The sequence below is a fragment of the Pseudoalteromonas luteoviolacea genome (genome assembly GCF_018100925.1).
GTDB lineage: Bacteria > Pseudomonadota > Gammaproteobacteria > Enterobacterales > Alteromonadaceae > Pseudoalteromonas > Pseudoalteromonas obscura.
On record NZ_JAGJEH010000007.1, the window covers coordinates 230,686 to 288,356 of the forward strand.

The following is a 57,671-nucleotide window of genomic DNA, read 5'->3' on the forward strand; positions in this document are numbered from 1 at the left end:
GAAACTGAACATAGTATTTTCGGTCACGGTAATGTTGGCTCACCAAACTTCCGATTGGGGTACGAGATCAGCCATGACTTTACCAGCAGCCCTTGGCTTGAATTCGATACCAGAAACAACCGCAACCGTGCATTTGTTGATTATAGCTATTTTATTAATGAACATATGGACTTGAACTTCAACGCAACGCGTGCCCAAAACGATGATAACTTTGTAACTGACAGCATCACCGCTGAATTTAATGTTCGATATGAGACAATTCGCTTGAGAATGGGTTACAACCATACCCAAAGTGAAGATGATAGAATTGAGCCTGACAACCAGTTCTTTCTCAACTTTACTTGGAATTACGACAGCCGTGAAAATAGCAATCGTGCAAGAGCCCAATACAACAGTCGCACCAAGGTATCGAGTGCCAGCTACGCAAAAACCAATCACAATTTCGTCAATGACTATGGTTATCAAGTACTGGCTGAGCAAGGGGAAGACTTTAGACAGGAGCAATTAGAAGCGAGTTATACAGGCGCTTTTGTCAGAGCAGATATCAGTGCCAACAACCATTCCCGTTTTGGCATTCGTTCAGACAGTAGCGCCAGTGTGAACTTATCAACCAGCTTAGGTGTTGCTGATGGCCACTTTGGTATGGGGGCGACCACCACCGCGCCATTTGCCGTAGTGACCAAACACAATACACTTAAAGATGCAGATGTGTTGATAAATGTTGATAGGACTGGGCGAGCGCAAACTAAACCAAGCAACCATATAGGTGCTCTCATTGATTTAGGTAACGGCTACAGTAAAACTCAGCTTAACATTGATGTACCTGACGCCCCACTTGGCTACGACTGGGGTCCTGGCATCTATGTTAAAGTAGGAGGCGCAGCAACAGGCCATCATATTCAAATAGGGTCTGACTTATCATATACCATTATTGGCACCTTAGTTGATGATAAAGGCACACCAATTGCAATGAAACGAGGGCGTATTGTAAAACAGCAAAACGCCGAGTCCGCCGATCCCCAAGCACAAAGTTGGCCGTTTTTCACCAACCGCGCCGGGCGCTTTGTGGTAGAAGGAATAAGCTTGGGTCATTTTGACATCGAGTTGAATAACTTAGTCGGACAACTGAATATTGCTGACACCGAACAGCGGTTTGTCAGAATAGGTAAAGTAGTATTAAAACCAGCCCAGCCTAAAGGAGGCGCACATTGATGAAGTTCAAGATCTTGGTATTGCTGATTTTGAGTTATCTGCTGTTCACTTCACCAGCACAGGCTAACTGGCGCAATTGCTACGGTAATTTATTAGCCACCTCCAATCCCAGCGATATTATTACTGAGCACAAAAATCGTGTTTCAGTCTTTTTACCCCTTAAAGTGCAGGTGTCAGATAGGTTACTCGACTGCGCCGATGAGATATGGGTTGAAGATGTCTACTACTACTCAATGGTTTTTGAAGGCCCTACTCAGGATAAATACGCCAAGCTGTTTGATGCTCAGTTTAAAAAAATCAAAGTGAGAAATGGTATTTGGAAGTCAAAGCTCACAGATCGCTCTACTCAAATGTGGGTGCGCCTGAGGCATTACAGCTTATTCCCAGCAGGTGAATATTACGGTGCCATTAAAGTATCAGTTGTTAGAAACAACCAAGTCGTAGAAGAGCAATATCTAGACATGACTTATTATTCTGAGCCCCAAGTGTCAATATCACTGGATAATAATAGTAAAGGCAAAGTATCCGGTGGTCATGGCCAATACCAGATCAACTTGGGCGAACTGAAAAGTAATATGCGTTTTTACTGGGGCATTAAAATTCTCAGCAATAGCTCTTACGATATTGTCTTGGACTCTGAATTCAATGGATTGCGTCATGAAACCAACACTCGAGCACTGATTGATTACACCATCGCCTTTGATAACGTCAAAATATCGTCATCAGAGCAACTTAATCGCAGCTACAACTTTTATTCAGGTGTCAAAAATAAGTGGTATGGCTTTGAATTTGTTTTGGGCAATGTCGAGCTAATGCCAGCTGGCTATTATCGAGATAATTTATCACTCACTGTATATCCCAGGTAAGCATATGATAATAAAAGGTTAAATGAATTTTTATCACACAGAGCACAAAAAGTTTGGAATAATATTTCATTCTTGGCACACCCTTTGCTTTTAAAATATCAACTAGGCAACGACGCCTAGAATTGAAAACTAGATATAAAAACTACTTCGTGTTTTGTTTAAGGGGAAAAGCCATGAACGCATTACTAAAATCACTATTCGCTGCAACTGCATTCACATCAATCACCGCAGCAGCTGCTGTCTCAGATATCTCAGGTACTGAAGCTAAATTCACTTTCGAAGGTACAATCGCACCAATGTGTAAAACAAGTAGCGGTAGCAGCAACAGCGTTACTGGTCTAAAGCTTGATTCTTCTCAGCAGACGCAAGAAATCGGTACTCTAGATGTATGGTGTAACACTGGCGAAAATGCAACGACAGAGTACACATCTGCAAACGGTGGTTTCCTAGTCGCAAACAACGCGAAAGGTAGTAAAATCGCTTACACACTAAACATCGGTGATACTTCTGGTATCGATTTACAGACTGGTACTTACAAGCATTCAAAAGCAACGACAGCGGGTACAGGTGTGACTGGTGAAACTCAAGCTACATCGCTTAAAATCACGCCTCAGTCAAACGGTCTAGATGACGCAGGTACTTACTCTGATACTATCACAGTAACAGTAAGCCCTAACTAATTTGAAATTGGGCAGATAAGTTTATGGCTTAATCTTTACTGCCCAAATCATCTAATATGAGCTGATTAAAGTATGTATCAGCTCATTCTTCCAACCAAGCCGCTCCCTCATTTATGCCAAAGTCGTGGCATTTCATAGACAATGGCCTTGACGTAATTACAGCAAAACCGACTCAGTTGAGTACATTGTTTTCTAAAAAACAAGTTGATTAAAATTTAGCTTACCCAAGACTCTAACTATATGGGTTTAGACAAATTCACAAACCAAGTTACAACCGATTTAAAAGCACAACTCTATCTCTTTGAGCTAAAGAGCCCAGATCAGCATTAGCTATTCTCAGGCTTGCAAACCAGCACTGGTTGACTGCGGCACACACTCATACAGCGCATATCTTGATAGTCTAAAACAACAGCGTATAGAGCAATGCCCGAACTCAATCAACAAAGAAAGCTGTAAGATAAAACACAATCGACCTATATATCAGTCTGAAAAGCGGCCATATCCATTAAAAAAGATAGAGCCTGAGTTTGGCTCATTTGCTCGGGATCAAACTCGGTTTGGCCGTTTTTACGTAGTAACTCATAAAAAGATTCAGAGCCCCCAGCATAGCCCATTTGCCACTTTGCAAAAGTTGGGCTCTCTACCTCGTCGTAACTGATAATGGTTGCTTCTTCATGCCTTGGATCATCGGCAATATCGAGATAAAGTTCATTAACGGCTTCTCTGTCCCCTTCTAAGGCTTGCAAAAAGAACTGGTTTTCAAAACAAAGCATGCCACATACCGCAATTTCATCGTTATTAGATCGAGCCGTTTCCAAAATATTACGTAAATCCGACAAGCTCATACTGCGAGATGCCTGACTAAAATATACCAACCTGACTAGCTTCATACCCTTACGCTCCTAGTAATGGCCACTCAAATACCTTTGCACAGAAAGTGTAATCATTGGCTATAGTTAACAAAAATACAAGGCAAGAACAGCAATGATTATGGAAAGACAACAGCACACCATTTTGAGCATTGGCCCACATTCGACGTCCCTGGAAACACTTTTAAAACAACTTAATTGCAATGTTGAAACTGCCACTAACTTAAGAGCAAGCAAAAAGCTTATACGTAAGAAAAAGCCAGGGCTTCTGGTGCTAAACGTAGAAGACACAGACTCAGAAGAGTTAGCTGAACAGTTACTGGAATATGTCAGAGTCGGTTGCCAAGACAAGGACATGATATTTATTGTTGCGCACCAACCTGAGCGTATGCCCGATGCATTAAGCTGGATTGAAAACTATGATATCGCCAGCTTTATTAGCCTTGCTCAAAACAAAGAAGCCTTCAACTTAAGCGTCATCGAGCGCAACCTCAAAGCTTGGCAACGACTTTTACAAATTAACGCACAGCACAAGGCTGAAAGTGATTTATTGATGAGTGTCGCCCACTTACATAGGAACAATAACGACATTAATGAAGTCATGCTTACGTTTATGCAATCCCTTGCCAACATCGCCTGTGCGACAACACATTGTAGAATTAAGATCAGCAATCAACATGACGGTGAGCTAAGCCAAGTATGGCCACAGCAACAATTGGTAGAAAAGGCACTGACTGATGCTTTTGGGTTGCCAACTTTGCCCGCCTATCTAGCTCGTTCACTTACAGAAAAAAAGCCTCAAATTGACCTTTTACCAAGTAAGGAAACATTTCATTCGGTTAATCAATTGCTGGGGGCAAACCTCAGTAGTTATCTTATATTTCCTATTGTTGTTTACGACAAAGTGCTGGAGTTAATGGTGTTTTTCATTGATGAACAAGCAATGGATTCAGTGTCTATGCGACAGATAGACGTTGTCAGTAAATCCGCAGAGCAATTAACCATCTTACTAGAAAGAAAAGAATCAGAGCGGCGCTTGAAGAAGCAATGTAAAAGGTTAAAAGAAGCGCTGATTAAGCTAAAGCAAACCCAAACACAACTTGCTCACAGTGAAAAAATGGCAACTGTCGGCCAGTTTGCAGCAGGCATCGCCCATGAGATCAATAACCCACTCTCTTCTGTGTTAAGTAACTTTGGCTCAATGGATAATTACCTAGACAGCATCCTTAATTTGCAAAATTTACACGACCAATTTTTGAGTGCCGTTGAAGTTGGCAATCAGCATATTGGCGCGGAAATTAAAAACCAAATCAGTGACTATCGAGGACAATCGGATATTGATTTTATTTATGATGATATCCGTGAAATTGTCGCCCAATCTCAAATGGGGTTAAGCCGAGTCAGCGAAATCATCAAAGATTTGCAATCATTTACAGCGCCAAATAATCAACACCAAACCAAACTAGACGTTGCCACAGTTGTGGAGCAAAGCTTGATGTTACTGAACAACCAAAACCCCAGCGCAATTTCAGTGACAACCAATTTTTCGCATACTTGCCAGCCAACTTCTAATCCTGGATTTGTACAGCAGATCTTAACCAATTTACTGAAAAATGCTTTTCAAGCCGTAGCGCAATGTCGTAATGACCACCCGTTTGTTGAACTAAGCTCAAAAGAAGCTGATGACATGCTATTGCTTACAGTGAAAGATAATGGCCCAGGGATCCCCTTGGATATTCAAGAGAAGGTTTTTGACCCATTTTTTACGACCAAAGAAGTTGGTCAAGGCAGCGGACTGGGCCTATCGGTGAGTTACAACTTGAGTAAGCGGCTTGGTGGCAGTTTATCGCTTCAATCGGAACTCGGTGAATGTACCTCTTTTACCTTAGCACTGCCGATAAACTAAATCACTATGCTGGCGCTGAGTGATTTCCTAGTATGTACCTTGCTCATTTTTCGGCGGTATGAGGATCCAACGGCCACTAAAGGTACAAATAAAATAAATAACACTATGAATATATAAGTCAGATTATGCAATGCCTGCCCTTGTTACAGTGGGCCTATTATTACTGGGGATCAACATGGCAAATAAACACTGACAATGGCACCGCCATCTTCACAATTGCGAAAAGCGAGCTTACCCTGATGCGCATCAATGATCTCGCGGCACAATGCTAAACCAAGCCCAGTTCCAGAGTGCTTTGTCGAATAAAACGGTAGCAGGGCGTTTTCCAGTACTTCTTGAGCCATACCGGTGCCAAAATCTCGCACTTCAATGGTAATTCCCTGTCGTTCTAGTTCAATAAAGCGTAATTGCACTAATGGCGTTTGTGCTTGCTCACTTTGTGCTTCATGGGCATTTTTCAAAATATTAATCAGTACCTGCTCCAGCTGGTGCTCATCGGCATACAGGGCAGATTCAGGGATCTCATTTGTCAGTTCAAATGGGTACAAAGCGTTTAATTGCTCTAACAACGCTGGCCACCTAATTAATGTTTTGCTAGGTAACTTTAGTTTGGATAACTCACCATAGCCTTTGATAAACTCATTTAAATGACCGATCCGCCGCGATATAGAGCTAAACACTCTATCTAGGCGAGGTTCTTCTAGATTCTGCGCCAGTAACTGACCTGAATGACACATGGAGCTGATCGGGGCTATGGAATTATTTAACTCATGGCTGAGTACCCTGATGACTTTTTTCCAAGTTTGTACTTCTTGGCGACCAAGCTCGTGGGTGATGCTTTTCAACAAGTATAGGGTATGGCTCGCTTGATGAATGCGCATACCTGACTTTGCTAAGTGCCATGCTTGCTCTTCACCACTGGCATCCTTGAGCGTGAAAATGCTCTCTCCGCTATTTTGCAATGCCTCCGCAAACCCGCCATCTAACTCATTGCGTATAGCTAACCAATCGTGCCCTAACAAAGACTCACCGTGATTAAACATCAACTCAGCAGCGCGGTTAGCAAAAATGATTTTATGATCCGGGCTCACTAAAAATGTTACCACAGGCGATGTATTAAGCACTTTATCTAACAGCATTTCACGTTGATAAAGATGTTGCCGCTCTTTTCTCAGTTTTTCTGCGCACTGGTTAAATACAGTAAAAACACTATCGTAAATTGGGTGTTTTTTGGGCGCGATACTGACCGAAAAATCCCCATCAATCAGGCTTAACAAGCCTTGTTCAATACTGCGCTGAATATTCGCCTGTGCCTTATTGTATCTGTGGTACACGTAACCAATTAAACTAAACAGCACAGTACCAATCAGTAAAAAAACCAGCGGGTAATCAGGGCCATATACAACCCCAGCAATAGAAAAAGCGACTTGGCACAAAAAGAAAAAGCTCAGTAACTTAGTCATCGCTCTTTTCCAGTTTGAACTTTTCGATGCGTCGATAAAGGGTCTGACGACTTAAACCGAGCTCCTGAGCCGCATGCGCAATTGTCCAATTATGCTTGTCCAACACCTGCTGCATGTGCTCTTTTTCACTCAGTATTGAAGTTTGTTCTTGCCCTTGGAATGCACTTGCGGTTACACAGTCCCCCTCAGCAAAAATCAGTGCTCGCTTACAGGTATTTTCAAGCTCGCGTACATTGCCCGGCCAAGTGTATTGCATCAAGAATTGTTCGGCATCTTTTGACAACGAGTGTGCGTCACCAATAAAGTGGTTCGCCAGCGGTATAATGTCCGCTCTGCGCTTATTGAGTGGCAAAATAGTCAACTCCATTCCATTTAGTCGATAGAAAAGATCTTCTCTAAAATCACCATTTTTAATATCGAGCTGCAGATTTGCATTAGTCGCACTGATCACCCTAACATCCACTTTTTGCGTCACATTTGAACCCAGCCGCTCAAACTCTCCCGTTTGCAAAACACGTAATAGTTTCATTTGACCTGAAAGCGGTAAATTACCAATTTCGTCTAAAAATAGTGTACCACCATCTGCCGCTTCGAAACGTCCAGCCCTTGCTTGATTTGCCCCAGTAAACGCGCCTTTTTCCGCACCAAATAACTCTGCTTCCATCAACTCTTGTGGAATTGCGCCCATATTAACCTTAATAAAGGGTTGTGTCGCACGTTGAGACTTTTGATGCACAAAATCAGCTAGCTTTTCTTTGCCAGAGCCATTTGGGCCGGTGATAAGCACATTGATATCTGCTGCTGCAACCTTGGTAGAAGTATAAATCAGCTCTGACATTTCTTTGCTTTGGTAAACGAGTGCGCACTCTGTTGATTGAGTTACTTTGGCCGCCAACTGCTCTTTGATCGCACCAAGGAGCTTTTGGTCATCCCAAGGCTTGGGAAGATAATCTGCTGCGCCAGACTTTACCAATGAAATAGCGGTTTCTAGCTGGCTCCAGGCAGTGATAATAATAATCGGCAGTGACGGGTTGAGTTCTTTTAGCGCACTAAATAATTGCTTGCCTTCTTCCCCTGATGTGGTGCCTTCGCTAAAGTTCATATCCTGGATCACCAAGTCGACTTTTTGATGCGATACAGCCAAAAGTGCTTCTTTTACACTCGTCACACTCAGTACTTTGTAATCGTGAATACTCAGTAGCAAATCTAGTGCATCTAAAATATCTGGGTTGTCATCAACAACGAGAATTGTGTTCATACGTGCTTTGCAAACATACAGCGGCTATCAAGCCGCTGCATGTTGATTCCTTATTATTTATAGCGTGCGAGTCGCTGTGACAGGCGCTATTTTTGTTGTTTTCCAAGCTGGTAGCCCAGTTGCTGCAGTACCAGAGATAAACACGATAATAACACAAATCAAATAGCTCATTACATCAGGTTTAGGCATTAAAATAACGTTAGCTAACAACATATTAATGGCAATAACACTGACCACGCCTAGCCCTCCAGCAATCGCACTCACCAACCAGTTTTCACTCAACACATACAGCAATACATCTTTTTTACGCGCGCCTAATGCACGTCTGATCCCAATGAGTTTTTTCTGCTTTGAAACATGGAAATGCGCGTGTGCGAAGCAGCTTATCATCGTTACCAATAACATAAATGCCGTCAATAAACTAAATAATGTGGCCAAACTGGTTGCTTGTTTAAAGTAGTCACTATGATGATCTTCCATCGTGATTATTTCGCGTATGTCACGCTCTGGGTGTACTTTTTTCAGCGCATCCCTGATCACTTGCTTAGTGTGTTTTAAATCGCCCGGTGCCACTTTAACCATATATATCAACCTAGATTGTGCACGTGCCATATTGCGAAATTTAAAGATTCCGTAGTGCGGATAAGCGCGCGTAGGCCTGATCGCAAAGTCAGAAACAACCCCGACAATACGACCTTCAGAAGTTTGCTTTCCAACCGCAGACTCCCCCGGATAAAGCGCTTCAGCCAATGACCGAGAGATGACAATATTTGGTTCAAATTCAGGGGATTCTAGATACCCACGCGTTGCATTGTCGTCCGCGTTGAAGTTTCTTCCAAGATGCATTTGCGTATCTAATAACTTAAAGAAATCTTGCCCTACATAATAGGTAGGTATGCCACTGAACTGACGCTCTACAGGCATATCTTCTGGGTGGTTAATATCTTCTATTGAGTGATAATTTCCACCGCGCATTAATGGTAACTGGTTAGTATATGTCACCATCTCTACTACATTGAGGTTTGCCAGTGCCGCCATATCTTCATCAACAACAGACAAAAAGAAATCTGCGTCCAAAAAGGCTTCTGAGGTGGGGCGAACTTGAAACGCCAACACATTCTCCATGTCAAAACCAACATCACGAGATAACTTTTCATTCGCATCAATACTCAGCAATAGGCTGTTACATGCCAGACCAATGGTTAGAACCAGTTGAAATATGAGTAAGCCCGTCGCAAACTTGCGCAGCAACATTGATTTAAATAGTGCTTTTATGTTCATGAGCCTGCTCCTACTTTAAAATACTTGCCAGTGGCGTGCGAGCGCCCTGAACTAAAGGGTAAATGGTACTTAATAAACTCGATGTCAGGGCCACACCAAACCCAATCACGACCATATGCAATGGTAATTCGGCAACGGGTGCTAGGTCTTCAAAGAGTTGACGGTACAAAGCTAACAAGCTAATTGCCAACACCAGTGACACCAGTGCACACGTTATACCTAAAATAACGCTTTCAATAACCCCTTGATAAAACACCTGTTTGCGACTTGCACCAACAGCGCGCCTTAAATTGGATTCGAACTGCCCTGCTTGATAGCGCGACAACATTAAGCTATTGGCATTGAAGATGCACACCAGTAAAAACAACCCCGTGGCAAATGTAAAAGCCAATAAGTCCTTGTTAACTACTTCGTTATACTCAAGCCAATCGTTGACATCATATAAGCGATTGTCGACCTCATGACGGTGGTTGCCCTTCTCCTGCAACTGCTGGGCATGACCATCAATAAAGGTCTGAAAAGCGAGCTTCTGCTGCGCGTCTACTAACTCAACAAATGCTTGAATGTAGTATGCATTTACCTGCCTTGTTTCACTCAAAGTCGTGTAATCATCAGTCGATAAAGCGCGCGCGTGAATTGCCCAGTTGTTATCAATCGCGACTTCGATGGGAACAAAAATATCATCGGTTTTGTTAAATGCTCGCCCTTCAGTTGCATGATAAAATAACGGCTTCATAATCCACGGTTTTAGTACGCCGACAATATTATAAATTTGGCCTTGTAACTCCAACTGTTCACCGACACTGTTTTCACCACCAAACAATTTGATGTTGAGCTCATGACCAATCACAATGTTGTTACTGTGCTCATTTTTCCACGCTTCACCAAACGCAAATTCAGCGCCCATCATGGCGAAAAAAGACGCTGTGGTTGCGCGTGTTGCGCTTGAATAACGCGTCAAGTCTTGCGAATCTGCGCGACGGCTATAAACATTGGTTGCATAATGCATGGTAGCGCGGTTTGCAACCCCCGCATCAACAATCGCTTTCGCATCGCTATACCTTATAGTGTGCATACTGCCAAAGGTATTATTTGCGCCAGCATATGTATTCATATTCACACTAAAGATTTGGTCACTTTTTCCGGGGATAGGATCTTGTGACATCAAAGACAACATAGATAAATTTGCCAGTAAAGTGCCAATACCTATCGATAAAGTGAGCATGATCAAAGCGAAAAATAGCGGCGTACGTTTAAAGTTTCGTATGCAAAGCTGAACATAATAGGTAAACATTTCCATTGTAGGCTCCTTAAATCGACAGTGTTTCTTGATTAGCTGTTTGTGCCTTACTGACTGGCGCATAGATACTGTAATCGGTAATTTGCCCATCTATAATTTGGATATTGCGATTCACTTCTCGGGCCTGATCCGGATCATGGGTAACCATAATTATGGTGCTGCCTTTTTTGTTGATTTCTTTAAGTAGATCCATGATCTGTCTAGCCATTAGTGAGTCGAGGTTTCCCGTTGGTTCATCCGCTAACAAAATTTTCGGCTCTCCTGCCAAAGCTCGAGCGATGGCTACCCGCTGTTGCTGACCACCAGAGAGCTGGCTTGGCAAGTAGGCGTGACGACTGGCAAGCCCCACCAACTCGAGCGCATGCTCAATACGGCTACGTCTTTGCTTTGCACTCAGGCCGCGATAGCGCAGTGGCATGTCCACGTTGTCATAAATACTGTAATCAGGGATCAAGTTGTAGTTTTGAAAAATGAATCCTATTTTTTCATTTCTCAGACGAGATAGGTCGTCGTCTGACAAACCATTTACACTGGTCCCATCTAAGATATATTCCCCCTCATTAAAGTCATCGAGTAATCCAGCCACGTTTAAAAACGTCGATTTACCTGAGCCCGATGGCCCTGTCACAGCGACAAATTCGCCTGCCTCAACCTGCAGATTAAAATCGCGCAGTGCGTGAGTTTGGATGGTGTCACTGCGATATACTCGGCTAATATTTTTCATAGAAAGCATAATGAGATCCTTAATTCTTATTAATTATTTTGAAATTTTAAAAGTTTTACTTTGGCTGAATGCGTCATAATCAGAAATGATCACTTCATCACCTTCTTGAACACCGCTGAGTAGCTCAACGTACTCTACACTCGATGCCCCCACTTGAATATTCATTAATTGCGCGACTTGGTCGCGAATAACAAAAGCTTGTTTACCGCCAAAACTGGTTAAAAATGGTCCGCGCTTAACTTGCAGAACCTGCGATTTTTTCTCAAATTCGATACGGCCATTCACACGTTGGTTTTGACGCAACTTTACATTGTTGCCAGACGCCAATTTAACTCGCACCGCAACTTGGTTTTGCTTAATTTCTGGTGACACTGAGCTAATCGCACCTTGGTACTGTTGACCGGAAAATGTGATCTCAACATTTAAGCCAATGCCTAAATCATCTGCATAAAACTCAGGTACTTGTAACTCTGCTTCATATTCTGACAAGTCAACTATGCTCATCAAGGCCTGCGCATCTGCCACTTGTTCTTTTTGTTGCACTAACCAACTTCCCACCACACCATTGACTGGTGCGCGTACTTCTAGAGCGCGCTTTCGGCGCTGAAGCTCTTGCAATATTTGAGTTTGTCGTTTAACAGATAAACCACGAGTTTGCGCTTCAAAATCAAGGCGCTTTTTTGCCATGCTGACACGCTTTTGAGCATGTTTGTGCATTAGCTGTGCTTCAAGCAGCGTATCTTGACTGCGCGCATAATCTAACTCACTTATCACTTGTCTATCGAAAGACTCTTGCGAACGCTGCTGTTCACGCTTTGCAGCATTGAGGCGTACCACTGCTTCATCTAAGCTGCGTTCTAAGTCCAATTGCGCTTCTTCATCTGCCAATGTGCCTCGGTCGGCATCTAACTTCAATTGCGACAGTAACGAAGTCTGCTGCTCTATTTGCGCACTCAACTCAGGACTCTCTAAAGTGGCTACAACTGTGTTTTTTTCAACAGTGTCCCCAGGTTTAACTAATAAAGTAACTTGACCCGGCTCAGGGCTATAGACCTGCGGAGCATTGGCTGCAACCAAACGACCAGATACTGAAGCATCTCTAATTAGGTCTTGTTTAATTACCTTAGCTGTGAGCAATTGTGCGTATGAAACCGTTTTGATCCCTGAGTACCACTGACTGATCGCCGGGATAGACAGCACAGTGAAAAGTGTCATGAATACCGCTGACACAACATATTTAAGTTTGCTTTTTGCCTTACTTGGCGCGATGACTTCATCCTGAGATTGAGTTCCTTTAATCATAATCCTATACCTGTTAATTGATATACCTAGGTATAAGCGAGGACAGTGCCAAAATTTAAAAAATTATAAAGCATTGAAGTATATAAACTTTTTTAAATGTAAGAAATAATAGGTGTCCGAATGGACACCCGCGCTGTCCAATAGTGTCACAGTGACACAGGTGTGGACACTGAGTGTCCACACCTGTGTCCGTCCACCAGCCCCGTGGTGGTTTTCAATAACTTGTCAAGATTTCAATGCGGTGAACTAGGGCCAAAAGCACTACAGCGCACCATTGATTCAGCGCTGTAAATACACCACTTGTTTCCAATAAAGACACCCCTTCAATACTGATCACGCGGTTGTACATGAAATGCGATCAGATCACTTGGTCAACAATTGAACAATTCAATTTCATCTTTTAGGGTAGGTACGAACTTAATTCAATAAACCACAATGGAAAAAAGGGAATAACTATGCATAAAATTAAACTATTGATCTGTTCAGTGTTCATGGTCTTCGCTAGCAGCGCAAGTGCTTGGACAACCTCTCCAGCAGGTGTAGTGGAAAATTGTACTTGGCAGTACGTGAATACGTATAAAGGGATCGGTGTGTATATTGTTGAATACCGCTCTGTAGGTAGCTGCCGCTACAACACAAAACTATATGACTACAGAGTGCGTGAGATCCGCTACTACTAATAAACCACCCACTGGATCGCGCAATGTTCTATCAGTTCATTATTTCCTAGATATACGCTAGTACAAGGGAGTTTACTCCCTTATTTACTTTTACGAAGCTTTGATCAAACTACCAGTATTGTATCTAGCAATAAGTTTGATAACACAGCACCATCAGCTCATCGTCAATGGCCATTGTTAACCATGATGTCGTCGTATGTGCGTAATTAATCCGCTGTTGTCAAATTCTAGCGACACTATATTGGTTGTTTTGTAGTCGATGGTTCTATCTAAGTGTGCGGGCTTAACTCGACCAGATTCTGTCATTTTAATGATCACGACATTACGTCCAATCATCATATTATTAACTTCAATGTGACTGTGGATGACTTTATCTTTGAGTTTAGCAACCATGTCATCTCGTAGTGCGGCTTTATTGGTGTATGTAAAGTTGTATTTAACGTGTTCGTCTACAAATTCATCGGCCAATAATGAGAGAAAATGTTCAATATCTTTGCGGGTTGAGTTTGGCTGTTGGCGTGCATTTTGTGCCGCAACAAACCCATTGGCTTTTGCGACTAGCTGAGCGTGGGTTAGATCACCTTTGGCATGTGCCAGACAAGAAATCATTGATAAAATTGTGATGAATAGTGCTTTTTTCACTGGTTGCTTCCTTTCACTGACATTTTGGCGACAGTAATCCCGATTTAAGTCGTTCAATTACGCCGCTCATGCTATTCACTAGCTTTGATGTTGATATATTCAGTTAATAGAGTAATGACTAAATTAGCGCCTTCCAAACTAACCTCACATTCCCTTTACTCATATTAAGACCCCGAATAGGGTACAACTCTAATATAAATAACCATAACTGTAAAATCATGCGCAATATCTCAAGTAAAAGCCCCCTAACTTTGCGCTAACGTCAATTTCTTTTGTATATGAGCCGTGTAACTTGCAATTATATCAAGCCGCTGTTGGTGACTTTTTTGTTGCACACCATGGGCAATGAATGGCGGGATAATCTCCCAGCCCATGAAGGCAAATACATCCTGATACAAGCCGTCTATTTTTGCTTGATAGTAGTCGAGTTCAGACTGATTTTTAGCCCCTCCAGTTGTGATAGAGTACATCACTTTTTTCGCTTTTAGGGTTGCACCTTCCCCATAGGCAAACCCGGATGTAAGCACTCGGTCAATCCACCCCTTTAAAATGGCCGGAAATGACCACCACCAAAGTGGAAATTGCAGCACCAAAACATCACACTCTTTAAGTTTATTTTGTTCGTGTTTGATTTGACTAATAAACGCATTGTTTTCCAGCGCAAAACGCTGTGCCTTGGCAAGATTAAAAGGCTCTCCATCGGGAATCCCTATCACATCATTGTGTCCCGCTACAGGGTTAAATGAGTCGGCATATAAATTAGATTCACTATACCTAATGCCCATACTATTCAAGGCTTCGATGGCAATGCGGTGTAGTGCATAATTAAAAGAAGACTTTTCAGGGTGGGCTACGACCAAATGGACATGCATTGTGGCTCCTTTGTCATACATTAACTTTATATTCTATTTAAATCATAGAGTTGTGGTTCGTAAAAAAGTTTCACCAACAGCGCACTAATCTAGAACTCATTTAGTACACCAGTTCAGGTATGGTACTTGTGCACTTTATCGGTATCAAATCTCACCTTGTTTCAGTCAATAGTAACCAAACTTAAAGTGTACAAAATACAGCTGAGTTACATTCATTATTATATTTAGGTTAAAATTTTTTATCTTTTTTTAGACGCGGTTTAGATTAACTTTGAACATGGCAGATTAAAAATAAATATCAAATAAATTCATATGGGTAGATTAAAAACAACTCACTTAAAACATTGGCTTTGTCGGTAATGAAATTTAAAAAAGTTAATTTTTTATAATTGCAATGCCTGATCTGAATTTTAACCAAGCCCGTATTGCTGGAAAATTAACCACTCCAATGGAGATGATCGTGAAAGTACTTGCAAAATTGGCTATTGTTGCCGTTGTTGGGCTACTCTCTGCTTGTTCAGATGATGACGACCCGGTCACTACCACACAGCCACACCCTCCTCAAAACTCAGTGTATGATGCAGCAAAAGCCGCTGGATCATTCACAACCTTAGTTGCAGCGCTTGATGCGACGGGTTTAAATGCAACACTAGATGATACAAACAACAAATTTACCGTGTTTGCACCCACCGACGCTGCTTTTGAATTATTGGGCACGCAGGCCATCAATGACCTGCTAGCCGACACAGATACACTCAGTAAAATTCTCACTTATCATGTCCTCAGTTCTGAGGTGAATGCGGAAACTGCGCTATCTCTAGCAGGACAAACAACCGACACAGTAAACGGGGCAAAAATAGCACTGTCTCTATCTGGTGAAAGTTTGCTGATCAACACAGCGACTGTTACACAAACAGACATCCAAACCGACAATGGCATAATACATGTTATTGACGCTGTGCTCATGCCACCTGTGGAATCAACACCAACCCAAAATATTGCAGAAGTTGCGACCCAAGCAGGTAACTTTACTACTTTATTGAAGGCGGTCGAAACCGCTGGTCTCACTAGCGCGTTGACAGGCCCAGATCCGCTCACAGTCTTTGCGCCCACCGATGCCGCTTTTGAAGCACTCGGCACAAGCACAATTAACACATTGTTGGCTAACCCTGATGTTCTTGGTGATATTTTAAAACAGCACATCATCTCTGGCAGTGTAGATGCAATAACCGCTATGTCACTTAATGGTAAAAATGCAACCACATTGCTGGGTAACCAAAAAAGCGTGACCATCGACTCGGCCGCTGACATGCTAAAATTCGCAGGCATAAAAGTCACACAGACTGATATACATGCGTCAAATGGCATTATTCATGTACTCGATGCCGTTGTTGTTGGTGATGTGACAGTACCCGAATCTCTTGGCCTCATCCCTGAAGTAGCCTCCAGTGCAGGATCATTCAACACCTTGATCAGTTTATTAAGTGCAACAGGTTTAGACCAAACCCTGTCTGATCCCGCGGTGAAGTTTACTGTATTCGCACCAACAGATGCCGCTTTTGCAGCGCTCGGCCAAACAACTTTAGATGCGCTAGGCGCAGACACCGAGATGCTCAAAGATATACTTCTTTATCATGTTGTGTCAGGGCAGAGTGTGATGTCAGACGCAGCTGCCGCAATTGCTTCTTCTCAAGACAATATGGTTACGATGGCCAATACCGATATGGCGGCGCTAAGCACGGTGGATAGTAAGTTATTCATTGACGATGCAGTTATAAGAACAGCCAATGTGAAAGCGGACAATGGTGTTATTCATGTGTTGGATAAAGTCATCATGCCACCAGCTGAGAAAGCTGCTTCTGACAAAACAATTGCACAAGTGGCTTCGGAGACCGATGACTTATCTACTTTAGTCACTGCGCTGACAGCAGCAAACTTGGTTGATACCCTGTCCGACACAAATGCTCAGTTCACAGTGTTTGCACCAACCAACCGCGCATTTCAAAAAATTCCAGCTGACACACTCAATGCGCTTCTTGCTGATCAAACAGGATTAACTCAAGTACTCACTCAACATGTACTTGCACTTGAAGCCTCAGCGATGATGGCACTCAAACTCAATGGTAAACAGGTTGAAACGGTTGCAAAAAACATGTTGGATATCAGAGTTGTAGACTTTGCAGGAACAACCGATAGCGAAGCTGATGCCGTTGCTTACGATGGAGGCCAGCAAGCTTTAGTCGCTGGAAAAGGGCATGAAAAAGCGGGATTCACGCTATATGTATTTGATAATGACCTGAGCTTTGCACAGAGCCAGTGTAATGACGCATGTGCAACCGCTTGGCCCCCCGTGATAGCGACACAAGCGCAAATAGCCAACATTCCTGGATTGAGTTTGATTGCTCGCCAAGACAATCAAATGCAAGTTGCCTATTTGGGGCGTCCGCTTTATCTATTTGCATCAGACACGGCACCTGGGGACATGTTAGGCAGCGAAATCAGCAATTGGTCACACGTCAGCTTGCCTACATCGGGTTTGCAAATTGAGGGCTCGAATGTGATCCAAAAAGATATTTACACTGCAAATGGCGTGGTCCACCTCATTGATACGGTGATCACATCTGTCGACTAGTTTCCCCTTCCTTTGAGTTAGGTATGGTTGCCCGATTTAGCCAACCATACCTTTTTCAAAAAGCATCTAGATACAGTCCACTTCAAGAGAAGCTACTTTATATTTTTGCTCAAACAATGCACACGCCCCTAACAATGCAGCATGAGGAAGTTGGCTCACGCGAATATTCAATTGTTTGCACTGCTCATACTGCGTAAATGATGACAGCATGTGTTCGCCAAATAAGTCATAAGCTTGGGTTACTGATCCGCCCAATACAATCACATCTGGATCATAAGCGAGTTGCATATGAGCAAACGCTATTCCAAGGTGCGCACCTAGCTGCTCAAATAACTGTAACGATTCTGCATTACCTGCTTTGGCTAATTGATATTGAAACGCCCCGTCCGTCCCCAGTTGATTAAAAAACTGGCCACTACAATAATCTTCAATGGTTTTGCCAAGGTAAGGCGCACTGCCAAACTCTCCTGCCAACCCATATCGCCCTGTATATAACTTTTCGTCAATCACCACTCCGGCACCAAGCCCGGTGCCTAGACAAACGCCCAAGATGTTTTTACACGGTATAAAATCACTGCCATGATTACCAAATCGATACTCCCCGAAAGTGAAACAATTGACATCATTGTGAACAAGAACAGGAACGTGGAACCGTCGGCTTAACTCCTCAGCCAACAGAACATCGCGCCACGCAGGTATATTTGTTACTTCAAATACTTCTCCGGTATCACTGTTTACAACCCCCGGGATCCCAATGGCTACGCCGATGCAATCCGCTGTTATCGTCATTCGAACAAGTTCGATGACATAACTTGTCACTTCTTGTTTTGTGCCTGAGGCCGGCACCGGGTAGCGCTTTACCTGTCCTACACGACCTTGTTTCGCTAGACCACATAATGCTTTGGTCCCACCAAGGTCAATACAAACAATCATTCCTGACATCTTATGCTTCCTGCTCTGGTGATTTTTTCTCAAAAAGGCGGAATGTGTGGTTATTTACCAATGGATTTGATGAATTTGCCACATAAACCATGTACCCCAAAGGAATAAATAGTAAACACAGCGCGAGCGTCAATGAGCCAGATAAGTACGTCACGGCTCCGATCAATGGCGAAGCCACCGCCCCGCCAACAATACCTGTGCATAGGATCCCAGCGATCGCACCGTGTCCTTGAGCAAAAGAATTCAGCGCCAGAGAGAATAACGCGGACCACATAATGGATAAGAAAAACCCAGTGGCAGGAAATGCAATCAAGGCCAGTTCAGCAGAGCCTAATATCGCCGTTACCAGACTCCCTCCTGCACCGAGACAAAACCACACCAGTACCTTGCGCACGTCAAATAACTTCATCAAGACCAAGCCGACCATACAACCAATTGTCAGCATAAGCCAAAATTGACTCACAACTTTAGCACCGACATTTTTTGCATCTAGCTCATGAGCTTGCTGTAAGAAAATTGCTATAGAATTCGCGATCCCCTGCTCCAAAGCAACATAGGCTGCAATCGCAAAAAAGAACTTTATAACGGTTTTATTCTTAAATAATGCCGTACAGTCACCTAAGGTGTAATTTGCCACGAGCTCATCGTCAGCAACAGCAAAGCGAGTAAGCGTGCTCCACGCCAACATCCCCAAGCACACTAAAGCAAATAGCCAATACATACTTAGCCATTCCATTTGTTCAGGAACCAGAACACTCATCAAAGAGTTAGAGTTTTGGGCCGTCTCAGCTAATCCGATATACACAATTGGTGAGAGGGTCGCACCAGCGCCAAATAGCAACTGCGCCACGACAGATAACACGGCAAAATGTTCACTGCCACCGGCGCGGCGCAACAGAGGATTGATGGCGACTTGTAAAAATGCCATAGCACTGCCAATCATAAATAGGGCAAACATGGCAAATGCAAAGTTGGGTAAGAGTGCAAAAAGCAGCGAGCCGCTGGCAGCTAAGCTAAATGCGATCAACATGACAAATTTTTCGCCAATACGCTGTGCTAACAGACCAGCGGGGATTGACATCACTCCATATGCTGCAAAAAAAGCAAAAGGAAAAAAGCCAGCCAGCGCAATGCCGATATCAAAGCTTTTTATCAATTCAGGAAAGATTGGACCAAGAATATTGGTGATAAAAGAGATCGTAAAGAACGTCGCGAGAACCACAAGCACCGCAGGCAAATTCTTCTTCATTACTAGTACCTTATTTAATAAAAAGGCGATGGCAAAATAGGATCTGTTTGTTGGCAGACAAATGATCCAAGGGGAATCCGCCATCACCTTAACTCGTCAAATAAGGTTAGTGTGCCGCCAATTAACCTCATATTGCGGCACTATTCAATCCTTTATCAATACAATTCAAGCCCACCAACAACAACTGATAACTAATCCCTGTATGTTAGTATTTCCTGTTACCTTGTTTGCACCGATAGGTATGATTGAAAGGCTTGATTTCAATACTGATTTAACACATAGCTTTAATTATAGCGTCTGAAATAATAACCATGACGGACAGAGGCTGTTGCGCGGATATGCTCGTTGATTAGCTTGATTAAAAGTACACTTAAGAATTCAAATTCGAAAATTAACACTATATAGGTAACATTTACCCATTATATGTATTAGAAAAAATAAAGTTATAACAGCTGTATATGGTATCAAGTTGGCTTTGTGGCGCTCACTCTCGCGTAAAATCAGCGCCGATCTCACCTTAGATATTGTGCTATTTTCACCCGGTTATACGCATAAATCAACGATGTTAGCATCTATACTTTTCGTTGCTTTTTGACACTATGAAATCGACACTTTAAGCTACGGCTTCCGTCCTCATACTTTAATGATTCAACAATAACATTTTGAAGTATAAGTTTATTTATAATATTGGTATAAACTCCAACCATTTTATGCCGAGGCTTCTCAACTATTTTACCACCTTAGCTCGCCTCTTGATGGCACCCTCTCTAACCTTGCAATATAGCCTGTCCCGCCGTCGCTCACTTTGATTGTGCTTGACATGCCTGAGCACCTATTCACGCAGGTTGCACAACTCTAAATAATCAATTGTTCCTTTCTTATTGCCTCACCAGTATCAACAATTTTTGACGCATTAACGTGATGTATATGCAATTACAAAATGTTGAATTTTAATTTCTCAGACTCAGAGGAGCAGATTGCGTTTTTACAATTTTCACCACCGAGGAAATATCATATGAAGTTACTGTGCTGCTAACAAAAAAAGGCCGTTAAGGCCTTTATGCTGCGATAATGAAAAGGAAATTAGTGGCTACCAGCGACCACGTACACCCAGAGTAAAGCGACGCTCATAGATATTTTGCGCCATACGGTTGTCTTCCCACTGCGCGTATTGTGATTCATACTCTTCGGTCAAGTTGCTACCCGACATATACACCGTAAGATTATCATTGATGTCATAACTTGCCGACATATCAATATAAGTCGTCGGCTCAGTCCAAACACCTATATTACCCATACCACCTGGTGTTGACACCGTATGCAAGCGCTTAGAACGGTAGTTTGCAGCCAATCTAAATTGAAACCCATATTGCTCGTACCATAATACTGCGTTACCTGATTCTTTAGAGTTGTCTTCAAGCGGTAATGGCTCTCCACCAAAGCCTTCTTTACCACTTTCACTTTCTGAATATGTATAGTTGAATGCGGCACCAAAGCCACTCCAAAAACCAGGCAAAAAGTCAAACGCTTGCTGGTAGCTAAACTCCGCACCTTCCATCGTGCCACCTTGACCATTAATTTGGCCATTCACTGTGACATTACGACGCACCACACCATCGCCATCTTCAGCAGCGATCTGCCACTGTGCAGACTCTATAAATGACTCTAAATCAATGTTGAACAATGCAACACTAACCAGCGCACTTGGCGAGAAATACCATTCCAATGTCACATCGGTATTTTCTGCACGCCAAGGCTCAAGATCTGGGTTACCTTGCATGGTTGCGTTAGTTGCGATCAATAGATCTGGACTGATCCCTTCGCTGGCAGCCAGCTCATCTCCCGCTCTAGCTCGACTAATCGTAAGACCGCCACCAAGTGCCTTTAGATCCAAACGTGTCATCGTTTTACCCCAAGACGTACGTAAAATCACATCGTCTCTCAGGTTAAACGCCACATTCACAGACGGTAAAAAATCGCTGTAAGAGCGCGCAGTTACAATGTCGCCCACATCTTTTGCCACTTCACCTGGACAGTTAGTACAAATGGAATCGCCTACTTCGTTTTGTACGATATCAAGATCGGTTTCTATGTATTGAAAGCCCACATTAGCACGATAAAAATCGTTCGATAGGTCGGCACGCCAATACACAGACTGCGTTTGCTCCTCTATTTTATAAGAGCTTCCAGGCACTCCGCCTCTGATATTGCCCGGATACAGTGCATTTTGAAATGCAAATGGGTCATCAAGTTGACGCGGATCTACAAAATAGTATTCACCTAAATTAACTGGACCAAAGTCGCTGTTTTTTTCCACCCAACCCGCAGGCAAACTAGTAAAGTTAAATGGTGTATTAGCCCCCATGGTAATATCGCCATCTACTACACTGACTTCCCCATCACCATTTGTGTCAAATGCAGCCAATCCCTGATCTTTCCACATGACATTGACACTGCCCTCACCCACAGGATTGGAAAAAGGCGCGAGCAAAACAAACTGATCACGTGTTACGTCACGCTGACCAACTCGCACGCCAAAAGACATCTTTTCAAGGTGTTTATAGTCAAACTGATACTCACCATCCAATCGCAAAACATCTAAACTCGCTTCTTCATCATAGTTATTTTCGGAATAGGTAGAGACAATAGCATAGCGATTGATATTGGAGCCAAATACCTCACCTTGCAGCTCACTAGGTCCAGTCAGTGAAGGGTGTTTGCCTTTGAAGTTCAAACGCATCGGAATAGGGTTTGGTCCATACCCGCCCGGGTTCACAGCAATTGGACCTGAACCATCATTTCTTCGTAAACCATGCGCTAGACCATTGGTTAGGTAACCCTGGGCGACGTTTTCAGTGTGACTGCGCTCTGCATCCGCAGTAATAAAACGTGCTTTACCGGAAAAGTTACCGTCCCCTTTAAACTCTAATTCAAAATTAAAGTTAGTTGACTCACGCTGGTTGGTATGACTTTCTGAGTGGGACACAACACGCGGTGAATTGAGCGTAATATCTTGCGCTGTATACAGGTTGTGGCCATTGTCTAGCACACCCCGATTAATCGGATCGTGTTGATCTTGCCAGTGCCAGTGGCCGCCCCACGCATTGTCAGCTGTGATCCCTTTGTGACGATCTGCATCATCCATATCCGTGTAAAAAACGTCACTGCTGAAAGTCCAGTTATCACTTAACTGGGCTTGAAAACTTACCGTCGCACCGAGACGTTCGCGCTCAGTAAAGCGGTTCATAATACCGTAACTCACATAGGTGAATTCGGCATCATCAGAATCCCCATCGCCATTCATATCCTGTTTGGGACAAAACCAACATGACACTTCTTCGTGGTTTTCAAATGGCGCATATGCCCAACCATCATCAGTAGAACCATAGCGGTAGTTTGCAAGGTTTGCCTCATCGTACGACAGGGTAGCCAGCACAGCGAATCGATCACCGTTATAGCCTGCGGACACCATAAACTTTGGATCCGTCTCCTCGGAGTATGACCCAGTGGATGCCTCCGCCAATGCAGCACCACTGAACCCCTCTTCTAGGTCAAAAGGTTTACGCGTTAATAAGTCAACCGTACCTGATATACCACCAGCAAGCGTGTCTGCGGTTGGTGATTTCATTACATTCATAGAGCCAACCAAGCTAGAGGGAATATCTGTGAAGTCCGGCTGTACCTTAGTGATAGAGCCAGCGCTTAAGAATTGCTCTCCGTTAAGCAAGGTTGTTACTTGGGGCATACCACGTACATTGATAGTCGAACCTTCACCAGCACTGCGACGAATTTGGATCCCCGGAACACGTTGCAGGGAGTCAGCAATGGTTATATCTGGTAATTTACCGATATCTTCAGCAGTAATTGAGTCAACTACACCATCGGCAAAACGCTTGGTATTTAAACTTCTTTCAGTAGAAGCTCTGATCCCGCGGACTTCGATAACTTCAACTTGTTCTGCTTGAACACCTGCATCCTCTGCATATGCTCCTACAGACAGAACAGCAGCCATAACAGCAAAAGACACACGTGACCGTTTAAATGGAGATAGATTATGTTTCATCACTTTTCTCTCTGATTTATTTTTTTATCTGTTTTTGAAAAGAAAATTAGAGAAAACTCAACGCTTATTAACTAAGTAAACACCTTGACCTAGTCGCCCAAGGGTACTGAGCGCCTGAATAAATCACGTAACGAGAAATGCTACTTAAAATTAACAACTCTAATTTCAACCTTTACATATTTGAGCAGTCAGGGAGACAAGATGTTTGCATTTTCTATCTCATACAGGTACAAATCTATCAATAAACAGCGCTGTCATTGCTGAAAATGAACCTTTATTAGGTATTAATCCTGAAAAGCATGGGAGATCCCGAGGTGAAAAAGAAGTGGATAGATAAGTATTATGATTGATTTGAAATGTATCACCACGTTTTACATAGGTGATTAAGTATTTAAATATATGTAACAAAGAGTAATGACGCTTAAAGGTTTAGTCGTCGAATAATTACCTTACAACATGTGCTCGTTAAGTATTTAAAAAACACATAAAGAACAAAAATTAAGGACAATATTATGAGAGCGATGTGCGAAAAAATCATACCTTCAACCAATTGTTCTTGGCGATACTGTTTATACCAGTTAAATGAGATACCATTCAATTGGCACTATCACCCAGAGTATGAGGTATGCCTCACATTAAACAGTAAAGGTGTGTGTCATATTGGCGACTATATTGCGCCATTTGGTGACTATGACTTAGTCTTATTAGGGCCTGAACTCCCCCATACATGGCAGTCAAAACCTAACCAAGATGGCAGTATGCAAAAAGTATATGTCGCACAGATCCCTGCACTTTGGCTAGAGCAACAGCTGCGGCTCAACAAAGAGTTTGAAAGTTTACATACCCTGCTGCACAAAGCAAAGTGTGGATTAAAGTTCAGTGAGCAACTAGCTAGAACCACAGAGCAATTATTTATCCAGATGGCTGAAGCTAACCCTCTTGAGCGGTATGTACTGTTATTCAATATGCTCAATTTGATGGCTACCAGCGACTATGACACGCTTTCTAGTATGGAGTTTAGCTACGCAAATCAACAAGATCCGGCGAAAGATAAATTTGATCGCGTGATCAACTTTATCTACGAGAATTATACTGAGCAATTAAATGCGGATCTATTAGCTGAACAAGCCCACATGAGTACCAATCACTTCCATCGATTCTTTAAAAAGCGCACCGAAAAAACGGTCACGGAATTCATCAATCAGTTGCGTATTGCCAGAGCCTGTAAATTACTGATCAGCTCTAAAGCACCTATAACAGTGATCAGCGATCAATGCGGATTTAATAACCTGTCAAACTTTAACAGGCGATTTCTCGCGATAAAGGCCTGCACTCCAAGTCAATTTCGCTCTCGAATACAACACAAAGCCCTGTTATAAACAGGCTTTGTCCAAAAACTGGCAACTGTTCTTGCACTTGGATTGTCAAAGAGGTACTCAGTTCAGGGTAAAGTCAGTTGTCACTGGGTAATTTGCACGCACAATAAAAATAGATCCAAGGAACAACCATGCGATTTCAACTCTGTGCACTGCTCGCAAACGGGTTAATGCTCTCAACTTCTCACTACACCTATTCCCAAGAGGGGTGCCAAAAAGATCAACGCTGTACCATGGTGGTTTACAGTGAACAAACAGATAAATGGCAAATCATCAATAAATCCCGGGCAGAGCGTGCGTTTAGCCCTTTCTCTACATACAAGATCCCTAATACGTTGATTTTGCTTGAAGAGCAAAAAATTGATACTAAGACAAGCTATAAAGTTGATACCCATGCATACCCGGTACAGAAATGGTGGCCGGGTGTTTGGCAAAGTGACGATATTAAAGTGAAAGATGCATTTAGCTACTCGGTGCTACCCTTATACCAAATGTGGACCAATTCACTAAACAAGCCCGAAATAAAGACCTATTTGTCACAATTTAACTATGGAAACCAAGATATCAACGGTCCGTTAGACGAGTTTTGGCTCAATTCAAGCCTGCAAATTTCGGCAATGGAACAAATTGAATTCTTACGTCGGCTCGACGAAAAAACGCTTGGATTAAGCAAGCAAACTTACCAAACTTTCGATGCTATTTTCTTAAAACAAAGTACATCTGAGTATCAGCTATACGCTAAAACAGGAACAGGCCCTATTGCTAAAAAAACATACTTAGGTTGGTATGTTGGTAAAATAGAAAACGCCCAAGGAACGCACTATTTTGCATTTAATATGCATGCCCCCTCATTCAAAGAAATGGTGAATGTACGTGTGGATAAAGCACATGCAACCCTCAAGGCACTGAAGATAATTTAAAAGAGCAACACCGTTTCGTGCACAAAAAAAGAGGTAACGTCGTTACCTCTTTTTTAATGTCCTAAGCGAGTTTTCTCAATAAGCCTTGGGTATTTTGCCGCATCGTACTGGCCACCATAAAGTAACCTATCGCGGCCACAAACAAGGCACCACTTGCTGGACCCAATGCCCAAATATATGGATGTAGCTTACCGTCTACTTCAAACAACTCTCGTTGGATGATAAGTAAAGTGACATCACTGACCAAGGCAGCAACAAAGCCCGCCAAAGCACCCAATAGTAAAAACTCATACAAGGTTGCCAATTTAATCAAGCGCCCACGTGCACCTAAAGTACGCAAAATAACAATCTCCTGCATACGCTCGGCTAGGCTCGCCTGTACCTGAGATATCAGCACTAAAGCACCACTGGTTAACACGATGGCCAACACGAAACTAATAGCCAATGACACTTGAGCAATCATTGACTGCGCTTGCTCTAAACGACTTTTAATATCAATCATACTCACTGTAGGGTGCTGCCTAAGTAGCGTACTGACGGTTTTTTCATCTCCTTCACCAAATTGCGCAGCACTAAAATAAGTTACAGGAAATTTACCCGCGACAGGGGGATTAAAGATCATCACAAAATTGGGCTTGAGCGACCCCCAATCAACGCTGCGAAGACTGGTAACCTTGGCATCAAAGCTGCGCTCATTAACTAAGAATGTCAGCGTATCGCCCACTTCAATGCCTATCCCTTGCGCCATTCCTCGAGAAACAGAAACTTCTAATTCTGTACTATCCGCATCAAACCATGTGCCATCGACCACTTCATTGCCATCTGGTAGCTGCGTCATCCAAGTCAAGTTAAGCTCTCGGCCTGCTCCTCTGGTGGCCTCTTCATCTTGCTCCTCTCCTTCTTGCTTCGATGCACTACGCGCAAATTTTTCTCCATTTAACGCATTTGCACGACCTCGAAATATAGGGAAGAACTCCGTATGCGTAATTTGGTTTTGCGTAAAGAAGTCCTGAATATCACTGACCTCTGATTCGTTTATATTAATTAGAAAGGCATTGGGGGCGTCCGCAGGCACTTGCATTTGCCAATCGGAGATCAGGTCATTTTTGAGTACAAATAAAAATAACATCAGCTTTATCGCTAAAGCAAAGCTGATCAACTGCACAGCATTTGCATTGGCGCGCTTTTGTAAGGTGGCAATGGCCAAAGACCAACTGCTGCCGGGGCTCAACCCTAACTTTCTACCAGCGCTAAATAGCAACCTCGACACGCCAAACAGCACGAGCATCAATATTGCGGTCCCACCAAAGAGAAAAAGGGTTGTTTTTAACTCTCCACTGAAAAACCACATCAAGGCAAAAATTGTCGTCACCGACAGCGCCATATGAACTCGACTTACAGCCAGTTTATCCCCTAAATTACGACGTAAAACGCGTAGTGGTGGGATATCAAATAAATCAAGCAGCGGCTTTAATGAAAACATCAATGCGCACACCACACCTATGGTAATGGCTAGAAACCACGGCTTGAAACCCGCAGCTGGCAATTGCGTATCCATAAAGCTGGCAAGGTAATCGGTTGCCACAGCTTGCAATCCATAACCAATTACGATGCCCATAGAGACTGAAAAAGCTGTCACCATAGAGAGATGAAGCAAAAAGATATTGCGAATTGTAGCTCGACTACCGCCGAGTGTTTTCATCATGGCAACCGGATCATACTGACGTTCACAGTAACGCTTAGCCGACACAGCCATTGCCACCGCAGCCAACATAATTCCGAATAATCCAGCTAGTAACAAAAAGCTCTCTGAACGCGCGAGATTCTCACCTAGTGGCGACTGACGGTCTTTAATCCCCTGCCACCTTTGATTTTCTCTCAATTGAGGCTTCAGCCACCCATAGTAATCTGTCAACAGAGCTTCATCACCCGAAAACAACATGCGATAAAACACTCGACTTCCTGGCTGAACCGCCTGCGTTGCCTCAATATCAGTGTAATTTAATAAAACACGTTTATTACCCGCCAACGAGAAAAATGGTGCATCCGGTTCACTGACAAGGATTTTACTGGCCCGAAACATACCTACGCCAATTTCAACTTGGTCGCCAACTGCCAAGCCTAAGCTATAAAACATCCCTTCACTAAGCCAGACCTCCCCGGACTTAGGTACATCACGTACTTCATATTCAGCTTGCGCAAAATCATCTTTGAGCTTAACGACGCCCCTTAAAGGGTAACCATTAGATACGGCTTTAATCGACCCCAACACCAGTTCATCATTGGCAAATAACATAGAATCAAAAAACATTTGCCGTGCAGTGTTCAGACCTAAACGCTCTGCTTCAATAATATAATCATCATTTAGGGCATGGTTGCTCACTAAACGTCTATCCGCAGCAATAAAGTCTGCTGATTTTTGCTCAATGTTCATTCGAATGCGCTCTGTCACAGATGACAAGCTAAATACTGTTAGTACAGCAAGGGCTATCGCCGCAAAAATAATGGTTAACTCACCACGACGCAGCTCTCGCCAAAATAAAGTGAGTGCTAACTTAAACCACATGAACTGTTGCTCCTTCACCGTCGCGGATCTTTTCTAACTGGCCACCCTCAATGTGAATAATCCGATCGCACTGCCGAGCGAGTGCTTCATCATGAGTAACCAAAATCAATGTCGTACCATTTTGCTTATTGAGATCGAACAGTAACTTTTCGATGAGATGGCCATTTTTACTGTCTAGATTAGCCGACGGCTCATCTGCAAACAGAATTTTGGGCGAACCTATGAATGCACGTGCGATCGCTACACGCTGTTGCTCACCGCCGGAAAGTTGCGATGGATAGTGACTCACCCGATGGGATAGGCCCACTTTTTCAAGTAATTCCGAGGCCTGTTGTTTTGCACCGCTATCACCCGCCAACTCAGCCGGTAGCATGACGTTTTCCAGCGCAGTTAAGCTTTGTACCAACATAAAAGATTGAAAAACAAAGCCCACCTTTTCTGCTCGTAGGCGCGCGCGCTCTTCTTCATCTAATTTGTGTAGTGCCGCACCGTCCAAAAATACTTCACCAGCCGATCCTGTATCCAGTCCGGCCAGCAAACTGAGCAACGTAGATTTACCTGAGCCAGACGTGCCCACAATCGCAACAGACTCTCCTGACTTGACAGTGAAATTGATATCGCTAAGGATATCTAAGTCACCCTCAAAGGTACTGACTGTTTTGTTAAGTCCTTTGACCTGAATAACATTTAACTGAGAAAGTACTGACATGATTCGAATTTTCCTAAAACTTATGCTGTTCCTCGCATGCCTCAATCAACCCTTTGGGGCAACAGCTAGCGAGACTAAAATTATGATCATAGGTGATAGCTTAAGTGCGGGCTACGGACTTAAACAAGACCAAGATTGGGTTAATTTGTTACAAAATAAGTACGCTGAAACGAAAAAATCGATCTCATTAATCAATATGAGTGTCTCTGGCCAAACCACAGACAACGCACTACTCACCATTGATGCCCAACTTAAAGCGCACCAACCTAGTCATGTATTAATCGAATTAGGCGGAAATGATGGGATTCGCGGTTTTCCAATTAAACTGATCCGCAAGCACCTCACTGAGTTAGTTGCAAAAAGTAAAAACAATGGCGCACAAGTCGCGCTCATGGAAATTCAAATTCCACCAAACCTAGGTCCTAGATACACCAAAATGTTTACTGGTAACTATCAAACAGTAGCCAAAGACACTGGGGCTTATTTGATGGATTATTTTATGGTGCCGATCGCAGTCGACAAGTCGCTAATGCAAGATGACAACCTGCATCCAAATGAAAAAGCCCAGCCGCTTATTAGAGACTTTATGGAAAAACAATTTGATTTATGGCTGAGCAAATAGTAACCAGCTGAATTAAAAAGTAAATAATTGTACCCAACAGCACTTTTGGGTACACTTTAGTTGTAGTTTTAGTGTTAAATGACCCACCTAAAAGTCAAGATTCACTGCCCTCTATGGACGTTCTATATTAGTAAGGAAATTGAAATGAAGAAGTATTTTGTAACAGCATTAGCCGTCACGATTTTATCTGGCTGTGCATCAGTTGAGATGCAAAGTTATGTTGATCCGCAATTTAAAACCACCCAATATTCAAGTTTTTTGGTTGACGCAGCAATCACCGACTTAACCTTGAAAACACTGATTGAGGACAGGGTTTGCAAACAAATCAACCTTAATTTCAGTGAGGTCAAGTGCGTCAAAGCGATCGATACCTTTTCTCCAACACGGGAGTACAACCAGCAAACATGGCAGCAAGTTTTTGCCAAAACGGGTGCACAAGCACGATTGCAGATAGAGCTACTTTCACAAGAAAGCCAAGCTTCACATGCTTTCACCGCAAACTCAGCACCTTCGTATTCGTCAATGGGCACCCCCTCGACTAACTATACGTCGTATACCACTGTACATCTAACGGACAAGTTTCAAATTACTTTATTTGACAAAGGGGACCAAAATAAAGCCATGACGGCAACTGGTGTTGTAAAAGCGCAAAAAACCTTTCGAGATCACAACAAGACCATCGCGTCGATGTTATCGGAGCGAATTGCACAAGAACTACTCTATAAGGGCTTAGTTAAGCAACCTACACCTGTAAAACTATAACTGGGTAAGCAAAACTGAAACTTGAGGCTAATGCCTCAAATTCCTAATTTTTTGGGCAAGTGAGATGAAATGCACTGCCCTGTTCGCTGCTATCTAGAGATAAGTGGATATCTAATCTTTGACATAACCTAAACACGATAGATAGGCCCATACCTAATCCTGAGCTTGACTCACCTTTGATCCCTGATTCAAAAATTCGCCCTTGTATATCACTTGGGATCCCCTGACCCGTATCTACGATACTCAAGATATTGTTCGCAAAGTTCACCGTGACAGTGCCTTTGTCTACATGGGAAAATGCGTTTCCAATCAGGTTGCTCAATATCAAGTTTAAAGCACTTTCACCAAGCGCAATGGTAGCGCCACTAGGCACGTTGATCTCTACCGATATATCTTTGCTCTCAATTTTATGCGCTTGCTGTAAGATACAATTTTCAACCAGCGGTAGCAGTTTCACTTCTGTTTGGTTGATTGTTTCTTCTCTGGCCAACGCTAGCAGGATCTCAACGCTTTGCGCCATTTGCGCCTGTGCTGATACAGCACGCTCTACCAAGGCTTGTTGTTTATCATTCAATGCTTCTTGCTGTAGCAAGGTCAGCGCCCCTTGTGTAACCGCAATAGGAGTGCGCAGCTCATGTGAAGCATCTCTGGTAAATGCTTGCTCTCTATCAATAAATTGACGAATTCGATCCAGAGCCTGTTCAAGTGTACGCGCAAAACCGCCAATCTCATCATTCACGAATTGATTGGAGAAGTTCTGTGGCAGCTTCTCAACGGGCGCCTGCGCAACAATATCAACCAACCGATCGAGGGGTTTAAGCAGCTTTTTAGCCATGGCAAGTGACATGAAGGCCAGTAATATAGCAACAATCAACACGATTGCGAGCGCCACTAGCAGGAAGTTAAACATGCCCATTTTTATTTTTCTAACTACCAGTTGCTCACTGACCTCGGCCAGTAAAATCCCTTTATCTAACCACATTAGGTGATAGTGCTTATCGTCTATTGAGGCAAATTCAACAGCGCGTGGCTCCTCGATCAATGCCTCTTTTATAAATATGGGTAATTGCTGCTTATGCTCCAAGTATTGAATAAAATCAAGTCGAGGTTGCGGTGTGTTGCCCAAGTTTAACTGCTTGGAGACATATGCTGCTTCATCTTTGAGCAATACATTAAATAGATGATCTTCAATTGTATAAGCAAAAAGAAAACAGACGAATCCAAATAACAAACTGATAAATAACGATATGCCAACAAAATAGGCAATGATTCTAGTGCGTAATTGACGAGCTTTCATAAGATTATGCAATATCCAAAGCCAGACCAACACTGTGAATCGTTTTAATGATCGCTGTGTCAAATGGCTTATCAATCGCCTTTCTAAGCTGATAAACATGGGATCGTAACGCATCTGAGTCTGTAGGGTCATCTCCCCAAATTTTATCACTGAGCTCACTACGACTCAGAGGCCTTGGGTGGTGCTCCATTAACAGCTGCAATATTTTAAGTGGGATCGGCTGCAAGATAATTTCTTGACCGCCACGCTTCACTTGTTGAGTTTGAGCATTAAGACTTAAGTCGCCAAGCTGTAAAGTTTTCTCACAGTTAAGCAAGTGACGCTTAGCGAGCGCCAAGCATCTAACAAATAACTCCTCCAGCGCAAATGGCTTAGTTAAATAATCATCTGCGCCTGTTTCAAACCCCGCTAATTTATCATCCAACGCATCGCGTGCAGTCAACATAATGATAGGAATATGCCGGCTGGCTTTATTTCTCAGGGTGTTACACACATCTAGCCCATCCATTTCTGGAAGCATGATGTCGAGAATAATGCAGTCATAATAGTTCTGTAAGGCAAGATCCACGCCTTGCTTGCCATCGTAAGCAAAGTCCAAGACTAATCCGCGTGGTTCAAAGTACTCTGCAATATTGCGGCTGATTTCGAGGTTGTCCTCAACCACGAGTACTTTAAATTGCATATCCATTTTGCGCATAGACGAGTGTTTATCCATATTAATACCGTAGAAATTGGGTTATTGCTTACAGCTTATCATGCGGATCTGTGAAATGATTGTGAAATAACGGGGAGCTTGGTAAAAAGTGCGATTGATCTGCTCTATCGGTTTTACCAAGCATAAATACTTGCGCCACCTTAAGAAAAAGTGGGCACCAAGTGGAGAGTAAAAGTGAGTTATTACCCTCATAAATTAACTTAAGCACGAAACATGAATTTTTTTATACTTATTTTTAAAATTAAGAACATTTAGCTCTATTTTCTCATAACTTGGTGCTTATTTATGTTAACTTTCCTCTTCTCATCGGGGACTGATTAAACAGTCGTGTTAGCCATTGAAATAGGCCTGGACGTGGATCTAACTTCACATTTAAGTTAAAGCTATACCCTTTTTTGTAATGAGTTCTGATTACTTCACCTTCTAGATTGTGTTTTGAAATACTGCGACGTAGCTCTGACACAGCACGATTTATCGCGTTGTTGTCAACATACTCTTGTTGCCAGATCTCTCGACACAATTCATCGCGGCTAATCACGCGATCTCTGTGCTGAATAAAGTAAACTAACAAGTCGTAGATCAGGGGTTCAACTTTAACCCTTTCACCGCAGAATGTTAACGAACGTTTCCTTTTATTCAGTGCATAATGACCAAATACCGCAAAGGTAAAGTCAGTATTTTCTTTATCACTTAAATTCATGATCAACAATATACTTCCTTTATATATGACTTTAAAAGCGCTTATATTTTATCGCTCTAGGCAGTAAATTGGTATTAACTAAGCCATATTTTCACATGACTTTTGTTAATAGAAACATATTACCCAATTGACCACAAAAGAGACAAAAAACCTTAACAGTCAACTGTTGATACACAAGTTTTATACAAAAAAAACACATATGAGAACAAAAAACCCTCGCTTTATTTTAGAAAATTGCTGTTTATTTCAGTATTCATGACAGTCAATTATTTAGGCTTTTTTTATCCACATTAGTAAAATTCATGATGTAGTATTTTTTTCTTAATTTTGACTTAAAAGGGCCCATTTTTAGGCCCTCGTAACCCTCTAAAGGGATGCCATAAAAGATTTGATTTTTTCGTTTTCAGGAAACTGTTTCGCGCTTGATTGTAAAACTTTTAACGCTTTATCTGACTGATTCATACGCACATAGGCTTGAGCAAGCGAGACTGCTAATACGGGGTGTGAAAACTTAGGTAACACATACTCTAGTAGCTGTGCACTGGCATCAACTTGATACTCCGTTGTGGCATGTTTAATTTGAAAAACACTGAGCATAGCAAGCATTTTCATGTCATAAAGTGCTGGTGTTGCTTCCAACTTTTGAATGGCTGCATTTTGATCCCTTAAAAATAACTCATACAAATTGACACTGGCATCATCTTGATAGGGCTGAGCTGACAGTAGTTCAACGCCCATGGCTGTCACCATTGCCCGTGCAGTATCCACGGTTGAAAAAGGGTTTTGGCCTGTGATCAATCGACCATCGACAGTGACTTGATTTAACATCACGCCATCTTGCTCAAATTTTGCACCGCGCTCTTCTAGTTTGTCTTGCAATAAAAATGGGAAATCTTTTAACCACTTAGAACCAAATGCGTGCTCTTCCGCATTGGTAAACCCATTAACTCGTTTTCCTTCTACCAAGTAGCTTCCATCACTCAATTTTACGTCAACAAAAGCCGCTGGCCCATGGCACACGCCTGCAACCACGCCACTATTTTCATAAACTTTTGAGATAGTTTGCTTTAGCGGTTCATGTTGATGTAAATCGAACATCGGACCTTTACCGCCAACAACAAATATGCCATCAAATTTACTGGCATCAATATCTGCCAGTTTGTAGCTGTTTGTCAGAGAGGCCACAGCAGTCTTATCATTCAGGAATTTTTGATTATAAATTGCTGACTTATCATATTCGTCTGCGATAGGTTCACCACCAGACGGAGAAGCAATAGTGACTTGAATACCATGGCGTTTAAATACATGATACGCTTTGCTTAATTCACCAAATTCGTACCCTGGCTTTACAAGCTCTTGGTTTTGATTTACTTCACCGTAGCTACTGACCACCATCAATACATTCGTGTGATCTTTCGCAGCGGCAACTGAGCTAAAAAGTGCAATACTGGTTAGCATAGTGAGGCTTTTCATAACGACTCTCCTTTTGGTTGGGAGTATCACAATAAGGGAGTGGATGTGAAACTGACGTGAAGTAAGGAGCAATGACTTTCGTAGAAGTTATATTATACGTTTAACTAGTTAAGTTGATTGAAAAGACTTGCCGAACGAGGCTAGAAAAAACTACTTTGTAGTTTTTATTGACTCTTAATTACGACTCTGTCGTTGTAAACTCTGACAATGATGAGCGATACAGTTAAAATAAATGGAATATTCCAACAATCAAGAATAATAACAATGAGTAATATAACTACCAATGCCAAAAACCAGCATATTTCAGAAAATATATGGCTACTTTACAAAGAAGCATACTTCTATCCTTTAATGCCAATTCACCATTATAAGAATGGTGCAATTATAAGCGTGTGGAATACACATGGTCATCAGTTAAGTAGGAAGAAGAATACCAGCTTACAACAAAAATATATTGCGTTATTGTCTCGGTTACCGTCAACAATTAAATATCTATACGGTGGTAATCATGACATGTCTTATCGTGAGTTGAGTGTGTGTTTAGACCTCCCATTAACACTTGCTCAATCTATTTCCAAGCGCTATAACCAACGCGCTTTTTATTACCTAGTTGATGGCAAAATCACTTTATACAATAGTCATAATTTGGCACAGTTTTACACTTTTAATGATTTGATCACCTCACGATTACGTCGTGTTACCCTACCGAGCGAAAACGCAGCTCTATTGTGAGACACGATGCTCACTGTAACGTTTTCAATCCAGCGGACTCATATATCTGCATTATAGATTTACGCCGACACTTTGTTTTATTCATCATTTTTATTGCGCCATGCATTCATACATAAATTAACACCCTAAAGACAAAGTTTTTTTGATTTAGAATAACAAACAGTAACACGGTATTTTTAAACTTTTAAGAATCACCTTAAGCAACTGAATTTAAATGTATTATTATTTTCGGTCAGACCTAAACTGACTTTAAGCATCGCACCTACTGATTCTTGACTAAAATAAGAGTTAAATGTTCAGTCCTGCTGCGCCTATGCAACTTAAAACCCGGCTTCCTTTGGTATTAGCTGTCACAGCTTTAGTGCCAATGCTTGTTATCTTTTTCATTGCAATGCTCCACAGTGCACGCCAAGCGGGAGAGATGAGTATTCGAGCAGCGCAATCAGAGGTACTCAGTGCGGCAGCATTATTTAACGCCTACTTTTCTCAACGTAAGTCCGAAATTTCAACCTTAGCGCGACAACCAGCTCTTCGAACGATGGACTTTAACCAAATAAAACCTATCCTAAACACCGAAAAGCAATCACACCACGGCGTATACGAAAAGTTTATTGTAGGGCATGCTGATGGCAGCTTTCATAATACCGAAGGGGGAAACCCGCATCACAAAATGTTGCGCACCTTTGATGATTCTGATCCACAAGCCAAAATAAAAACCATTAAGCAGCGAGACTACTGGCAATACACCATAAATAACAACATTGAACAGCTCCCTAGGGTATATGTCTCTGAACCCATGATTTCATACACAACGGGCGTTAAGCAGATTGTTGTTGCTGCATCAGTTTTAAGCCATGACAACAAGGTCGTTGGCTTATTAGGGGGCAGTATTCCCTGGCGTGAAGTCGATCGACTCATTGTTAATGTCAAAGACCATGTACTACAGCAATTTGGCTCGCAAGCCAAATTTATGCTGGTGTCTAATACTGGTATTTATATGTACCACTGGAATACCAATAAAACCATTCAACATCAATATAAAGATGGCAACTTCGTGCTCAATGATATTGGTGAAAAAGCTAGTACAATCAACAGGATCACCAAAGAGCAAGATCCCTTGCTAAAAGCACTTGGCATCAAAATGATCGCTGGACTTGAAGGACATGGGCAACTAATGCTAGATAATCAGACACATGCATTTATCTTCTATGCCCCCATTCCCGCAGCCAATTACAGTCTTGCTGTAGTTTTGCCTGAACAAGTCGTTTTTGCTTCAGTGCAAACCCTCAAAGAAAAGTTACTGCTGACACTCACGCTTGCTACATTATTGAGTATGCTTGTGGCTTGGTGGATAGCATATCGATTGTATAGCCCTATTTCGCGTTTAACATATGCTGCAAAATCACTTGCCAAAGGTCACTACAACGTCCACCTCAAAACCAAAGGCAGTGATGAAATTGCTGAACTGAGCCGTACATTTGAAACTATGCGTGACACCATCTACGCGCGAGAAAGTGATTTGGAATCCAGAGTAGAGAAACGAACTCAAGCACTCGAAAAAGCAAAGCGCGAAGCCGAATTCGCAGTTACTGCAAAGAGTCGGTTTTTAGCCAATATGAGCCATGAGATCCGCACACCCATGAATGGTATTTTGGGCACTATCCAGCTATTAGAGCAAGAAGCAAGCTTCAACAAAGAACAAAAACACCTTCTCAAACTCGCCAGTGTTTCAGGCAGTAACTTATTGACTCTCATAAACGACATACTGGATATCTCAAAACTTGAGCAAGGGCAAATCAATTTATACGAAGAGCCGTTTGAACTAAAAAGTACCATTGCACATTTACTGCACCTTACTCAGTCAAGGGCTCAGTCAAAGCCTATTGCCTTATCACACTCCATAGTGACTGATACTCCAGTTGAAATTGTCAGCGACAAACACAGGTTACAACAAGTGTTACTCAACTTATTGAGCAACGCATATAAATTTACGATTCAAGGCGAGATATCTATTTTGGTCCAGCTCAATCCAAATGATGCGACACAATTGTTATTCGCAGTTAAAGACACTGGTATTGGTATAAAAAAAGAGCAACAAAATAAAATTTTTGACCCGTTTTGCCAAGAAGACGACAGTACCACCAAACGTTTTGGCGGAACTGGGCTTGGATTGAGTATTTGCCAACAGCTAGTTAGCCTTGCTGGCGGGATCATATATTGTGAATCCACACCAAAAGAAGGTGCAACGTTTGCTTTTACATGGCCATTTAAACCTTGTTGCTTAATCGACTATAGCGCAGCAAAAACTGATCAGTGTATGCAACTCAGTGGGAAGATTTTACTTGCTGAGGATAATGCAATTAACCAGGTTGTGATCAGTGCTATGTTAGAAAAGTTTGGTTTGCGTGTCGTATTAGCCAAAGATGGCCAGCAAGTACTAGAAAAAGTGGCACAAACCTATTTTGATCTAATCCTCATGGATATACATATGCCTAAGATGGATGGTATTGAAGCGACTAAACACTTGAGAATGCACCCCCAGTACAGTCAAATGGTGATCATTGCGATTACTGCCAATGTGTTTTTAGAGGACATCGCGACGTATTACAGTGCTGGCATGGATGACTTTGTCGCAAAACCCGTTGAAATGGCTAAGCTAGAATCTGTATTAAGCAAGTGGCTAGGTGTAAAAAACCGCTAACCAAATAGTATCAGTATCCGGTTTAGTCCAGCTTACCTTATGTTTGCAATGTGCAGGAATATGAATATGCTCACCGGCAACCAAGGTCACAATACGACCGTCTGAAAACGTGAGTTGCCCCTCACCTTGCAGCACCATTACCCACTCATTTTGCGCTTGATCATACCATCCTGTTTGCGGAGAAGTATGTCCTCTAGAGATAATACGTTCAATTTTAACATCACCGCTACTGGCAATGACTTCGAAAAATTCATCTGATAAATCTCTGGGTATATCTCTAAATATACTTTGTTTGTTTTCATCCATGCGTTCACCCCAATCTTGGTGGATACATTCATTTAAGTTGTGCAGTTTGGTACTGTTGCAAGAATATGCTGGATAAGGTTTGGTGGAGCTAGGCGGGATCGAACCGCCGACCTCTTGCATGCCATGCAAGCGCTCTCCCAGCTGAGCTATAGCCCCAAGTAAGACGCTAAGATTCTATTATATCTTATTAATTTGTAAAGCTGTTTTTTGCGAAGCGTGAAAAGCTTATGATCTTAAATTGCAACAGAGGCTGTAAATTGCAGCTGCTCTGCGTTGATACTGGCAGCTGCAAAAACAGTATATTTGGGAACAAACTTGTTAATTTAGTTTGCCAATTGTTTTAGTGCGTTGCTCAAGGCGTCATTGATTTCGCCATTAGTTAATTTACCCGCTTCCATATCAAAGTTGTCAAAAAAACTAGGGACAGATAAGTGCGCTTTTACATCAGCTGCAAAATACGGTGCAGAGTTCACAGCAGCACCTAACACACTTTGTGCTCCACCAGGACCAGGAGATGTTGCCAAAAGAACCATCGGGGTATTTTGATACACTTTCATATCAATACGAGAAGTCCAGTCAAAGATATTCTTGTACGCTGCTGTATAAGAACCATTATGCTCAGCAAATGAGACAATAACTGCATCCGCAGCGCCTATTTTGTCGTAAAATTTTTGGGCCTGCTCTGGGATCCCATTGTCTTTTTCTCGGTCAATGCTGTAAATCGGCATCTCAAAATCATTCAGATCTAAAATTTCTATCTCTGCGTTCTCAATTTGTGACGTCGCATATTTTACCAGTGCATTGTTGATTGACTGACGGCTGTTGCTCGCTGCAAATGCTAGTACTTTCATAATGTTCTCCAAATTAACTTTTTGTGGGTTGTCAAATATGTTTACTCGACTTGATGACAAACAGTGTAGATTAAGTTTTAATAAACATTAATAGGGCAAATGTAAACTTACTATTTCCATATGAATCATAATGTATTTGACGGGATTCCAGTCTTTGTTAAAGTCGTACAATGCAATAGCTTTGCATTGGCCGCAGAACAACTTAGCCACTCACCATCTCATGTCAGTAAAGTTATCAATCGCTTAGAAGCTCGATTGGGCGTCAGATTACTCAATCGAACAACCCGAACTTTGGCACTTACCCCTGACGGAGAAGTGTATTATCAGCATTGTGTGCAATTGCTCAGTGATGCTGAACAAACGCTACAACTGCTTACGCATCAGGAAAATAAACCCAAGGGGGTGCTTAAGATTAGCTGCCCTGTCGCATTTAGTTTGGATTACCTCAGACCGGCAGTCACAGAGTATTTGCGCAAATATCCGAATGTCACTATTGAATGGGAGCTCAATGACCGGGCGGTAGACGTAGTTGGAGACGGCTTTGATTTGGCAATTCGTGCAACCACCCAACTTGAAGAGTCTAGTTTGATCTGTAAACGTATTTACCGCTGCAGAACCTTAGTTGTTGCTAGCCCCAAATATATAGAGCGATATGGTAAGCCCCACCACCCTAGAGAGCTAAGCAAACATCACTGCATCTGCTACAGTAACCTAAAGCACCCAGATCGCTGGGAGTTTACAGATCAGGCTGGGAAGTCATTTACCGTTGATGTTAGAAAGCGAGCCAATATTAATAACGGGCATATGCAGGCAGCGATGGCAATTGACGGAATAGGCATTTCTAGATTGCCCGAATTTTATCTAGCTGATGCCATTGAACAAGGCCAGCTTGAAATTTTACTCGAAGCCTACCTGCAAAGGCCTGTGGAAGTCTACGTGGTCTATCCCAGCCGCAAGCACCTTTCTCCAAAGGTTAGATACTTTATAGATATACTGTCATCCCAACTAGCGTCATAACGTCTAGCACGCTATTGGTTCAATGCACCATATTGACGATAGATGGCTTCAATCTCGCCATTGCGCTGCATTACTTGCAGTGCTCGATTAAGTTCCGCCTGCAATTGCTGTAAATGGGGTTGTAACCGCATATGCACTGGTAACTTGCTGATCTCAAAAACAACCTTGAATGACGCATAGTTGGGGTTGTGTTTTTGATAATATGCAGCCGTTACATCACCGATCATGAGATAATCAATTCGTTTGTGAGCCAGCTGAGACAGCAGCTCTTTTTCAGAAACATTGTCATAGAGTAAAATTTTGTTTTCACCAAAGTGAGATTCAAACTGTCCGTAACGATAACCCCTTACACGACCAAAAACCTTACCATAAAAAGATTTTGGATCGACGGTTGGCCGTTCACCTTCACGACCCAATACCACTTCTTTAGAGTATGCATAAGACCGTGAATAGATCCCTGGATTTTTTCTTTGTGCACGCCAAATAGGATTGACACCGGGCTCAATGTCTATTTTACCCATATCAAATAGCTTTTGACCCCGTGCCACAGACCAAGGTACCAACTTAAAAGTGTGTCCAGTGAGCTCACCAAGTCGAGCAAACAAGTCACTAAAAATCCCTGTAGGTTGGTGATTGTGAATATAGTTGTATGGCGGATTCGCGCCGTGATACACCAAAACACTGTATTCCTTTGCAACCGCGACACCTGAATAAAACAACGCCGCCAAACCGAATAAATAGTACATAACTTATACAAATTAACTCATCCTTTATCAACTTAGCATAAATTTTACACACATTATGGTTTTGCACCGCTTTTTGCTTAAGAAAAAGGCCATTTCTTCCCTAATTTATAACACTGCTAATAACAACACTAAAGCAAAAGAAACAATAATTCATACAACAAAATAAATTGACTATTTAATGCCCATAAATTTCATTTTATAAATTTTTTCTTCATTTTTTTGACTTTAATCATAAATATTAACTTCATTTATTCGTTTAATAATGGTGTGCGAACACAAGGTGATTTGTCTTGTAGTTTGATGTTGTGAAGGAAATGGCACGACATAAACAACCCCGTACACTTAACTTTTTATCAGCCAATAAGGCTATTTATTCTCAAGAAAAGGAAACTAACTATGAAAACTGGCGTATTATTCTCACTTATTGCCGCTGCGGCCGCTGCCAATGTTTCAGCTCAAGAGCTGTCTGCACAAGCGGGTTATGCAAGTGTTCAAGAAGTGCTTGAATATGGTCGTAAGTATCAAGCTATCAGAACACAGCTTAAAGATGCAGGCTATCGCTTCCACAATTGTCATACTCAAGTCATTAATTATTTTGTGACGCCAATGCAGCCTGAATACCTATATGCACAAACTGAATGTACTTACTCGACGCCAAGTGGCGGTAATTATTCGCTTCAAACAGACTATGCAAAAGTCACCATCGACGTGAACTTCAATCAAGAGCACGGACTGTACCGCGAAGGCGATGTAACTGTGAACTACATGACTGTTTACTAGCCATTCAATTACATAGCAATTATTCATACCGGTTAGCAATAATTTGCCATGTAATAGCAACCTAATGGGCGCACCTTTATGGTGCTCCTATGGCTGTGAAGCCTTAAAATACAAGCTCTTATAACCACATAACACCGTTAAAACCAAGCCCGCAAACACCACCAAGTACGTCTTATTCAAATTTGTGCACAATCTTAACGATAGCGATATGCACCGTAATCAATTACATATAAAATACTTACCCATCTGATAGCCGTATACTTTTAGTTGCTACAGGCCAGTAAACACGGTTACTTCCTGAAAAAAGAACAAAAAATCGACGCTATTTATTAATAAGGCAATAGTTTAGAACTATTATCTCAACCAAGCTTTTGCGAGATAAGTATATACATGGAGTTAAAATGGGTAACGGAAAAGAAAATAGTTTAACCATATTAATCGCGGATGATCACCATTTAGTGCGTCAGGGCTTGCGTTCACTGATCGAGAGATCACAAACTCAATATAATATTAGTGACGTCGCCACTGGCGAGCAAGCATGGCAATTTATTTCTCAATATCAACCTGATCTAGCGATACTAGATATTTCAATGGGCGATTTGAGTGGCCTCAAAGTGTGTGAGCACGTTAAGCGGCGCAAATTAAGAACCCGCATCATTTTTCTCAGCATGCATGATGATGTTAAGGTCATTCATCGCGCATTTGAGGTTGGTGCTGACGCCTACCTCTCCAAAAGTGAAGCTTTTGATACACTCAATCAAGCCTTGCAAACTGTCGCAGCCGGTCATTCGTTTATTAGCCCTAACATAGAGAGTGAATTAGCGCGATATAGGGCAGCCACTACACAGTCTCTCCTTACAGCAAGAGAGAAACAAATCGTCAGCTATATCACACAGGGCAATTCCAACCGACAAATTGCCGATGCACTATGTATTTCAATAAAAACTGTTGATAATCACCGAACAAAGGCGATGAGAAAGCTTGGAGTCAATAAAGCTGCCGAATTAGTCAAATACGGCTTGGAAGAAGGGCTTGTTGTGTAAATTGAACTCAATTTACTAGTCAATTGGGGTAAACACACTATTTATATTATTTTGACACAATAGTATTTTACTCTGCCATCAGAAACCAAAATATGACAAGCGCCGCAATACTGAAATTTTCAAGTTATTGGCTACAGGTCGTATTTAATAAAAGTGATTTACGCACTAAGCTATAGATTAGTGTAACTACATACTTTAATTGAAGATAAGATGAGAGTGCCAGATGGAAAAGGTAATCGCTATATATTTGCTTCTTTTTGTGACCGCTATCAGTGCACGTGACAATTCGATATACATAAGCCTACCAGTAGACCAAATCAAAACGGGAAGCGAGTTTTATGTTGACATTATGGCAGACGACTTACCAGCCATATATGGCGTACATTTAACACTAAAATATGATCCCAAAAAATTAATCATGTTACCACCACACGACAAAGCAACATCTCCTCAATTGGAACATGGCAATTTATTTAATCATAAAGCGCTAACAGAGAAAGTTAATCTAGCAAATATTCATTCGGGAACTATCAGTTACACCGTAAACCAATCAACACCAGCAAAAAGTATTTTTAGCACCAACCGAATTGCACGTGTGTTCTTTAAAAGTAATGTCGATGCAGCCAAAACAAACATCGTTATAGATACAGCCTACTTTGTTACCAAAGACGGCCATAAGCTCCACTTCCCGACCCAGCCTGCGGTGGAATTGCAATTTGCTAACTCTTATGCGCCACCGAAAAGCCCAGCAGCCGACTTTTCGCTTCCTAGGTATTTATTCCTCGTCGTTTTAGCCATCTTATTTGGCGTAATTACGCTACTTAACCATAAAAATGTATTAAGGTACCACGCTGATTAGACCCAGAGCGTGTTTGCCACGACACTCACTCAGCGCGAGCCAGTTACCATTTTGGTCAAATTAGTACGCCATACTAGGCTTTTTGGAAAAATATTAAGGCACAGTTACGTGCCTTAATACTGGATTAAAACCTCATCGCCTAGTTACTGTTGGTAAACATGAATAAAGCCATCCAGATCTGGTACCAACACCTTACCAGCACCGACCGCTGGTGAGGCATACACACCACCATGTACAAATCCCGGAATCAATGTGGGTTGATAATGCCAAGCTCTTGTTCCCGACTCTCTTTCTAGCGCCATAAACCCGCGTTGAGTAACATACCAACCCGGTTCATCATGGCCTGTCGAGCCTATATAAACATGTTTTTGGTCAACAACAGGTTGCCCCCAACTCCAGCCAGGCGTCGCCACTTGCCAAACAATCTCTCCTGTTTCAACTGCCATCTTAAACAGTAACTTGGCATCAGAGCTGCCAATATAGAAATAGTCACCTCCGGTGTCTGCAACAGCACTCGACTCAACCCAAGAGCCACCTGGCAATGCCTTTTTCCACACCACTTGACCACTGTGAGGGTCTAGGCCATACAAGTATGTATCACGAGAGCCGATTATGAGTATATCGTCGAGTATCACTGGACTCGAAGGTATCGCGCCTTGGGTTTTAAATTGCCAGGCAAGTTCGCCTGACTGCTTGTCGAGTGCATAAACATAGCCATCCCAACTCGCAACAAATACTTTGCCCTGATAAATACTGGCGGTCGCTCTGATCATTCCGCCAGTATTAAAACGCCACTGAATCTTACCTGTACGTTTTGAAATGGCATAAAAATTTGAATCGGCACTGCCAACATAGACAAAGTTACTATCGGCCACTGGGCTAGATTTGGTGTAGTCAAACTCCCACGGAGCGTGATTCGCCGGCAATATACGATTGTGATCGCTGTCATTTAGGCTGGCCTTCCACAGTAGTTTTCCATTCCAACGATTCAAAGCATATAGATATCCATCATCACTAGAAAAAAACACTCTATGGTGATCAACAAGCGGCTTCGAGCGAACTTTATCGCCAGTTGTAAATACCCAACGCGTTTTCACTCTATCAATATCAAACGCATACACCTTGCCATTATCACTACCAAAATAAGCCTGATGATTTTTAAGTGTTATGCTCCCCCAGTTTTCACTGCCAGTCTGATAGCTATATAGGTAATCCCCGCTTTTCGCCAAAGCGGTTACAGTCGACAAGATAGATAGCAGCCCCAAAATGAAGGCTGCAATTATTTTTTTATAGATTGTCATTGTGCACTCCTAGTTAAATTCGAGTGCGACATTAATCTGACGTAGAAAAGAAGTCCTGAATACGGCCTAAAACTTTCTTAATAATTATTAAGCCCCTGATTTATCAACTTTTAAAATGTACTCTTGCACTAATTGATTGAATCCACTTTCCTGTTTTAGCGGTAAAAAATGAGGATCTGCCGCAATCCACATAAAGGCATACTGGCCAGCTAACCGCGATTGCTCCAAGTAATGTAGCGCTAACTTAGTCTCTCCAATTGCAGCAGCATACCGAGCTTGAGACATCGGAGCCTCATAATGCCCAATATCTGCCTTACGAGTATCATGATAAAGTAACCAACGATAGACACCTTCAATACCATGGACGTCAAATTGTTGCTCAACCATCTTAATTTCTGAGTTGCTATATCCTTCAAATTTCATGACCCAAACAAGCTCTTTAACTGCCAGATCAAATTGACCAAGTTGTTCATAAATTGCTCTGAGGCATACATGGTAAAATCGATTGCTCTGTGAATACGGCCTCAGTTTATCTAGTGCTGAAAACGCTTCATCAAATCGCAAGCTCATCATATAAACCCACGCAACGCTTTCACTAGAATAACCATCAGGCTCGAGGGATTGATAAATCTTGATGTGCTTTAATGCTTCTTCCAATCTACCTACGGCAAGCAAATATTGGCCGTACATATGATGAGCTTCACTATTTGGAAGCGCATTTAAAAAGTAAGTTTCAACATCTTGAGTATTCATTTCCCCCATAAACAAAAGTTTGGCATACAGTAGATTCGCCTCTTTATGTTTGGGATCTCGTAATAGAATACGTTCCAAAATTGCCTTTAAGTGTTGTTTAGCTTGATGATAATCAGCCATCTGTGGGCGAAGCTTATAATAATAACCCTTTGCTAACCAAACCAAGGGCTCTGTGAGTTTAGGTTGCTCAACCGTTATTGATTTAAGTAAACTTATGGCCTTATCTATATCGTCCGGGTGATTATTTATAATAAAGCGCGCTTGATTAAATGGTTCAGTTAGATGCGCAGGGATCACCTCTTTGACGGGCTCTCGCGGCATCTGCCAAAAAACAATCATTGAAATTGCAACCAAACACAATGCTGCTTTTAATAACAAACTATCAAGAGATGATGGCAATGCATCGCACAGTGGAGGCCCTATCCAGCGATAACCAATGCCTGAAATTGTTTTAATATATTTTGGCGACTTAGCATCGTCACCAAGTAGCTTTCTGAGTCCATTGATTGTCACATATATCGCATCTTCGCTAACAACACGCTGCCCCCACACCTCTGAAAGGATCTGAGATTTACTGACATCTTGATGCTTATACTTCAATAGCAAAATTAACAGCGCATACTGTTTAGAGTCTAGTTCCACTACTTTCGTGTCATTATGTAAGCTCAACTGCCGATGATTTATGACCCACTGTCCTTTGCTGGCGGTCTTGAGCATAATTCCTACCTAAGAATAAAAATCTATCGTTATTTATATTTTAAAAAATATTTGAGTGAAATATCGCCACTAGCATAATGGACTTGACGTGCCTTGTTAAGGAAATGATCAAAAAAGTTACACTTGTAATAAAAAATAAATATAAAGGGATGAGTGCTCTCATCCCTTTATCCGTAAAAGTTAATAATAGTTGGTACTTAACTCAGCACTTTGAGCAAACTCATTAATAGTCCACTCATCAAATAACATTGTCATACCGCCGGCATTGACACACTTTATTGCGTAAGTAAGCGAAGAACTATACGCGTCGTAAGCGACTTTTCCGCCATGGCTATAAAAATCACTATGTACGTTTTCGACGCTGAACTTACCATTAAATAATGCTGGCACATCACCATTAGGAAATCGAAGAATACTGCATTGTCCATCAGGAGCAAACGTATTAACTGATAGTTGGGTTGTCAAATGTACCGACTCAAAGTAACCAGGCACTCTGCCTCCTCCAACATTCCAATTATCAAACTGCATCGCTCTATCATAAGTGATGGCGGGTGCTGCTGGCACTTTATGATGTACACTATAACTACTGCCTTCGGCGTCATAGCAAGTAACTTTGAGTACTTTAGCTAGGGTTTCGTGGCCCTCAGCTACAGGGCCAGATACTGATTTATTATCAGCAACGTTCAGCTGCGCTATTAACTTGTTACCCGCTTCATTGTAAAGCCCCGCATCAGCGCAGCTGGCCTGATCATTGAGGGTTAGATATGCCGCAAAATAGTGCGCAGAACTAGTTTGCACCATAACACTTTTCACAGGCCCATGATTATACTGAGTTGTTCTACCTGAGTTACTATCTGAATCGTAAATTGGTTCTAATGCGTATACGTTTCCAGTCAGCAAAACACTGGCTGCGAGAGCGTGGGACAATTTCATAACAATCTCCTTTGAAAATCACCGCTTAATAAGTCTATTATTTTTACTAATTATTTTAAGCACACAAAAGGCCTCCTATGCGAGTGCAAAACACCTCGGCGATCACGCCAAACATTTCGGGTCAACGTAATCAATTTTGCAATGTCAGTAATCAAAATCACCACATATTCGTGCCGTGTACCTCATTAATAATGACGATTTAAAACAATAAGTCAAATGTTTTTACTTAATTATTTTATCGCTTTCCGGCATTAGACTTATTCAAATTTTAATGGTAATAGATTGAAATATATAAATATAATTATTATTTAGGTGTTAATAGCCAAGGTTTGGATTTTTCTGTTCAATTAAAAGCGACATTCGTAGTAACCTAAATAAAGATCAAATATGCTTTTACGCTCAGGCAGGAAGAAACATGTATTTTTGGAATATCTCAAAGCTCAAACTGGATTTAGTTGCAAACAAATTGACCACCTTATGCGACCTAAAATACCTCATTGCAACTTTGGCTTTGCTATCGTTGTCCGTTACATATTCTGAGAACTCAAATTTATTCGATTACTTGAGCACCTTAGTAGACATATGTGTACTGACTTTTGGAACTTGGTTTTGCTATCGAGTTAATGGAGGCAAAACAAGCAAAGATTTTTTACGCCGATACTTGTCAATAGGTTGGGTGGTCGGTATTCGTTTTATTGTATTTTCTATGCCAGTGGTTTTTGCAACCTACTTTTTGTTTGATTTCGCTGGCTTCGAGGTCTTAGGAGACGCTACTTTACTTGATGTTGGCGTCACACTCTTTTTTTCAAGTTTTTTCTATTGGCGAGTCTTTGTACATATGAAACAAGTACAATTAACCGACGAAAAACAGGCTGAATTTAATAAGTAGCTTCTAGCAACCATTGTCGTATTGCCGCATTTAATCCACTTAAACACGGCAACATATGCATCTAATAGCACCCACTTCTGGTGTTATTTTTCAGGTGCACTGACATAGTGTAAGCCGCTTTCAATTCTGGCAAACCAATTGGCAATATTACCGAAGTCACTGAGGTTTATGCCCGACTTTACAGCCAACTTTGGATACGTGTACAACGCGATATCCGCAATGCTCGGTTTGGTACCGAGCAAATAGTCTCTGTCGTTTAAGTGCTTATCAAGATAAGTGAAAAAGTGAATTGTCTTGTCGTAGGTTTGCTCTAAGTCACCGGGCTTTCCAATCACTTTGATACCGCGATATAAATTTGGACCATTGAGCACCTCTCCAGCCGACATAGATAAAAACTTCTGTACCTCGGCGCGAAGTAACGCATCTTGCGGATACCAAGTTTTATCTTCATCGTACTTTTCAGCAAGGTATACGAGTATCGCATTTGAGTCACAAATTACCGCATCACCATCAACCAACACAGGTACCTGACCCAACGGGTTTAGCGCTACAAAATGATCGGATTTGTGCTCTTGAGTGTGTGGATCTAACAGCTTTAACTCATATTCTATTCCTAGAATAGATAAAAAGTGCCTAATTTTATGGCTGTTTCCAGAAAGTGAAAAACTATATAAGGTGATACCTGACATACCAAAAGGATCCTTTTACTGTAATTTTATATCTGCGCCGGGTGACGGCTCACCCGACTACCACAGATAGTTTTTCATAGACGCTCTACCGAGTAAATGAAGTATTTTTGAAGATTGCAACACGCATTAGTCACTGTTGCGTTGAGCTGGTAAATCGCTTTGATACTCTACAAACTCCACCTCAAAACCGTCAGGGTCAATAAAGTAAACATTTTTACGATAAGGGTGCTGCGGCCCCGTCTTGTCCACCGTATAACCCGCATCATTCAAGCGCTTAATAACCCCTTCGATACAATTCACGACATAGGCAAAGTGACCAAGGCCGACCTGATGTCCAGATAACACCTTATTTTCGCCCTCACCATGATCACTAAAAGCAAGATAATGGTAGTCGTCACCAAAATGAAGCCACTGTCTTGGCTTGCCAAACCACTCTCCATGACCTTTGCTTCTCACCTTCCAATGGGGAAAGGCAGCGCGATAAAAGTGCAGTGCCGACTCTATATTTTTGACTACAAGATTGACATGTTCTAAATACATACGCGCACCTTATTTACTTTCCATGGTGTGATTAAACGTTGAATTTTTATCAACAACCAATTGAGATATATATGCTTTGACGAGTGCTTTCATGATCTTTCCTCCTTTAAGTTGAACACACTTTAAAAGCTCAACTTAACTTGAGGTAAAGGTTTTTTTACACTTTTTCTGGCTGTGACAAACGATCGGTAAATACACCCTGAATAAATTCGACAAAAGCGCGAACTTTGGGAATGTGTAAACGGTTTTTTGGATACAATGCGTACACCTCCACCGCAGGTAACTGCCAGTGAGGTAAAATGGGAAGCAATACATTTTTTTGTGGCTCTTGTGCACACATGTAGTCTGGTAAAATGGCTGTGCCTACTCCATCCAAGACCATTTGCTTGAGTACCACATAATCGTCAATGCGCATTCGTGGGACGACAGAGATATCGCAATGTTGCGCCCCATTTTGTAGACGGACCACTTCAGATTTTTGAATGCTACTCATCAGTAACACAGCGTGATTTTCAAGCTCATGGGGAGATATTATCGGACCGTGCTGCTTCATATAAGTGTCACTTGCGTACAACCTGCGAGAAACACTCCCTAAACGCTTGGCAATCAAACGAGAATCGGCTAATTCGCCGATGCGTATTACCAAGTCAAACCCTTCATCAATCACGTCGACTCGGCGGTTTAGTAAACTGAGTTGTAAATTGACCTGTGGGTGCGCACGCATAAACTGACTCAGTACAGGCTTAAGGATCTCATGCCCCATACCGACAGACATACCAACTTTGAGTTCTCCGGATACCTCGGTGAGTGCTTGCGCAACACTGGCATTGGCCAACTCAACCTGCTCCTTAATTTGCCTACAGTACGTGAGGTACGTTCTCCCTGCTTCTGTTAAATGTTGCGATCGAGTTGTACGCTGCAACAGCGTGATCCCCAAATTCGCTTCAAGTTGTGTAATTTTTCGGCTTAAGTTGGCCTTTGGCATATTGAGACGCTCAGCCGCCAAGGTAAAGCTGCCCGCATCCACGACAGATAAAAATAACAGCATTGAGTTCAGATCCGTTTTCTCCATTACCCACCCCAATTGTTGTTGAATATGGAAAAGTAATTCTATTTTATAGGTATATATAAAACAACTGGCTTTCCTTAAACTTTACTCATCACTTAGAAACAGATTAAACACAATAGGAAACCACGATGAATATTCTTTCTAGAGACACATTACAATTAGGCGGTTTTGCAGGGATCACAGAGCACAGACTGGTAACCGACAGTCGAGTATTTGCCGGACGTAAAAAGCCGGAAACATTTGAAGGGTTGGGTAGCATGGTCTACCTTGCAGACGCCCGTTACCTGCCACACGGCCAATCAGGTATGCACCCACACAGCGAAATTGACGTCATTTCAATTGTGCTAGAGGGGCGCGTCAGTCACGAGGGTTCGCTCGAACACGGCAAAGATTTAATAGCAGGTGATGTACAAGTTCAAAGGGCTGGCGGTGAAGGTTTCAGCCACAATGAAATTAACCCGGATGAACAACCGAATCGCATGTTGCAAGTGTGGGCACTGCCAGAGGTATCTGGACAAGCTGCTGAATATAAGTCGTACACACCTAAAACAAAAGGTACAACACGCATTTATGGCGGTAGCCAATCACAAACCGATACCTTTGCCAGTGCCACTACAATGGACATCGTCCATTTAGATACCGCTGACAGTATCGAGATAGCCAATGATGCATTGGTTTATGTTATTGCTGGTAACGCGGAGCTGCGCCACATAGATGAATCCTTTGATATAAAAGAAGGTGATTTAGTTAGAAGTACAGAACTAAAAATCGTCGCTAGAGCGCATACACAACTGCTCGTTGTCTCTCATCGCTAACCTCAGCTCAAACAATAGGAGCAATGACTATGAAAACCAGCACACCGAGTCAACATTTACTGGCTTTGATCAACTACCTTGCATTACTGCCACTGGTGTATTTTATTCCTGAGCTGATAGCGCCATTTATTGGCGCAAATAAACTGCTGCATGTTGCCATTGCAGTGGCACTTATCGTGCCCGTGATCTCGTACGTTGTCATGCCTGTTGCGGTAAAACTTCTTTCAAGGAACGACGCACAATGATGACTACACAATACCACCCACAGTGTGGGTGGTTTAGTTGTCTATCGACGATAAGTTATCAGTGGAATGACAAACCATACATTAATACACGTCCTGCATTATAATAATCAGCCGTGCCTGTTGCTGAGATCCTGATTTTGGAAGTCGTTACAGCCTCAGGTAATCTATAAAGCTCTCTGACAAACCCCTTGCTAGGAATGCTAGAGGTAAACTCAAAGTCACCCTTTTTGACCCAAGCACCATTTTCCCAAGCTTCCAGCGTAAATGTGGTTAACCTATTTCCTTGACCATTATTGTAAGTACCAAGCTTAAAAGACTGTATTGTAAAGTTTCTTTTCAACTCAATTGAAAACGACATAGGGAAAGGTAAACCACCTTTGTCGGACATCATGTAAATGCCTTTTGTCGCATCATCTGTATCCATTAGGCAAGTTTCATCCAGAGGTCTGGTGTAATCAAATTCTCCGCCTGAGAATACCGGATCTGAGTCCAGACGGACAACATCAGAACATCCAGGTGGGGTTGTTAAAGCATCACTGTATTCAAAACCGAAGTCCCCTTTGCTGCCGTTAGAGCCGTACCAAGTACCTGTCCAGACATTTGAGGCATTTCGAGTACCTGTAAACCATTTTACGTTGCCATTGTCATTGAGTTTAAAGTGAACTCTAGGCTCTAGACCACTGCCGTAGAAGGCATTATTGGTTTCCTCGACTTCACCTGACAAAGTCACGTATTGGCCATCGTTACCGATAAGCATATTGCCCTGTTGAATTAAATTTACCGAAATCGAGTTTGTTGCATGGTTAACACCATCAAGTGAATCATCGAAGTTAATCACGACGTTTTGCGCAAATGCATAGGGCGCTGCGAAAAGTGAAGCCAGAACAATCCTTTTACTAAGTTTCATGTTTATACCTTTAAAGTCAGTTGTTTTTTTAGTCATTTACAGATATCTACTACCATAGACTCCGAACGAAAGAAAATAATTACCAAATTGTGTTGTGGCATTCTTACATGTAGACATGGCGAAACGTATCGTCCAAAAGCTTGCTTTCTTAACTTTCGATTATTGGCTTCACCATGTGCTCTCGCTGTACCTGACTCCTACTGAAATATTGATAACTGAAATGCTGACTAGATAAAAGATATCTGCAGTAAGTGGAATATATAAATTTGAAGTCTTTTATCTGTGTCCACGCAGTAATGGGCATGTGTTACTTGCAAAAAACAATAGCCAGAATACAGCTCTGGCTATTGCACACTGGCATGACAGTTTATTCAACATACGTTAACTGTCCCGGCAACGACATTTTTATATTACTAACTCATGTTATTGCCATATAAAGCGTGCTCATCCTTCACATGGCTGCACAAAACGCCAAACACCAAATGTCCCCGAGTTCAGATCTGGTCTTTCACCTTGCGTCCACCACCTTGCTCGATAGACTTTATTTTCATACGCAGAGTAACTACCGAGTACAAAAACTTTGTCATTACCCCACTGCTCAAAGCGACAACCTTTATCCTTTAGGGATAAATAGGCTACTTTTACATGCACTTCCCCCAGCGCATCTTCCACCCTAAGGGTTACTTTGTGACTACCCGGCTTCGCGAATGTATAGTTTGGGCTAGATTGCGCTGACGTGGCGCCATCACCAAAGTCCCACAAATAACTCACGATGCCTTTATCATCAACAGAGGTATCTTGGAATGCCACGACTAGATCTTGGGCGTTATACGTAAAGTTAGCTTGTGGTCCAATATTACCGTCGGACTCACAGCCACTGTCATCTTTCACGCCACTGCTATAAATGCCCGCAGCTTCTAGGGCCAACACAACATCATTGACACAGTAACCATAATCTTTAGCCGCCAGATACATGCCTTGCCCAGCATTGTCGAAGTCCGTATTGACGTGCCAGTAGAGTCGATTGGCTTGTGTCATAACATCAAATGCTTGTTTAATATTCCAGCCTTCAGATGTTGCAAGTCGATAGAAGATTAAACTGAAGATACCACCATTGGCATGCTGTCCCGCGCTTTCACTGTAGTCATCAATGTGTTTGATGACAGGGTTTTTCATATCTCGAGTAAATCCGCCGTTTTTACTCAACTCATCTCCTATTTTCCAGCTAAACTCACCATTTAAAAAGTCATGCATGGCTGCTGCGGTCATATCAGAATACGCTTCATCCAAAGCACCTGAAATGCCGAAAAATCCTAGCTGGGCATTGGCACTGGTGAAACCATGCGCAAGCTCATGGGCAACCACATCCAATGTTGTAAATGGATAGTAGTCGTGATTGCCATCACCAAATGATGCAATATTGTAGTTCCAAAACCCGCCAACGAGATCGACATCTCTGTGAACTTGAATTTTGATTTTTTCAGGATAAAGACGAGTATCATACCGCTCTTGATACATACGTATTGTTTGTTGTGTGAAGCCATGGGCATCATTGAGGGGAGAGTTAGCGCCATTTTTTGCCCGTTGGTCATTGTCGTAACAGGCAAAGCTGTGGATCTCCGGCTCACCTTGTTTGTTTTTTAGATCCCATGTTGCAAACAATGCATTGTCCAGCGTACACACGCCATTTTCTTCACGTATGTCCAAAGCTGGGTAACGCGCTTGAGGGCCAAATCGATAATCACCAGTCGCGCCATTGCCACCCGGCCCCGTCGCTTTTGCAGGTTGAAAACGGCGCAAATCATCCCAGCGTTTTATCACCTTGCCAGTGTGCGCATCAATGATAAAGTGCGGGCTTGTAGGTTGTTTTCCTTGCCATTCAAAAAAGCCAACTCTCCACACTAGATGCGCTCGACTATGTTCATCCAACCAAACATATAGTTTGCCATGGGTGTTTTCCAGCGCTTGCAGGTCCAAGCTGCGACCATCTGCTTTGACAGCTAATTGCAGCGCGGCGTGATAATCCCCCCCCGGGTCAATACTGTGAATATCGTCGCTGATCTTAGCAATAAATTGACCAATAAAATCGTAGCTTTTACCTTGCTTATCGGTGCTTGCCACAACCGACGCCCCGTATACTGGGATGCCTTTAAAGTATTGCTGATATTTCGTCCGCTTTTGCCCATTGGGGACCAAAGATTGAGCCTGTTCTTTATAACTATTCTCTTGGTTTTGTAAACTAGGTAATTGCGCATTAAATAGCTGTTGCGACAATTGATGTTGGGTACTCAAATCGACTTTTTCCGCTGCATTGACTTGTGAGAACAATGCGACATTTATTGCGCAAAAAGCCCATTGAACACGTTTCAACTTGTGCATTTGATAGTCCTTATTTTGAATTTTCTGAGCGAGTGTATGTGGGCACAACCTGAATGTTCCAGCTATGCCCGCGTTTTATGGCTCGTTTTTACGGCGCATAGCAGCGCGCTAACTTTTGCCATAAATGAGGGTATAAATCAGGCCTTATTCCAGCGCCCCAATGCAGTGCGCGGTACTTATAGTTTTGGTAAAACACCACCTCTCCTATTTGATAGCTGACATCAACTTGCCACTGCTTATGCCCTTCACATTGCGGTGGTAGGCCGCTATCAATCTCTATGGTTTGCACATGAATACGAGTTTGACCATCTGAGTCTGTCACCGTTAAACTCACTCGATAATGGCCGTCATTGAAGTAACTGTGTTCAGGGTTTGCCAGCGCCGATTGATGACCGTCTCCAAAATCCCACAGATGAGCCGCGATATACTGGTCATCACTGCTTTGATCGGTAAAGTAAACACTGCGCATAGATATTTGGTAGTCAAAATCAGCGACAGGTTTTGAGGCGCTAGGTTTACCACATCCCATTTTTTGCAGATAGTTGTCAGCTGTATACGCTTGAATTAGGCCAAACCCGTATTCGTCATCTCGACCATAATCTCCTTTGTCGATGGCGGTATACTGCAATGCGTCTCGCAACTGTTCATTAGTGCATCCGGGGTGTTTGTTCCAGAGCAAAGTAGCTATTCCCGCAACATGAGGGCTTGCCATGGAGGTCCCGCTCATCAATTTGTAGCCTAAGTCATGACTGGTTGATTTTACCCTGACACCGGGCGCAGCTAGCTCTACCGCATCATTAAACTGAGAAAACCGTGCTTTATCCGCGTTACTATCTACCGCAGCTACCGAAATAACCTCACTGTATGATGCCGGATAGTTTTTACTGCTGGTGCCATTGTTACCCGCAGCAGCAACATGCAACATGCCCTGTTGATAGCTCTTTTCGAACGCCAATCGTTCTGCTTGCGAGTGATGAGAACCACCTAAGCTCATATTAGTGACATTGCCACCTTGCGCCAAACAGTCTTCAATGGCCGCAATAATGTCAGAGCCATAAGCGCCCCGCCCTGCATCATCAAATACTTTTGAAATATGTAATTTAATCGGTGCACTGCCATGAACACCAGTAACCCCGACCCCATTACCACTTAAAGCAGCAATAGTGCCTGCAACATGGGTACCGTGACCAAGGCCATCTTTACGCCAGTCTCCTGTTGCCAAGGTGCCAAAATTACTTGCTCCTGTGACATGGCGAGTAGGAAGATCTGGATGCTCAACACTGTATCCGCTGTCTAACACGCACACCTTCTTGGGGCTACTTTGTGGCGGACGAATAAGATTTGCTTGCGTCATTACCACCCCGTAAGGGATCTCCTCACTCGAAATCGTACGAATTGGGTCCCGCTCAACAAACTCAATATCGGGTGAGAGACTCAGTTGCTGTTGTTGCGAAGCGGTCAAAACAAGAGTCATTGCATTGACTGACGGCAGCATTTTTTCAACCTGAAAACCAGACTGTTCAGCTACGCGTGCTAACCGCTTCGAGGTAAAGGTAGATACACGTTCAGGCTCAAGGGGCGCGTGTGAACTTTGCTGCCAAGGCGTATCCTTTAACTTAACTATGTAGTAGTGAGCAGCGCTCTGTGCGTTAGCAATACAAGGCAGCACCATACTGGCAATCAATAAAGACGAACATTGGAATTTCATAGACATTGTCAACCCCCTTTACAAACATGAACCTATCTTTGCCCATGGCTGTCCAGCACCATGATTTTGCTCTGGATTAATGCCTCGATTCCACCAGCGCGCCCGATATTCTGTATCATTGAGGTGGACGGTTTTTCCTTGACCGTAAGCGACTGTCACCAACCATGGGGTACTATCTGCACAACCTGGAGGCTTCTCACCAATTTGAATTTGTTGAGAAAACTCCGCCGATAGGCCTTCATTGTCAGCAACACGCAGGGTAACAAGGTAGCTGCCCGCTTTGGCATATTGGTGACTGACAGCCGCTTGTTGTGAGGTGAGGCCATCACCAAAGTCCCACAGATACGTCACTATCTCGCCGTCATCACTTGAATTATTGATTAAGTGCAGCGTTAGCTGTTCCGTTTGATAGGTAAAATGTGCTGTTGGCGCACCATCATTGGTTGTGCAAGTGCCATCAAATTGCCATACATTCGGATACGCAGCTGGCTGTGCGCCAGTTCCCCAATGAATCGCGGTATATTTGTTGTTTTGATATTTTACTTTGTCCCCTTTGCGGTATTCTGTACGACTATTCCACAGTGGCCGGTCTTCACAAATTGGCGCTATA

50 protein-coding genes and 1 tRNA gene (2 of these 51 only partly in view) are annotated in these 57,671 nt (G+C 42.4%); 19 read left to right on the forward strand and 32 right to left on the reverse strand.

Annotation, left to right across the window (positions count from 1 at the left end):
• The 3 genes from J8M00_RS16525 to J8M00_RS16535 form a co-directional block, all read left to right on the forward strand.
• Positions 1–1,212: the 3' end of a fimbria/pilus outer membrane usher protein gene (locus J8M00_RS16525; RefSeq protein WP_247687428.1), read on the forward strand. 1,242 nt of this gene lie to the left of the window's left edge; only the last 1,212 of its 2,454 coding nucleotides appear in the window; its start codon lies beyond the left edge, outside the window; the stop codon is at positions 1,210–1,212.
• Complete coding sequence (locus J8M00_RS16530) at positions 1,212–2,078, forward strand: hypothetical protein (RefSeq protein WP_211011642.1); 867 nt, start codon at positions 1,212–1,214, stop codon at positions 2,076–2,078. Before J8M00_RS16525 ends, J8M00_RS16530 begins: the two co-directional genes overlap by 1 nt.
• Before the next feature lie 173 nt (positions 2,079–2,251).
• Positions 2,252–2,758 carry a hypothetical protein gene (locus J8M00_RS16535; RefSeq protein ID WP_023398226.1) on the forward strand — a complete coding sequence of 169 codons (507 nt, stop codon included), beginning with the start codon at positions 2,252–2,254 and terminating at the stop codon, positions 2,756–2,758.
• Between the two features lie 473 nt (positions 2,759–3,231).
• Here the strand turns inward: J8M00_RS16535 and J8M00_RS16540 are convergent, their stop codons facing one another.
• Positions 3,232–3,648 (reverse strand): BLUF domain-containing protein, encoded by a 417-nt coding sequence (locus tag J8M00_RS16540; RefSeq protein ID WP_211011643.1) that lies wholly within the window; start codon positions 3,646–3,648, stop codon positions 3,232–3,234.
• Positions 3,649–3,748: 100 nt separating this feature from the next.
• Here J8M00_RS16540 and J8M00_RS16545 point away from each other — a divergent pair, with 100 nt between their 5' ends.
• Positions 3,749–5,533: a sensor histidine kinase gene (locus J8M00_RS16545; protein WP_211011644.1), complete on the forward strand. Its 1,785-nt coding sequence runs from the start codon at positions 3,749–3,751 to the stop codon at positions 5,531–5,533.
• Between the two features lie 170 nt (positions 5,534–5,703).
• On the opposite strand, the gene J8M00_RS16550 is transcribed toward J8M00_RS16545, so the two are convergent.
• The 6 genes from J8M00_RS16550 to J8M00_RS16575 are packed head-to-tail and all read right to left on the reverse strand — an operon-like array spanning position 5,704 to position 12,861.
• On the reverse strand, positions 5,704–6,996 hold the full coding sequence (locus tag J8M00_RS16550) for a sensor histidine kinase (RefSeq protein ID WP_211011645.1): 1,293 nt from the start codon (positions 6,994–6,996) through the stop codon (positions 5,704–5,706).
• Positions 6,989–8,254 (reverse strand): sigma-54-dependent transcriptional regulator, encoded by a 1,266-nt coding sequence (locus J8M00_RS16555; protein WP_211011646.1) that lies wholly within the window; start codon positions 8,252–8,254, stop codon positions 6,989–6,991. The genes J8M00_RS16550 and J8M00_RS16555 overlap by 8 nt, the downstream gene beginning before the upstream one ends.
• Positions 8,255–8,311: 57 nt before the next feature.
• Entirely contained in the window at positions 8,312–9,535 is a 1,224-nt protein-coding gene (locus J8M00_RS16560) for an ABC transporter permease (protein WP_211011647.1), read from the reverse strand.
• Between the two features lie 10 nt (positions 9,536–9,545).
• Positions 9,546–10,835, reverse strand: coding sequence for an ABC transporter permease (locus J8M00_RS16565; RefSeq protein WP_211011648.1), 1,290 nt, complete (start codon positions 10,833–10,835; stop codon positions 9,546–9,548).
• A 10-nt stretch (positions 10,836–10,845) separates the two neighbouring features.
• The gene (locus tag J8M00_RS16570) at positions 10,846–11,568 is read right to left on the reverse strand and encodes an ABC transporter ATP-binding protein (RefSeq protein WP_211011649.1); all 723 of its coding nucleotides are present in this window, start codon (positions 11,566–11,568) and stop codon (positions 10,846–10,848) included.
• A 24-nt stretch (positions 11,569–11,592) separates the two neighbouring features.
• Positions 11,593–12,861: an efflux RND transporter periplasmic adaptor subunit gene (locus J8M00_RS16575; protein WP_211011650.1), complete on the reverse strand. Its 1,269-nt coding sequence runs from the start codon at positions 12,859–12,861 to the stop codon at positions 11,593–11,595.
• A gap of 455 nt (positions 12,862–13,316) precedes the next feature.
• On the opposite strand from J8M00_RS16575, the gene J8M00_RS16580 reads away from it, so the two are divergent.
• On the forward strand, positions 13,317–13,541 hold the full coding sequence (locus J8M00_RS16580; RefSeq protein ID WP_211011651.1) for a hypothetical protein: 225 nt from the start codon (positions 13,317–13,319) through the stop codon (positions 13,539–13,541).
• 177 nt (positions 13,542–13,718) lie between these two features.
• Here the strand turns inward: J8M00_RS16580 and J8M00_RS16585 are convergent, their stop codons facing one another.
• Positions 13,719–14,183: a nuclear transport factor 2 family protein gene (locus tag J8M00_RS16585; RefSeq protein WP_284137538.1), complete on the reverse strand. Its 465-nt coding sequence runs from the start codon at positions 14,181–14,183 to the stop codon at positions 13,719–13,721.
• A gap of 245 nt (positions 14,184–14,428) precedes the next feature.
• Positions 14,429–15,055: an NAD(P)H-dependent oxidoreductase gene (locus tag J8M00_RS16590; protein WP_211011652.1), complete on the reverse strand. Its 627-nt coding sequence runs from the start codon at positions 15,053–15,055 to the stop codon at positions 14,429–14,431.
• Positions 15,056–15,509: 454 nt separating this feature from the next.
• On the opposite strand from J8M00_RS16590, the gene J8M00_RS16595 reads away from it, so the two are divergent.
• Positions 15,510–17,687, forward strand: coding sequence for a fasciclin domain-containing protein (locus J8M00_RS16595; RefSeq protein WP_247687439.1), 2,178 nt, complete (start codon positions 15,510–15,512; stop codon positions 17,685–17,687).
• Positions 17,688–17,753: 66 nt separating this feature from the next.
• Here the strand turns inward: J8M00_RS16595 and J8M00_RS16600 are convergent, their stop codons facing one another.
• The 3 genes from J8M00_RS16600 to J8M00_RS16610 form a co-directional block, all read right to left on the reverse strand.
• Positions 17,754–18,629 (reverse strand): ROK family protein, encoded by an 876-nt coding sequence (locus tag J8M00_RS16600; RefSeq protein ID WP_247687429.1) that lies wholly within the window; start codon positions 18,627–18,629, stop codon positions 17,754–17,756.
• A gap of 1 nt (position 18,630) precedes the next feature.
• On the reverse strand, positions 18,631–19,878 hold the full coding sequence (locus tag J8M00_RS16605) for an MFS transporter (protein ID WP_211011653.1): 1,248 nt from the start codon (positions 19,876–19,878) through the stop codon (positions 18,631–18,633).
• A gap of 1,090 nt (positions 19,879–20,968) precedes the next feature.
• Positions 20,969–23,941 carry a TonB-dependent receptor gene (locus J8M00_RS16610; RefSeq protein ID WP_211011654.1) on the reverse strand — a complete coding sequence of 991 codons (2,973 nt, stop codon included), beginning with the start codon at positions 23,939–23,941 and terminating at the stop codon, positions 20,969–20,971.
• 512 nt (positions 23,942–24,453) lie between these two features.
• Here J8M00_RS16610 and J8M00_RS16615 point away from each other — a divergent pair.
• Together J8M00_RS16615 and J8M00_RS16620 are read left to right on the forward strand one after the other, a co-directional pair.
• Complete coding sequence (locus J8M00_RS16615; protein ID WP_211011655.1) at positions 24,454–25,320, forward strand: AraC family transcriptional regulator; 867 nt, start codon at positions 24,454–24,456, stop codon at positions 25,318–25,320.
• Between the two features lie 128 nt (positions 25,321–25,448).
• A complete protein-coding gene (locus tag J8M00_RS16620; RefSeq protein WP_211011656.1) occupies positions 25,449–26,237 on the forward strand; it encodes a class D beta-lactamase in 789 nt (262 codons plus the stop codon).
• A gap of 61 nt (positions 26,238–26,298) precedes the next feature.
• On the opposite strand, the gene J8M00_RS16625 is transcribed toward J8M00_RS16620, so the two are convergent.
• Positions 26,299–28,803, reverse strand: coding sequence for an ABC transporter permease (locus tag J8M00_RS16625; RefSeq protein WP_211011657.1), 2,505 nt, complete (start codon positions 28,801–28,803; stop codon positions 26,299–26,301).
• On the reverse strand, positions 28,793–29,512 hold the full coding sequence (locus J8M00_RS16630; RefSeq protein WP_211011658.1) for an ABC transporter ATP-binding protein: 720 nt from the start codon (positions 29,510–29,512) through the stop codon (positions 28,793–28,795). The genes J8M00_RS16625 and J8M00_RS16630 overlap by 11 nt, the downstream gene beginning before the upstream one ends.
• Between J8M00_RS16630 and J8M00_RS16635 the strand changes: the two genes are divergently transcribed.
• Both J8M00_RS16635 and J8M00_RS16640 read left to right on the forward strand, forming a co-directional pair.
• A complete protein-coding gene (locus tag J8M00_RS16635; RefSeq protein ID WP_211011659.1) occupies positions 29,511–30,134 on the forward strand; it encodes an arylesterase in 624 nt (207 codons plus the stop codon). The two genes, J8M00_RS16630 and J8M00_RS16635, sit on opposite strands and share 2 nt — an antisense overlap.
• 144 nt (positions 30,135–30,278) lie before the next feature.
• Complete coding sequence (locus J8M00_RS16640; RefSeq protein ID WP_211011660.1) at positions 30,279–30,896, forward strand: lipoprotein; 618 nt, start codon at positions 30,279–30,281, stop codon at positions 30,894–30,896.
• A 43-nt stretch (positions 30,897–30,939) separates the two neighbouring features.
• Here the strand turns inward: J8M00_RS16640 and J8M00_RS16645 are convergent, their stop codons facing one another.
• The 4 genes from J8M00_RS16645 to J8M00_RS16660 form a co-directional block, all read right to left on the reverse strand.
• Positions 30,940–32,193 (reverse strand): sensor histidine kinase, encoded by a 1,254-nt coding sequence (locus tag J8M00_RS16645; protein ID WP_211011661.1) that lies wholly within the window; start codon positions 32,191–32,193, stop codon positions 30,940–30,942.
• Between the two features lie 4 nt (positions 32,194–32,197).
• Complete coding sequence (locus J8M00_RS16650; protein WP_247687430.1) at positions 32,198–32,908, reverse strand: response regulator transcription factor; 711 nt, start codon at positions 32,906–32,908, stop codon at positions 32,198–32,200.
• Between the two features lie 283 nt (positions 32,909–33,191).
• Positions 33,192–33,608 (reverse strand): winged helix-turn-helix domain-containing protein, encoded by a 417-nt coding sequence (locus J8M00_RS16655; protein WP_247687440.1) that lies wholly within the window; start codon positions 33,606–33,608, stop codon positions 33,192–33,194.
• Between the two features lie 366 nt (positions 33,609–33,974).
• Positions 33,975–35,081 (reverse strand): DJ-1/PfpI family protein, encoded by a 1,107-nt coding sequence (locus tag J8M00_RS16660; RefSeq protein WP_211011663.1) that lies wholly within the window; start codon positions 35,079–35,081, stop codon positions 33,975–33,977.
• A gap of 264 nt (positions 35,082–35,345) precedes the next feature.
• Here J8M00_RS16660 and J8M00_RS16665 point away from each other — a divergent pair, with 264 nt between their 5' ends.
• A complete protein-coding gene (locus J8M00_RS16665) occupies positions 35,346–35,813 on the forward strand; it encodes a DUF3293 domain-containing protein (RefSeq protein WP_211011664.1) in 468 nt (155 codons plus the stop codon).
• Between the two features lie 292 nt (positions 35,814–36,105).
• Positions 36,106–38,514 carry a hybrid sensor histidine kinase/response regulator gene (locus J8M00_RS16670; protein ID WP_211011665.1) on the forward strand — a complete coding sequence of 803 codons (2,409 nt, stop codon included), beginning with the start codon at positions 36,106–36,108 and terminating at the stop codon, positions 38,512–38,514.
• On the opposite strand, the gene J8M00_RS16675 is transcribed toward J8M00_RS16670, so the two are convergent.
• The 3 genes from J8M00_RS16675 to J8M00_RS16685 form a co-directional block, all read right to left on the reverse strand.
• A complete protein-coding gene (locus J8M00_RS16675) occupies positions 38,494–38,820 on the reverse strand; it encodes a cupin domain-containing protein (RefSeq protein WP_211011666.1) in 327 nt (108 codons plus the stop codon). The two genes, J8M00_RS16670 and J8M00_RS16675, sit on opposite strands and share 21 nt — an antisense overlap.
• Before the next feature lie 80 nt (positions 38,821–38,900).
• Positions 38,901–38,976: transfer RNA gene (locus J8M00_RS16680), tRNA-Ala, on the reverse strand.
• A 167-nt stretch (positions 38,977–39,143) separates the two neighbouring features.
• Entirely contained in the window at positions 39,144–39,671 is a 528-nt protein-coding gene (locus J8M00_RS16685; protein ID WP_211011667.1) for an NADPH-dependent FMN reductase, read from the reverse strand.
• A gap of 120 nt (positions 39,672–39,791) precedes the next feature.
• Here J8M00_RS16685 and J8M00_RS16690 point away from each other — a divergent pair, with 120 nt between their 5' ends.
• A complete protein-coding gene (locus J8M00_RS16690; RefSeq protein WP_211011668.1) occupies positions 39,792–40,688 on the forward strand; it encodes a LysR family transcriptional regulator in 897 nt (298 codons plus the stop codon).
• An 11-nt stretch (positions 40,689–40,699) separates the two neighbouring features.
• On the opposite strand, the gene J8M00_RS16695 is transcribed toward J8M00_RS16690, so the two are convergent.
• Positions 40,700–41,434, reverse strand: a complete 735-nt coding sequence (locus J8M00_RS16695; protein ID WP_211011669.1) for a substrate-binding periplasmic protein — start codon at positions 41,432–41,434, stop codon at positions 40,700–40,702.
• Between the two features lie 396 nt (positions 41,435–41,830).
• On the opposite strand from J8M00_RS16695, the gene J8M00_RS16700 reads away from it, so the two are divergent.
• The 3 genes from J8M00_RS16700 to J8M00_RS16710 all read left to right on the forward strand — a co-directional run bounded on the left by J8M00_RS16700 (position 41,831) and on the right by J8M00_RS16710 (position 44,116).
• On the forward strand, positions 41,831–42,214 hold the full coding sequence (locus tag J8M00_RS16700; RefSeq protein WP_023398258.1) for a hypothetical protein: 384 nt from the start codon (positions 41,831–41,833) through the stop codon (positions 42,212–42,214).
• Positions 42,215–42,615: 401 nt separating this feature from the next.
• Positions 42,616–43,257 (forward strand): response regulator, encoded by a 642-nt coding sequence (locus J8M00_RS16705; RefSeq protein WP_211011670.1) that lies wholly within the window; start codon positions 42,616–42,618, stop codon positions 43,255–43,257.
• Between the two features lie 223 nt (positions 43,258–43,480).
• Positions 43,481–44,116 carry a cohesin domain-containing protein gene (locus J8M00_RS16710; protein WP_211011671.1) on the forward strand — a complete coding sequence of 212 codons (636 nt, stop codon included), beginning with the start codon at positions 43,481–43,483 and terminating at the stop codon, positions 44,114–44,116.
• 143 nt (positions 44,117–44,259) lie between these two features.
• Here J8M00_RS16710 and J8M00_RS16715 read toward each other — a convergent pair whose 3' ends face one another.
• From J8M00_RS16715 to J8M00_RS16725, 3 genes are all read right to left on the reverse strand, one after another.
• Positions 44,260–45,417, reverse strand: a complete 1,158-nt coding sequence (locus J8M00_RS16715; RefSeq protein WP_211011672.1) for a PQQ-binding-like beta-propeller repeat protein — start codon at positions 45,415–45,417, stop codon at positions 44,260–44,262.
• A gap of 87 nt (positions 45,418–45,504) precedes the next feature.
• Positions 45,505–46,887, reverse strand: a complete 1,383-nt coding sequence (locus J8M00_RS16720) for a winged helix family transcriptional regulator (RefSeq protein ID WP_211011673.1) — start codon at positions 46,885–46,887, stop codon at positions 45,505–45,507.
• Between the two features lie 180 nt (positions 46,888–47,067).
• On the reverse strand, positions 47,068–47,820 hold the full coding sequence (locus J8M00_RS16725) for a hypothetical protein (RefSeq protein WP_211011674.1): 753 nt from the start codon (positions 47,818–47,820) through the stop codon (positions 47,068–47,070).
• Positions 47,821–48,235: 415 nt separating this feature from the next.
• Here J8M00_RS16725 and J8M00_RS16730 point away from each other — a divergent pair, with 415 nt between their 5' ends.
• Complete coding sequence (locus J8M00_RS16730; RefSeq protein WP_211011675.1) at positions 48,236–48,709, forward strand: hypothetical protein; 474 nt, start codon at positions 48,236–48,238, stop codon at positions 48,707–48,709.
• A gap of 83 nt (positions 48,710–48,792) precedes the next feature.
• Here the strand turns inward: J8M00_RS16730 and J8M00_RS16735 are convergent, their stop codons facing one another.
• From J8M00_RS16735 to J8M00_RS16745, 3 genes are all read right to left on the reverse strand, one after another.
• A complete protein-coding gene (locus J8M00_RS16735) occupies positions 48,793–49,398 on the reverse strand; it encodes a glutathione S-transferase family protein (protein WP_211011676.1) in 606 nt (201 codons plus the stop codon).
• A 126-nt stretch (positions 49,399–49,524) separates the two neighbouring features.
• Positions 49,525–49,938 (reverse strand): VOC family protein, encoded by a 414-nt coding sequence (locus J8M00_RS16740; protein ID WP_211011677.1) that lies wholly within the window; start codon positions 49,936–49,938, stop codon positions 49,525–49,527.
• A 157-nt stretch (positions 49,939–50,095) separates the two neighbouring features.
• Positions 50,096–51,010 (reverse strand): LysR family transcriptional regulator, encoded by a 915-nt coding sequence (locus J8M00_RS16745; protein WP_211011678.1) that lies wholly within the window; start codon positions 51,008–51,010, stop codon positions 50,096–50,098.
• Positions 51,011–51,135: 125 nt separating this feature from the next.
• Here J8M00_RS16745 and J8M00_RS16750 point away from each other — a divergent pair, with 125 nt between their 5' ends.
• Together J8M00_RS16750 and J8M00_RS16755 are read left to right on the forward strand one after the other, a co-directional pair.
• Positions 51,136–51,822: a pirin family protein gene (locus tag J8M00_RS16750; protein ID WP_211011679.1), complete on the forward strand. Its 687-nt coding sequence runs from the start codon at positions 51,136–51,138 to the stop codon at positions 51,820–51,822.
• A 29-nt stretch (positions 51,823–51,851) separates the two neighbouring features.
• Positions 51,852–52,067, forward strand: a complete 216-nt coding sequence (locus tag J8M00_RS16755; RefSeq protein ID WP_211011680.1) for a hypothetical protein — start codon at positions 51,852–51,854, stop codon at positions 52,065–52,067.
• Positions 52,068–52,125: 58 nt separating this feature from the next.
• On the opposite strand, the gene J8M00_RS16760 is transcribed toward J8M00_RS16755, so the two are convergent.
• The 4 genes from J8M00_RS16760 to J8M00_RS16775 all read right to left on the reverse strand — a co-directional run.
• Entirely contained in the window at positions 52,126–52,974 is an 849-nt protein-coding gene (locus tag J8M00_RS16760) for a hypothetical protein (RefSeq protein WP_211011681.1), read from the reverse strand.
• A 444-nt stretch (positions 52,975–53,418) separates the two neighbouring features.
• Complete coding sequence (locus J8M00_RS16765) at positions 53,419–55,353, reverse strand: M4 family metallopeptidase (protein ID WP_211011682.1); 1,935 nt, start codon at positions 55,351–55,353, stop codon at positions 53,419–53,421.
• 88 nt (positions 55,354–55,441) lie between these two features.
• Entirely contained in the window at positions 55,442–57,067 is a 1,626-nt protein-coding gene (locus J8M00_RS16770) for a S8 family serine peptidase (protein WP_211011683.1), read from the reverse strand.
• A 12-nt stretch (positions 57,068–57,079) separates the two neighbouring features.
• Positions 57,080–57,671, reverse strand: the final stretch of a protein-coding gene (locus J8M00_RS16775) for a S8 family serine peptidase (protein WP_211011684.1). Its footprint extends 1,421 nt past the window's final position; the window shows 592 of its 2,013 coding nt (coding positions 1,422–2,013); the start codon falls outside the window, past its right edge; the stop codon is at positions 57,080–57,082.

What these genes read in the sequence shown, in the direction of transcription:
- J8M00_RS16530 (WP_211011642.1), top strand. Translation starts at nt 1,212, where the DNA reads ATGAAGTTCAAGATCTTGGTATTGCTGATTTTGAGTTATCTGCTGTTC.
- J8M00_RS16535 (WP_023398226.1), top strand. Translation starts at nt 2,252, where the DNA reads ATGAACGCATTACTAAAATCACTATTCGCTGCAACTGCATTCACATCA.
- J8M00_RS16540 (WP_211011643.1), bottom strand. Translation starts at nt 3,648, where the DNA reads ATGAAGCTAGTCAGGTTGGTATATTTTAGTCAGGCATCTCGCAGTATG.
- J8M00_RS16545 (WP_211011644.1), top strand. Translation starts at nt 3,749, where the DNA reads ATGGAAAGACAACAGCACACCATTTTGAGCATTGGCCCACATTCGACG.
- J8M00_RS16550 (WP_211011645.1), bottom strand. Translation starts at nt 6,996, where the DNA reads ATGACTAAGTTACTGAGCTTTTTCTTTTTGTGCCAAGTCGCTTTTTCT.
- J8M00_RS16555 (WP_211011646.1), bottom strand. Translation starts at nt 8,254, where the DNA reads ATGAACACAATTCTCGTTGTTGATGACAACCCAGATATTTTAGATGCA.
- J8M00_RS16560 (WP_211011647.1), bottom strand. Translation starts at nt 9,535, where the DNA reads ATGAACATAAAAGCACTATTTAAATCAATGTTGCTGCGCAAGTTTGCG.
- J8M00_RS16565 (WP_211011648.1), bottom strand. Translation starts at nt 10,835, where the DNA reads ATGGAAATGTTTACCTATTATGTTCAGCTTTGCATACGAAACTTTAAA.
- J8M00_RS16570 (WP_211011649.1), bottom strand. Translation starts at nt 11,568, where the DNA reads ATGCTTTCTATGAAAAATATTAGCCGAGTATATCGCAGTGACACCATC.
- J8M00_RS16575 (WP_211011650.1), bottom strand. Translation starts at nt 12,861, where the DNA reads ATGATTAAAGGAACTCAATCTCAGGATGAAGTCATCGCGCCAAGTAAG.
- J8M00_RS16580 (WP_211011651.1), top strand. Translation starts at nt 13,317, where the DNA reads ATGCATAAAATTAAACTATTGATCTGTTCAGTGTTCATGGTCTTCGCT.
- J8M00_RS16590 (WP_211011652.1), bottom strand. Translation starts at nt 15,055, where the DNA reads ATGCATGTCCATTTGGTCGTAGCCCACCCTGAAAAGTCTTCTTTTAAT.
- J8M00_RS16595 (WP_247687439.1), top strand. Translation starts at nt 15,510, where the DNA reads ATGATCGTGAAAGTACTTGCAAAATTGGCTATTGTTGCCGTTGTTGGG.
- J8M00_RS16600 (WP_247687429.1), bottom strand. Translation starts at nt 18,629, where the DNA reads ATGTCAGGAATGATTGTTTGTATTGACCTTGGTGGGACCAAAGCATTA.
- J8M00_RS16605 (WP_211011653.1), bottom strand. Translation starts at nt 19,878, where the DNA reads ATGAAGAAGAATTTGCCTGCGGTGCTTGTGGTTCTCGCGACGTTCTTT.
- J8M00_RS16610 (WP_211011654.1), bottom strand. Translation starts at nt 23,941, where the DNA reads ATGAAACATAATCTATCTCCATTTAAACGGTCACGTGTGTCTTTTGCT.
- J8M00_RS16615 (WP_211011655.1), top strand. Translation starts at nt 24,454, where the DNA reads ATGAGAGCGATGTGCGAAAAAATCATACCTTCAACCAATTGTTCTTGG.
- J8M00_RS16620 (WP_211011656.1), top strand. Translation starts at nt 25,449, where the DNA reads ATGCGATTTCAACTCTGTGCACTGCTCGCAAACGGGTTAATGCTCTCA.
- J8M00_RS16625 (WP_211011657.1), bottom strand. Translation starts at nt 28,803, where the DNA reads ATGTGGTTTAAGTTAGCACTCACTTTATTTTGGCGAGAGCTGCGTCGT.
- J8M00_RS16635 (WP_211011659.1), top strand. Translation starts at nt 29,511, where the DNA reads ATGATTCGAATTTTCCTAAAACTTATGCTGTTCCTCGCATGCCTCAAT.
- J8M00_RS16630 (WP_211011658.1), bottom strand. Translation starts at nt 29,512, where the DNA reads ATGTCAGTACTTTCTCAGTTAAATGTTATTCAGGTCAAAGGACTTAAC.
- J8M00_RS16640 (WP_211011660.1), top strand. Translation starts at nt 30,279, where the DNA reads ATGAAGAAGTATTTTGTAACAGCATTAGCCGTCACGATTTTATCTGGC.
- J8M00_RS16645 (WP_211011661.1), bottom strand. Translation starts at nt 32,193, where the DNA reads ATGAAAGCTCGTCAATTACGCACTAGAATCATTGCCTATTTTGTTGGC.
- J8M00_RS16650 (WP_247687430.1), bottom strand. Translation starts at nt 32,908, where the DNA reads ATGGATAAACACTCGTCTATGCGCAAAATGGATATGCAATTTAAAGTA.
- J8M00_RS16655 (WP_247687440.1), bottom strand. Translation starts at nt 33,608, where the DNA reads ATGAATTTAAGTGATAAAGAAAATACTGACTTTACCTTTGCGGTATTT.
- J8M00_RS16660 (WP_211011663.1), bottom strand. Translation starts at nt 35,081, where the DNA reads ATGAAAAGCCTCACTATGCTAACCAGTATTGCACTTTTTAGCTCAGTT.
- J8M00_RS16665 (WP_211011664.1), top strand. Translation starts at nt 35,346, where the DNA reads ATGAGTAATATAACTACCAATGCCAAAAACCAGCATATTTCAGAAAAT.
- J8M00_RS16670 (WP_211011665.1), top strand. Translation starts at nt 36,106, where the DNA reads ATGTTCAGTCCTGCTGCGCCTATGCAACTTAAAACCCGGCTTCCTTTG.
- J8M00_RS16675 (WP_211011666.1), bottom strand. Translation starts at nt 38,820, where the DNA reads ATGGATGAAAACAAACAAAGTATATTTAGAGATATACCCAGAGATTTA.
- J8M00_RS16685 (WP_211011667.1), bottom strand. Translation starts at nt 39,671, where the DNA reads ATGAAAGTACTAGCATTTGCAGCGAGCAACAGCCGTCAGTCAATCAAC.
- J8M00_RS16690 (WP_211011668.1), top strand. Translation starts at nt 39,792, where the DNA reads ATGAATCATAATGTATTTGACGGGATTCCAGTCTTTGTTAAAGTCGTA.
- J8M00_RS16695 (WP_211011669.1), bottom strand. Translation starts at nt 41,434, where the DNA reads ATGTACTATTTATTCGGTTTGGCGGCGTTGTTTTATTCAGGTGTCGCG.
- J8M00_RS16700 (WP_023398258.1), top strand. Translation starts at nt 41,831, where the DNA reads ATGAAAACTGGCGTATTATTCTCACTTATTGCCGCTGCGGCCGCTGCC.
- J8M00_RS16705 (WP_211011670.1), top strand. Translation starts at nt 42,616, where the DNA reads ATGGGTAACGGAAAAGAAAATAGTTTAACCATATTAATCGCGGATGAT.
- J8M00_RS16710 (WP_211011671.1), top strand. Translation starts at nt 43,481, where the DNA reads ATGGAAAAGGTAATCGCTATATATTTGCTTCTTTTTGTGACCGCTATC.
- J8M00_RS16715 (WP_211011672.1), bottom strand. Translation starts at nt 45,417, where the DNA reads ATGACAATCTATAAAAAAATAATTGCAGCCTTCATTTTGGGGCTGCTA.
- J8M00_RS16720 (WP_211011673.1), bottom strand. Translation starts at nt 46,887, where the DNA reads ATGCTCAAGACCGCCAGCAAAGGACAGTGGGTCATAAATCATCGGCAG.
- J8M00_RS16725 (WP_211011674.1), bottom strand. Translation starts at nt 47,820, where the DNA reads ATGAAATTGTCCCACGCTCTCGCAGCCAGTGTTTTGCTGACTGGAAAC.
- J8M00_RS16730 (WP_211011675.1), top strand. Translation starts at nt 48,236, where the DNA reads ATGTATTTTTGGAATATCTCAAAGCTCAAACTGGATTTAGTTGCAAAC.
- J8M00_RS16735 (WP_211011676.1), bottom strand. Translation starts at nt 49,398, where the DNA reads ATGTCAGGTATCACCTTATATAGTTTTTCACTTTCTGGAAACAGCCAT.
- J8M00_RS16740 (WP_211011677.1), bottom strand. Translation starts at nt 49,938, where the DNA reads ATGTATTTAGAACATGTCAATCTTGTAGTCAAAAATATAGAGTCGGCA.
- J8M00_RS16745 (WP_211011678.1), bottom strand. Translation starts at nt 51,010, where the DNA reads ATGGAGAAAACGGATCTGAACTCAATGCTGTTATTTTTATCTGTCGTG.
- J8M00_RS16750 (WP_211011679.1), top strand. Translation starts at nt 51,136, where the DNA reads ATGAATATTCTTTCTAGAGACACATTACAATTAGGCGGTTTTGCAGGG.
- J8M00_RS16755 (WP_211011680.1), top strand. Translation starts at nt 51,852, where the DNA reads ATGAAAACCAGCACACCGAGTCAACATTTACTGGCTTTGATCAACTAC.
- J8M00_RS16760 (WP_211011681.1), bottom strand. Translation starts at nt 52,974, where the DNA reads ATGAAACTTAGTAAAAGGATTGTTCTGGCTTCACTTTTCGCAGCGCCC.
- J8M00_RS16765 (WP_211011682.1), bottom strand. Translation starts at nt 55,353, where the DNA reads ATGCACAAGTTGAAACGTGTTCAATGGGCTTTTTGCGCAATAAATGTC.
- J8M00_RS16770 (WP_211011683.1), bottom strand. Translation starts at nt 57,067, where the DNA reads ATGTCTATGAAATTCCAATGTTCGTCTTTATTGATTGCCAGTATGGTG.